55 protein-coding genes (1 of these 55 only partly in view) are annotated in these 56,366 nt (G+C 64.9%); 22 read left to right on the forward strand and 33 right to left on the reverse strand.

Annotated features, from left to right (window positions below):
* The first annotated feature begins 386 nt into the window (after positions 1-386).
* Complete coding sequence (locus ASC79_RS21210; RefSeq protein WP_156378483.1) at positions 387-557, forward strand: hypothetical protein; 171 nt, start codon at positions 387-389, stop codon at positions 555-557.
* Between the two features lie 64 nt (positions 558-621).
* Here the strand turns inward: ASC79_RS21210 and ASC79_RS18455 are convergent, their stop codons facing one another.
* From ASC79_RS18455 to ASC79_RS18465, 3 genes are all read right to left on the reverse strand, one after another.
* On the reverse strand, positions 622-1,026 hold the full coding sequence (locus ASC79_RS18455) for a response regulator (RefSeq protein ID WP_235528877.1): 405 nt from the start codon (positions 1,024-1,026) through the stop codon (positions 622-624).
* Positions 1,027-1,056: 30 nt separating this feature from the next.
* The gene (locus ASC79_RS18460; protein ID WP_056025893.1) at positions 1,057-1,359 is read right to left on the reverse strand and encodes a hypothetical protein; all 303 of its coding nucleotides are present in this window, start codon (positions 1,357-1,359) and stop codon (positions 1,057-1,059) included.
* Positions 1,360-1,431: 72 nt separating this feature from the next.
* Positions 1,432-3,954 carry an ATP-binding protein gene (locus ASC79_RS18465; protein ID WP_056025895.1) on the reverse strand — a complete coding sequence of 841 codons (2,523 nt, stop codon included), beginning with the start codon at positions 3,952-3,954 and terminating at the stop codon, positions 1,432-1,434.
* Between the two features lie 180 nt (positions 3,955-4,134).
* On the opposite strand from ASC79_RS18465, the gene ASC79_RS18470 reads away from it, so the two are divergent.
* Positions 4,135-4,476 (forward strand): DUF2171 domain-containing protein, encoded by a 342-nt coding sequence (locus tag ASC79_RS18470; RefSeq protein ID WP_235528825.1) that lies wholly within the window; start codon positions 4,135-4,137, stop codon positions 4,474-4,476.
* Between the two features lie 91 nt (positions 4,477-4,567).
* Here the strand turns inward: ASC79_RS18470 and ASC79_RS18475 are convergent, their stop codons facing one another.
* Positions 4,568-5,554, reverse strand: coding sequence for a sensor histidine kinase (locus tag ASC79_RS18475; protein ID WP_056025896.1), 987 nt, complete (start codon positions 5,552-5,554; stop codon positions 4,568-4,570).
* A 304-nt stretch (positions 5,555-5,858) separates the two neighbouring features.
* On the opposite strand from ASC79_RS18475, the gene katG reads away from it, so the two are divergent.
* From katG to ASC79_RS18490, 3 genes are all read left to right on the forward strand, one after another.
* Positions 5,859-8,054: a catalase/peroxidase HPI gene (katG, locus tag ASC79_RS18480; RefSeq protein WP_056025898.1), complete on the forward strand. Its 2,196-nt coding sequence runs from the start codon at positions 5,859-5,861 to the stop codon at positions 8,052-8,054.
* A 238-nt stretch (positions 8,055-8,292) separates the two neighbouring features.
* The gene (locus ASC79_RS18485; protein ID WP_056025900.1) at positions 8,293-9,276 is read left to right on the forward strand and encodes an NADP-dependent oxidoreductase; all 984 of its coding nucleotides are present in this window, start codon (positions 8,293-8,295) and stop codon (positions 9,274-9,276) included.
* An 82-nt stretch (positions 9,277-9,358) separates the two neighbouring features.
* Entirely contained in the window at positions 9,359-10,015 is a 657-nt protein-coding gene (locus ASC79_RS18490; protein ID WP_056025902.1) for a pyridoxamine 5'-phosphate oxidase family protein, read from the forward strand.
* On the opposite strand, the gene ASC79_RS18495 is transcribed toward ASC79_RS18490, so the two are convergent.
* Complete coding sequence (locus ASC79_RS18495) at positions 10,012-10,440, reverse strand: VOC family protein (RefSeq protein ID WP_056025904.1); 429 nt, start codon at positions 10,438-10,440, stop codon at positions 10,012-10,014. The two genes, ASC79_RS18490 and ASC79_RS18495, sit on opposite strands and share 4 nt — an antisense overlap.
* 275 nt (positions 10,441-10,715) lie before the next feature.
* Between ASC79_RS18495 and ASC79_RS18500 the strand changes: the two genes are divergently transcribed.
* The 10 genes from ASC79_RS18500 (at position 10,716) to ASC79_RS18545 (ending at position 21,904) form a co-directional block, all read left to right on the forward strand.
* On the forward strand, positions 10,716-10,913 hold the full coding sequence (locus tag ASC79_RS18500; RefSeq protein WP_056025906.1) for a hypothetical protein: 198 nt from the start codon (positions 10,716-10,718) through the stop codon (positions 10,911-10,913).
* Between the two features lie 403 nt (positions 10,914-11,316).
* Entirely contained in the window at positions 11,317-13,062 is a 1,746-nt protein-coding gene (locus ASC79_RS18505; protein ID WP_056025908.1) for a methyl-accepting chemotaxis protein, read from the forward strand.
* A 2-nt stretch (positions 13,063-13,064) separates the two neighbouring features.
* Positions 13,065-14,462, forward strand: a complete 1,398-nt coding sequence (locus ASC79_RS20860; RefSeq protein WP_082532243.1) for a chemotaxis protein CheW — start codon at positions 13,065-13,067, stop codon at positions 14,460-14,462.
* Positions 14,459-15,547, forward strand: coding sequence for a chemotaxis-specific protein-glutamate methyltransferase CheB (cheB, locus tag ASC79_RS18515; protein ID WP_056025913.1), 1,089 nt, complete (start codon positions 14,459-14,461; stop codon positions 15,545-15,547). Before ASC79_RS20860 ends, cheB begins: the two co-directional genes overlap by 4 nt.
* Before the next feature lie 38 nt (positions 15,548-15,585).
* Positions 15,586-16,383, forward strand: coding sequence for a protein-glutamate O-methyltransferase CheR (locus ASC79_RS18520; RefSeq protein ID WP_235528826.1), 798 nt, complete (start codon positions 15,586-15,588; stop codon positions 16,381-16,383).
* Between the two features lies 1 nt (position 16,384).
* Entirely contained in the window at positions 16,385-18,286 is a 1,902-nt protein-coding gene (locus ASC79_RS18525; protein ID WP_056025918.1) for a chemotaxis protein CheA, read from the forward strand.
* Positions 18,283-18,567 carry a hypothetical protein gene (locus ASC79_RS18530; RefSeq protein ID WP_056025920.1) on the forward strand — a complete coding sequence of 95 codons (285 nt, stop codon included), beginning with the start codon at positions 18,283-18,285 and terminating at the stop codon, positions 18,565-18,567. Before ASC79_RS18525 ends, ASC79_RS18530 begins: the two co-directional genes overlap by 4 nt.
* Positions 18,557-18,949, forward strand: coding sequence for a response regulator (locus ASC79_RS18535; RefSeq protein WP_056025922.1), 393 nt, complete (start codon positions 18,557-18,559; stop codon positions 18,947-18,949). Before ASC79_RS18530 ends, ASC79_RS18535 begins: the two co-directional genes overlap by 11 nt.
* Positions 18,946-19,596, forward strand: coding sequence for a chemotaxis protein CheX (locus ASC79_RS18540; protein WP_056025925.1), 651 nt, complete (start codon positions 18,946-18,948; stop codon positions 19,594-19,596). The genes ASC79_RS18535 and ASC79_RS18540 overlap by 4 nt, the downstream gene beginning before the upstream one ends.
* A gap of 1 nt (position 19,597) precedes the next feature.
* Positions 19,598-21,904 carry a PAS domain-containing sensor histidine kinase gene (locus ASC79_RS18545; protein WP_056025927.1) on the forward strand — a complete coding sequence of 769 codons (2,307 nt, stop codon included), beginning with the start codon at positions 19,598-19,600 and terminating at the stop codon, positions 21,902-21,904.
* A gap of 2 nt (positions 21,905-21,906) precedes the next feature.
* Here the strand turns inward: ASC79_RS18545 and mnhG are convergent, their stop codons facing one another.
* Genes mnhG through ASC79_RS18580 form a run of 7 tightly spaced genes read right to left on the reverse strand, consistent with a single transcriptional unit; the run spans position 21,907 to position 28,684 of the window.
* Positions 21,907-22,266 (reverse strand): monovalent cation/H(+) antiporter subunit G, encoded by a 360-nt coding sequence (gene mnhG, locus ASC79_RS18550; protein WP_056025929.1) that lies wholly within the window; start codon positions 22,264-22,266, stop codon positions 21,907-21,909.
* On the reverse strand, positions 22,263-22,544 hold the full coding sequence (locus ASC79_RS18555; RefSeq protein WP_056025931.1) for a K+/H+ antiporter subunit F: 282 nt from the start codon (positions 22,542-22,544) through the stop codon (positions 22,263-22,265). Before ASC79_RS18555 ends, mnhG begins: the two co-directional genes overlap by 4 nt.
* The gene (locus tag ASC79_RS18560) at positions 22,541-23,029 is read right to left on the reverse strand and encodes a Na+/H+ antiporter subunit E (RefSeq protein ID WP_056025932.1); all 489 of its coding nucleotides are present in this window, start codon (positions 23,027-23,029) and stop codon (positions 22,541-22,543) included. The genes ASC79_RS18555 and ASC79_RS18560 overlap by 4 nt, the downstream gene beginning before the upstream one ends.
* Positions 23,026-24,603 (reverse strand): monovalent cation/H+ antiporter subunit D, encoded by a 1,578-nt coding sequence (locus ASC79_RS18565; protein WP_056025934.1) that lies wholly within the window; start codon positions 24,601-24,603, stop codon positions 23,026-23,028. The genes ASC79_RS18560 and ASC79_RS18565 overlap by 4 nt, the downstream gene beginning before the upstream one ends.
* A complete protein-coding gene (locus tag ASC79_RS18570; RefSeq protein ID WP_056025936.1) occupies positions 24,600-24,950 on the reverse strand; it encodes a Na+/H+ antiporter subunit C in 351 nt (116 codons plus the stop codon). The genes ASC79_RS18565 and ASC79_RS18570 overlap by 4 nt, the downstream gene beginning before the upstream one ends.
* The gene (gene mbhE / locus ASC79_RS18575; protein ID WP_056025939.1) at positions 24,950-27,769 is read right to left on the reverse strand and encodes a hydrogen gas-evolving membrane-bound hydrogenase subunit E; all 2,820 of its coding nucleotides are present in this window, start codon (positions 27,767-27,769) and stop codon (positions 24,950-24,952) included. Before mbhE ends, ASC79_RS18570 begins: the two co-directional genes overlap by 1 nt.
* A gap of 42 nt (positions 27,770-27,811) precedes the next feature.
* Positions 27,812-28,684, reverse strand: a complete 873-nt coding sequence (locus ASC79_RS18580) for a universal stress protein (RefSeq protein WP_056025941.1) — start codon at positions 28,682-28,684, stop codon at positions 27,812-27,814.
* A 302-nt stretch (positions 28,685-28,986) separates the two neighbouring features.
* On the opposite strand from ASC79_RS18580, the gene ASC79_RS18585 reads away from it, so the two are divergent.
* The gene (locus ASC79_RS18585; RefSeq protein WP_200937238.1) at positions 28,987-30,006 is read left to right on the forward strand and encodes an SDR family oxidoreductase; all 1,020 of its coding nucleotides are present in this window, start codon (positions 28,987-28,989) and stop codon (positions 30,004-30,006) included.
* Positions 30,007-30,147: 141 nt separating this feature from the next.
* The gene (locus tag ASC79_RS18590; protein WP_082532244.1) at positions 30,148-31,992 is read left to right on the forward strand and encodes a glycoside hydrolase family 15 protein; all 1,845 of its coding nucleotides are present in this window, start codon (positions 30,148-30,150) and stop codon (positions 31,990-31,992) included.
* Between the two features lie 87 nt (positions 31,993-32,079).
* Here the strand turns inward: ASC79_RS18590 and ASC79_RS21585 are convergent, their stop codons facing one another.
* The gene (locus ASC79_RS21585) at positions 32,080-33,966 is read right to left on the reverse strand and encodes a hypothetical protein (protein ID WP_056025943.1); all 1,887 of its coding nucleotides are present in this window, start codon (positions 33,964-33,966) and stop codon (positions 32,080-32,082) included.
* A 314-nt stretch (positions 33,967-34,280) separates the two neighbouring features.
* Here ASC79_RS21585 and ASC79_RS18600 point away from each other — a divergent pair, with 314 nt between their 5' ends.
* Positions 34,281-34,484 (forward strand): response regulator, encoded by a 204-nt coding sequence (locus ASC79_RS18600; RefSeq protein WP_056025945.1) that lies wholly within the window; start codon positions 34,281-34,283, stop codon positions 34,482-34,484.
* 42 nt (positions 34,485-34,526) lie between these two features.
* On the opposite strand, the gene ASC79_RS18605 is transcribed toward ASC79_RS18600, so the two are convergent.
* The 7 genes from ASC79_RS18605 to ASC79_RS18635 form a co-directional block, all read right to left on the reverse strand.
* Complete coding sequence (locus ASC79_RS18605; RefSeq protein WP_056025947.1) at positions 34,527-34,826, reverse strand: outer membrane beta-barrel protein; 300 nt, start codon at positions 34,824-34,826, stop codon at positions 34,527-34,529.
* Positions 34,823-35,092, reverse strand: coding sequence for a hypothetical protein (locus ASC79_RS18610; protein ID WP_156378485.1), 270 nt, complete (start codon positions 35,090-35,092; stop codon positions 34,823-34,825). The genes ASC79_RS18605 and ASC79_RS18610 overlap by 4 nt, the downstream gene beginning before the upstream one ends.
* A gap of 218 nt (positions 35,093-35,310) precedes the next feature.
* Entirely contained in the window at positions 35,311-36,426 is a 1,116-nt protein-coding gene (locus tag ASC79_RS18615; protein WP_056025951.1) for a PHB depolymerase family esterase, read from the reverse strand.
* 151 nt (positions 36,427-36,577) lie between these two features.
* Positions 36,578-37,174, reverse strand: a complete 597-nt coding sequence (locus tag ASC79_RS18620) for a PRC-barrel domain-containing protein (protein ID WP_200937240.1) — start codon at positions 37,172-37,174, stop codon at positions 36,578-36,580.
* A complete protein-coding gene (locus tag ASC79_RS18625; RefSeq protein ID WP_056025953.1) occupies positions 37,161-38,456 on the reverse strand; it encodes a ferritin-like protein in 1,296 nt (431 codons plus the stop codon). Before ASC79_RS18625 ends, ASC79_RS18620 begins: the two co-directional genes overlap by 14 nt.
* A gap of 497 nt (positions 38,457-38,953) precedes the next feature.
* A complete protein-coding gene (locus ASC79_RS18630) occupies positions 38,954-39,142 on the reverse strand; it encodes a DUF3008 family protein (protein ID WP_056025955.1) in 189 nt (62 codons plus the stop codon).
* Between the two features lie 107 nt (positions 39,143-39,249).
* Entirely contained in the window at positions 39,250-39,444 is a 195-nt protein-coding gene (locus ASC79_RS18635; RefSeq protein ID WP_056025957.1) for a hypothetical protein, read from the reverse strand.
* A gap of 276 nt (positions 39,445-39,720) precedes the next feature.
* On the opposite strand from ASC79_RS18635, the gene ASC79_RS18640 reads away from it, so the two are divergent.
* Both ASC79_RS18640 and ASC79_RS18645 read left to right on the forward strand, forming a co-directional pair.
* Positions 39,721-40,254 carry a DUF805 domain-containing protein gene (locus ASC79_RS18640; RefSeq protein WP_056025959.1) on the forward strand — a complete coding sequence of 178 codons (534 nt, stop codon included), beginning with the start codon at positions 39,721-39,723 and terminating at the stop codon, positions 40,252-40,254.
* A gap of 282 nt (positions 40,255-40,536) precedes the next feature.
* On the forward strand, positions 40,537-41,406 hold the full coding sequence (locus tag ASC79_RS18645; protein WP_056025961.1) for a phosphotransferase family protein: 870 nt from the start codon (positions 40,537-40,539) through the stop codon (positions 41,404-41,406).
* Positions 41,407-41,942: 536 nt separating this feature from the next.
* Here the strand turns inward: ASC79_RS18645 and ASC79_RS18650 are convergent.
* Positions 41,943-42,191, reverse strand: coding sequence for a hypothetical protein (locus ASC79_RS18650; protein WP_200937241.1), 249 nt, complete (start codon positions 42,189-42,191; stop codon positions 41,943-41,945).
* Entirely contained in the window at positions 42,188-43,333 is a 1,146-nt protein-coding gene (locus ASC79_RS20865) for a sensor histidine kinase (RefSeq protein ID WP_200937242.1), read from the reverse strand. The genes ASC79_RS18650 and ASC79_RS20865 overlap by 4 nt, the downstream gene beginning before the upstream one ends.
* 214 nt (positions 43,334-43,547) lie before the next feature.
* On the opposite strand from ASC79_RS20865, the gene ASC79_RS18660 reads away from it, so the two are divergent.
* The gene (locus ASC79_RS18660; RefSeq protein ID WP_056025965.1) at positions 43,548-43,787 is read left to right on the forward strand and encodes a hypothetical protein; all 240 of its coding nucleotides are present in this window, start codon (positions 43,548-43,550) and stop codon (positions 43,785-43,787) included.
* Between the two features lie 45 nt (positions 43,788-43,832).
* On the opposite strand, the gene ASC79_RS20870 is transcribed toward ASC79_RS18660, so the two are convergent.
* The 6 genes from ASC79_RS20870 to cphA all read right to left on the reverse strand — a co-directional run bounded on the left by ASC79_RS20870 (position 43,833) and on the right by cphA (position 50,467).
* The gene (locus ASC79_RS20870; RefSeq protein ID WP_082532246.1) at positions 43,833-44,165 is read right to left on the reverse strand and encodes a hypothetical protein; all 333 of its coding nucleotides are present in this window, start codon (positions 44,163-44,165) and stop codon (positions 43,833-43,835) included.
* A 204-nt stretch (positions 44,166-44,369) separates the two neighbouring features.
* Positions 44,370-44,738, reverse strand: coding sequence for an excalibur calcium-binding domain-containing protein (locus ASC79_RS21730; protein WP_369817339.1), 369 nt, complete (start codon positions 44,736-44,738; stop codon positions 44,370-44,372).
* 46 nt (positions 44,739-44,784) lie between these two features.
* Positions 44,785-45,681 carry a 3'-5' exonuclease gene (locus ASC79_RS18665; RefSeq protein ID WP_255352758.1) on the reverse strand — a complete coding sequence of 299 codons (897 nt, stop codon included), beginning with the start codon at positions 45,679-45,681 and terminating at the stop codon, positions 44,785-44,787.
* A 142-nt stretch (positions 45,682-45,823) separates the two neighbouring features.
* Positions 45,824-46,321, reverse strand: coding sequence for a hypothetical protein (locus ASC79_RS18670; RefSeq protein WP_056025967.1), 498 nt, complete (start codon positions 46,319-46,321; stop codon positions 45,824-45,826).
* Positions 46,322-46,908: 587 nt separating this feature from the next.
* Positions 46,909-47,697 (reverse strand): cyanophycinase, encoded by a 789-nt coding sequence (locus ASC79_RS18680; protein WP_056025971.1) that lies wholly within the window; start codon positions 47,695-47,697, stop codon positions 46,909-46,911.
* Positions 47,690-50,467 carry a cyanophycin synthetase gene (gene cphA, locus ASC79_RS18685; RefSeq protein ID WP_056025973.1) on the reverse strand — a complete coding sequence of 926 codons (2,778 nt, stop codon included), beginning with the start codon at positions 50,465-50,467 and terminating at the stop codon, positions 47,690-47,692. The genes ASC79_RS18680 and cphA overlap by 8 nt, the downstream gene beginning before the upstream one ends.
* 229 nt (positions 50,468-50,696) lie before the next feature.
* Here cphA and ASC79_RS18690 point away from each other — a divergent pair, with 229 nt between their 5' ends.
* Positions 50,697-51,587, forward strand: coding sequence for a methyltransferase (locus ASC79_RS18690; protein WP_162244314.1), 891 nt, complete (start codon positions 50,697-50,699; stop codon positions 51,585-51,587).
* Here ASC79_RS18690 and ASC79_RS18695 read toward each other — a convergent pair.
* From ASC79_RS18695 to ASC79_RS18715, 5 genes are all read right to left on the reverse strand, one after another.
* Complete coding sequence (locus tag ASC79_RS18695; protein ID WP_056025977.1) at positions 51,584-52,777, reverse strand: zinc-dependent alcohol dehydrogenase; 1,194 nt, start codon at positions 52,775-52,777, stop codon at positions 51,584-51,586. The genes ASC79_RS18690 and ASC79_RS18695 overlap by 4 nt on opposite strands.
* Positions 52,774-53,361 (reverse strand): SRPBCC family protein, encoded by a 588-nt coding sequence (locus ASC79_RS18700; protein ID WP_082532249.1) that lies wholly within the window; start codon positions 53,359-53,361, stop codon positions 52,774-52,776. Before ASC79_RS18700 ends, ASC79_RS18695 begins: the two co-directional genes overlap by 4 nt.
* Positions 53,351-55,486, reverse strand: a complete 2,136-nt coding sequence (locus tag ASC79_RS18705; protein ID WP_056025979.1) for a catalase — start codon at positions 55,484-55,486, stop codon at positions 53,351-53,353. The genes ASC79_RS18700 and ASC79_RS18705 overlap by 11 nt, the downstream gene beginning before the upstream one ends.
* A 397-nt stretch (positions 55,487-55,883) precedes the next feature.
* Positions 55,884-56,249, reverse strand: a complete 366-nt coding sequence (locus tag ASC79_RS21590) for a hypothetical protein (RefSeq protein ID WP_162245510.1) — start codon at positions 56,247-56,249, stop codon at positions 55,884-55,886.
* Positions 56,249-56,366, reverse strand: partial view of an iron-containing redox enzyme family protein gene (locus ASC79_RS18715; protein ID WP_056025984.1) — the 3' end only. 791 nt of this gene lie beyond the right edge of the window; 118 of the gene's 909 nt are visible here — the last part of the coding sequence; its start codon lies beyond the right edge, outside the window; the stop codon is at positions 56,249-56,251. The genes ASC79_RS21590 and ASC79_RS18715 overlap by 1 nt, the downstream gene beginning before the upstream one ends.

Consider the following 56,366-nt stretch of genomic DNA (forward strand, 5'->3'; position numbering starts at 1 on the left):
CTCGGGCGAGACGGGGCGGTTTCCGAGGCCGCTGCCGAGCGTTCTGGCTGGCCCCACAAAGTGCGTCGGCGAAAACCGTTGATCAGGCGGCGTGCGAGACGACTGTTGTGTGAGACGTCTTATATCTGGGGTCGCCGCCCCCTCTATTCCATGCGGCTCGGTCCCGATGGGAGAAGCCGTCGCAGAAATGCTCGGCGCAGGCGATCGATTTCGCGCTGAAGGGCCGGCCGCTTGGGCGCGCTGCCTCGACAAGAACCAGGCGGGGCGGGCGTCTCCCTTGACGTCATTGTGAAGCTCCGTGGGCTGAACCTCCCTTGGAGGAAAGTGTTGAGTGCTGGAACCGCCCCAATTGACCGCCTCCACAATTGACCGCCCAAGGAGCAGACATGGACCGAAACGCCACCCAAGCTCCTTCTCGCGATCGCACCGCCTCCCCCAAGCTCCCAAAGCGCCAGGGCCGCACAATCGAGCAGATCGCCGCCGGCGTGCGCCGCCAGCGAGCGCATATCATGCTGCTGGACGGGGCCGACCCGTTGCGCGGCGGGGTCGCAGATTAGGCGCAGGCGCTACCGAAGGGCGGGCGGACAGGGCCTTTTGTCACCGGCAGTGACGTCCTGCAGCCTAGCTCGTTCCGCCCTTGGGAGCTTCGCCGCCGGCGTTGAGAATGGCGGTCTGCAAGTCGTCAAAAGAGTAAGGCTTGTTGAGGAACGCGCCGTCGTCGGGCACCTCGCGATCAATGCCTCGCCCGGATGTAACGACAAGCTTCACCGCAGGCCATGCGCGGTGAACCTGATCGGCGAGGCTGAGTCCATCAAGACCCCCCGGCATGTCCACGTCAGTGAACAGCACCCCTACGTCAGGCCGCGATCTGAGCACCTTCAGCGCCTCTTCGGCACTCTCAACGGCGACCACTTCGTAGCCGGCGTCTTCAAGACCTTCGTGAGCGATCCACCGCACGAGCGGCTCGTCCTCGACTAAAAGCACAAGCATTGGATTGGGACACATGGAAAGGTCAAAGCGCGACAACCCAACGTGGTTCCAAAGCTCAACTACAGCCTATCGAACCTTGGCGTTCCCTGAGACATTCACCGTCGTGTCGCCCTCTGCGCCGAAGCTGAGGTTCGCGATCCGAGCCGGATCGGGCGACCAGAGCTTCGCACCTGAGGCTTCCAAGTCCGCAAGCGCTCTTTCTTCAAAATGCCGGCGCAGCAGGCTTATCGCAGCAAGAAGCTGCGCCTCCTGCGAGACCGGCGCAACGGGCCGCACGCGCGCGCCGACGCGCAGACCGACAATCAGCGACACGGCGCCCACTCCCATGAGGCCGAAGAGGTATCCGAGGGTGGCGGGGGCGACATCCATTTCGAACTCCTTCGCTCTTAGATGGGAAGGCCCGGCGCAAGGCCAAGCCTCTCCTGCCCATGCGCGGCGACGTCAACGCACCTGATCGCTTGCACGGTGACTAATCGTAGAATCTGGCTCGGGCATCGAGCTTGCGAACCCATCGCTCAGCGTTCGCGATAATTCCTCGATCGAGTAGGGTTTTCGCAGGAGCAGAAACCCATGGTGCGCATCGGCCGCCAACGCGTCGCTATAACCGCTCGTAAGGACCACCCTGATCATCGGCCACCGACGCCGTATTAACCGGGCCAATTCAACGCCGCCGACGCCCGGCATGACGACATCGCTGAAGACGAGGTTGAACCCTTCATCGCCTTCCAACCGGGTGAGGGCGGAGTCCGCGTCGGCGACCCATTCGGCGCCATAGCCAAGGTCGCGAAGCAGTTGCGTCGCGAACTCGCCGATCTTCGGATTGTCTTCGACCACAAGGATCCGCCCCTCATGGCGATGCTCGGACGCAGCTGGACCGAGCGGGATTTCGGCGACCGTTTTCACCGATCGAGGCATGTAGAGGGTGAACGTCGCGCCCCGCCCTTCACTGCTATCGACCGTGATGTCGCCCCCCGATTGTTTGGCGAAACCATAGACCTGGCTGAGGCCAAGGCCGGTGCCGCGCCCGACTTCCTTCGTCGTGAAGAAGGGCTCGAATATGCGGCTCAGGGATGCGGGAGAGATGCCCGTTCCATGATCGGTAACGGCGACGGCGACGAAGTTATCCTCCGCACTCAGCTCGGCGCTCACCAAGTCCGGACGCCGGGCAGGAAAAATCCGCACCATGAGGCGTCCCTCGCCATCCATGGCGTCTCGGGCGTTCACGGCCAGATTTATAAGCGCGGTTTCGAATTGGCTGGCGTCGGCCTCCACCACGCAGGGCTCACCTGCGATGTCCACTTCCAGCGCAATGCGCGCCCCGAGCACCGAACGAAGCATTTCGCCGAGGGCTGCGACCTTCTTGCGGACGTCAAAGCTCTCCGCGGTGAGGGCTTGGCGCCTGGAGAACGCCAGAAGCTGACTTGTAAGTTTGGCGGCGCGGTCAGCGGTTTCGGCGATGGCGTCAATATATCGCCGCCGTCGAGCGGCAGGGAGATCTTCCTTTCGGAGCAGGTCGGCAGAGGAGCGGATGACAGTGAGGAGATTGTTGAAATCGTGAGCCACGCCGCCGGTAAGTTGCCCGATCGCCTCCATCTTCTGAGCTTGCCGTAGCGCCTCCTCAGCATGGCGCAGTTGCTGGGCCTGCAGCTTCTCCGCAGTGATGTCGCGCCCATAGCCATACATCAGGCCGTCCTCGCTGGCGGTGTTCCATGAAATCCAGCGCCACCCACCCTGCCGCGTGCGATAACGGTTCTCAAAGCCGGTGACGTCTTGGCCTGCAGTGCACTGGGCGAGGGCGACCCGTGTGAGGGCGGCGTCTTCTGGTTCAACAAAGTCTTCCATTCGCCGGCCGATCACATCGCTGGCGTCGTGACCCAAGACCCGCGTCCAGGCTGGGCTCACGGAGCGGAAGACACCCTCGCCATCTACGACCACCATGAGATCGCGCGCATGGGTCCAGATCCGGTCCGATCGTCGGCGCTCGGCCTCTACGGCCTTGGCCTGGGCGAACGCCCCCGCCGCCCGGTCTGCGATCATCTGGGCCAGGTCCAGAAGGCCAGCGTCACCGCGGCGGTGCGGGTTGAGTCCCAGGACCAGAGTCGCGGCGCGCGCACCCTGCGAACCGGGCACAGGAACGATCAAGGCTCGCGAAGGAGGAAGCGACCAACCGCCCATTGGATAGGTGAGGGCCAGATCCAACGGATGCTCGCAGATTCGGGCCTCCCCCTTAAGGGGCCAGGGGTGCTCAATCAGCCCCCCGGCCTTGGCCGTTGCGCTGTGACCGATCAGATCACCCGCAGGACCTTCCACGAAGACCAGCGCGAACGGAAAGTCCTCCGTGTTCCTCGCCAATCCTTCGCATAGCCCTTCCAACACGGCTTCCTGGCTCATTGCGCCGATCAGGCATTCGCTCAGGCGCCGCACCGTCTCGAAGCGCCGTTCGCTGATGACGCGCTCGGTCTCCTCGGTGACGATGCACATCATGCCGCGTACGTCGTCACCCTCCCGCAGCGGACTGTAGGAGAAGGTGTGGTAGGTTTCTTCCGGGTAGCCGTTGCGCTCCAAAAGCAGGAGCAGCGCCTTATTCCAGGTTGCGCGGCCCTCACACATTACCGCCGCAACCTGTGGCTCAACATCGGCGTAGACTTCGCGCCACACGGTCTGGAAGGGCTGGCCCAGCGCCCTTGGATGCTTCTCCCCGAGCGTGGGAATGTAGGCGTCGTTATAGAAGAAGCTGAGCCCTGGCCCCCAGCCTAGCCACATCTCGAAGCGGGAAGTCAGCATCATGCTGAGCGGCCCGGTCAGCTCGGAAGGCCAAGCGTCGGGAGACCCTAGGGGCGATGCTTCCCAGTCGAAGGCGCGCATCCTGCGCGCCATCTCGCTGTCGCCAGGAAAAATCCGGTCCAGAGAAATCCGCCTGTCGGCCCCCACGTGCGCGCCCCTATCCTTAAGCTTGACGCTCAAACGCACGTCCTGGGCAAAGGGTCCGCCGGCTCATGCAAGCCCCACAGCCCGTCATGTCGGCTCCAGCGCCTGCGCCGCCATTTGCCGTTCTGGCGTCCGTTTTAGGCCGCACGGCGCCCATGCACTTCCGGAGACGCAAGAGCGTAATGGCCGCCTCGATGCGCTGTGGAAGGCGGCCAGTTGACGTCGACGCTCGCGGAACAGCCCGTGATCCACGTCGTTGATCCGACGCTAGCCAAAACAAAGGAGCACCACATGACCGATCTCTCGGCCATCAGGGAACATATGGAAGTCATCGGCGCGGACGGCGTCCATCTCGGCACGGTCGACAAGGTCGAAGGCGGCCGGATCAAGCTTACACGCGCAGACAGCGGCTCGCATGGCGATCACCATCACTATCTGTCGGCCGCGCTGGTCGCCTCAGTCGAAGGCGATCAGGTCCGACTTTCGGCGAACGCCGACAACGCCGCCCTGCTCGAAGAAGAAAAAGGCGGCGAGGCCATCGCGGACCGGAACGAATAGTTCGGCGGCTTTCGCGCCGCACTGGTCGAGCCGCACCAGCCGCCATCGTGCTTGGCGAGGCCTCGATTGGCTCAACGTCCATCGAGGCTGGTCAGGTCGCCCCCAGCTTTTCGCTCTTTTGGCTTGGCCTGCCCCTACAGTGGAGCTCCACGCTTGAGCCGGAGGGCCCGGTCTTCCACGTGATCGAGCCCAATCCAGCTGCGAGGGAATTGACTAGGCGTAGCCCAAGGCCATTATCATTCGCGCGATGCTCCATACCGCGTCCATTGTCGGCGACCTGCAGCACAAGCCCGTCCGGCCCGCTCTGCGCCTTGACCGTCACCCTTCCCTCCCGCGCGTTCTCGAAGGCGTGCTTCACCGAGTTGGTGACGAGCTCATTGACGATCAGTCCAATGCTGACGGCGTCTTCAGCAGTGACCTCGGCGGGATCGCATTCGAATTCAATTTGCACGCGATCGCCTTCAAGCAGACTGGAGGACAAGCGCTCCACCAGCCTGCCGAGGTAGGGTTGGAGCTGCACCTTGTCATGCGCCGTTTGCTGATAGAGCATGGTGTGCAGATCGCTGATCGAGCTGATCCGGTCCGCGGCCTTGACTAGCGCGAGAGCGACCTCAGGTTTCTGTGAACGGGCCTGCAGGGCGAGCAACGATGCGGCGATAGTGAGATTGTTCTTCACGCGGTGATTGAGTTCCAGAAACAGCGCCGCTTGCCGCTCAGCGGCTTGATGGCGCGCCGTGACATCAATGAAGAACTGGCCGAAGTGACGATCCGACAGCCGCATCATGTGCACGTCGTACCAACGTCCTCCTTCTGCGTCTGCAAACTCAAAGCGTACGGACTTTCCCGCCAGAGCCCGCCCGCAGGCGCTGATCCAGCGGGTGTCGGTATCAGGCCTAGCCTCCAGTTGGCGTCGCCCAACGACTTCGGCGGCGCCGGCCACACGACTGCAGAACACGGGGTTGGCTTCACGGATCCAGTAGTCGACGAGGCGCCCGTCCGGCCCGACTATGGCTTCGCAGACCACAAAGCCCTCGGACATGTTTTCGAACACCGCACGATAGCGATCCTCAATATCCATCCCTCTCTCTGGGCTGTCAGCCACACGACCTCATGTCAGACTGTCTGAGCGCTTCGCGCGCCAAGGCCTGAGATCATTCAACTTCCCAGACAGATAGACGATCCAACACGATGTCTTCGGTCGCTGGCGAAGAGTCCTTTTGCTTCAGCGCTCGATGGTTTGTCTGCGGCGGGGTTAGGCTTAGGTCAGCGGAAAAGACGGGTTCCATAGACCCGATCAATGGAGACAACAGAGTTTTCCCATTGGTCAGGAAGAAATGCCGGGCATAGGCTTCCGAAAATCGTCGTTACGGGAGGACTTCGAGATGGATGACGCAACCCCGCTTAATGACCCGCGCAAAGAGCGCGGCGCTCTGCGGTCGCTGCTGGGGCGCACCAATCGCGACTGGTGGCCCAACCACCTTTCCCTGGAAATCCTTCGATCCGGTGACCCCATGGACGAGGGATTTAGCTACTCCGACGCCTTCAAGAGGCTCGACTATCAAGCGGTCAAGCGTGACTTGACCGCATTGATGACCGACAGCCAGCCCTGGTGGCCGGCAGACTACGGCCACTACGGCCCCTTCTTCATCCGTATGGCCTGGCACAGCGCCGGAACCTACCGCAGCGGCGACGGCCGCGGCGGGGCAGGCTCAGGTCAGCAGCGTTTTGCGCCGCTGAACTCGTGGCCCGACAACGGCAACCTCGACAAGGCCCGTCGCCTCCTCTGGCCGATCAAGCAGAAGTACGGCGCCAATCTCTCCTGGGCGGATCTGATGATTCTGGCGGGCAACGTGGCGATCGAGTCCATGGGCGGACCTGTGTTCGGCTTCGGCGGCGGCAGGGCCGACGTCTGGGAGCCGGAACGCGACGTCTATTGGGGCACAGAGGAGCTATGGGTCGGGCAGGAAGGAAACGAGACCCGCATCCAGCCGGAGAAGAACATGGTGCTGGAGAGCCCCCTGGCGGCGATCCAGATGGGCCTGATCTACGTCAATCCCGAGGGCCCCGGCGGCGTGCCCGACGCTCTGCAGTCGGCGCGAGATATTCGCGAAACCTTCCACCGCATGGGGATGACGGATGAAGAGACCGTCGCATTGACGGCGGGGGGACACACCTTCGGGAAGGCCCACGGAGCTGGCGACGCCTCCAAAGTCGGATCTGGCCCCGAAGGCGCCGATATCGCCCAGCAGGGCCTGGGCTGGCAGAGCGGCCACGAGAGCGGGATGGGCGACCACACCATCACCTCGGGCCTGGAGGGCGCCTGGACACCCACGCCGATCAAATGGGACAACACCTTCTTCCATATGTTGCTCGATTACGAGTATGAGCTGGTGCGCAGTCCCGCGGGCGCCAAGCAATGGCAACCGGTGGCCCAAAAGCCTGAGGACATGGCGCCTGGCGCTCACAGTCCCGATCGCCGCGTCCCCACCATGATGACCACCGCCGACATGGCGCTGAAGATTGACCCGGGCTTCCGGGAAATCTCCGAAGGCTTCCGCGACGATCCGGAGCGCTTCGCCGACGCCTTCGCCCGAGCCTGGTTCAAGCTCTGTCATCGCGACATGGGACCCAAGGCTCGCTATCTCGGACCTGAGGTGCCCGCCGAGGACCTGATCTGGCAAGATCCGATCCCCGTGCAAATTGGCCCCGTCATCGACGCCGCCGACATTTCGGCGCTCAAGGACAAGATCGCCGCTTCGGGGCTCTCGGTCGCCGAACTGGTTTCTACAGCCTGGGCGTCGGCCTCGACCTATCGTGGCTCGGACCACCGCGGGGGAGCCAACGGCGGTCGCCTGCGCTTGGCGCCTCAGAAGGACTGGGAGGTCAACGACCCCATCAAGCTGGCAAGAGCCCTCAAGGCCTATGAGGACATTAAGACCAGCTTCGATGGCGCGAAGTCGGTCTCCATCGCCGACCTCATCGTGCTTGGCGGATCGGTCGGCGTAGAGAGGGCGGCCGCGCAGGCCGGGTACAGGGTGGAGGTTCCCTTCACGCCCGGCCGTACGGACGCCTCGCAGGAGCAGACGGACGTGGAGGGCTTCGCAGTTTTGGAGCCCCGGGCGGACGGGTTCCGCAACTACCTGCAGGTAGCGTTCAACGTGCCGACCGAAGAGCTGTTGGTCGATCGCGCCCAGTTGCTCGGCCTGTCCGCTCCCCAAATGACTGTCTTGGTGGGCGGCCTGCGGGTCTTGGAGGTCAACGCCTGCGGCGTGAAGCACGGAGTTCTCACTGATCGGCCCGGCCAGCTCACCAACGACTTCTTCGTCAACCTGCTCGACATGAAAACTGCTTGGAAGGAGATCGACGCCCATGGCGACGAGGTGTTCCTCGGCACCGACCGCCTGACTAAAGAGGAAAGGTGGACCGCCACCCGAACCGACTTGGTGTTTGGCTCCAACTCTCAGCTTCGCGCCATTTCCGAGGTCTACGCCTCCGCGGACGCGGGCGAGAAATTTGTTAGGGACTTCATCTCGGCATGGACGAAAGTCATGAACGCCGACCGGTTCGATCTGGTGTAGAGTTTGGAAACGCACAGGGTGGGGATCTGCAGGTGCGAAGGTCCCTGCGGGTCGCTTCCCCCTTGCGTAGTGTCGCCCCCGATGCGCTTCGGGGGCGACACGCCTATGCCGCCCCCCATGAAGCGCGTCAGCCTGGCCCCGGGGGCCTCTAAAGCGGAGATTTCGGCGCCCGTCCCTTACCGGCGCCCCCTTGCCCCCCTAGGTTGGAGCCACAACTGAAGCCGACACCAGGGCCGCCATGACCACCACTGAAGAAATCCACCTCGTCCGCCGGCCCCGCGGGGTTCCTGAGCCCGATGACTTCGCGCATGTCGAGGCGAGCGTCGGGGAGCCGTCCGACGGCGAGGTGACCGTCGAGTCCCTCTGGATGTCGGTCGATCCCTACATGCGCCCGCGGCTCGACTCAGATCAGCCGCTGGACGCTCCGCTCCTCGGCGGCGGTATCGGCCGCGTCGTGGAATCCCGCCACGAGAAGTACCGTGAGGGGGACCTCGTGCGCCACAGCGCCGGCTTCCGAAAGCGCTTCGTCTCCAACGGCAAGGGGCTCTCCCTCGTTCGAGCCGATCCGCAGATTCCCTTGAGCGTCTACCTGCACGCCCTGGGCGGTACGGGTCTCACGGCATACGGGGGCCTTCTCGACGTCGGCGCGCTCAAAGACGGCGAGCAGGTTTTCGTCTCTACGGCGGCGGGCGCCGTCGGATCGGTCGCCGCGCAGATCGCCAAGCTGAAGGGCTGCTACGTGGTGGGCTCGACAGGTTCGGACGACAAGGCCAAGTGGCTGGGCGAGGAGCTTGGTCTCGACGCGGTGATCAACTACAGGCGCGAAGAGATCGGCCCGCGCCTGGCCGAGGTCACCCCTCAAGGGATCGACGTCTATTTCGAGAACGTCGGGGGCGCCCACCTCGACGCCGCGCTGCCGCGAATGAACGTGCGCGGACGCATTCCGGTCTGCGGCATGATCTCGACCTATAATGGCGAGGGCGAAGGGGTGCGAAACCTCTTCTCCTTAATCTATGGGCGGATCCGCATGGAGGGCTTCGTCGCCAGCGACTTCGCTCACCTCAACGCAAAATTCGTCGAGGAGATGAGCGCCTGGGTGAAGGCCGGAAGCATCAAGTACCAGGAGACCATCCTCGACGGGTTCGATCGCGCGCCTGAAGGCTTGATCGGACTCTTCCGAGGAGAAAACACGGGCAAGATGCTGATCCGCGTCGGCGAGTAGCCCGCTCGGCGTCGGCGAGCGGGACCGCTTCCCCGCCCGCCGACCCAGGCGCGCGCGCCCCACCAAGTCATTGAGGCCAGAGATGTCCTACGGCTTCCTCGATATCGCGATTACGCCGAGCGTCCTTGAGGCTCAGCAGAAGATGGGCGCAGACCAGCTCTGGACCGACTTTGAGGGCGATCGGCCCTCTGATCGGTTCACTGAAAACGAGGCGGCTTTCATCGCCGATCGCGACAGCTTCTACATGGCCTCCGTCTCCGACACGGGGTGGCCCTATGTTCAGCATCGTGGAGGGCCGGCCGGGTTTCTCAAGGTCCTCGATCCGCAGACGCTCGCCTTTGCCGACTACGCCGGCAACCGGCAGTACATCAGCACCGGCAACCTGACGGCGAACGATCACGCCTGCCTGTTCCTGGTCGACTACCCTCGTCGCGCACGTCTCAAGATCTACGCACGCGTGGAGATCGTCGGCCTCACGGCCGATCCGGATTTGACGACGGCGGTGCAGACCCCCGGTTATCGGGCACGGCTGGAACGTATATACAAACTGCGTCTCGCCGCGTTCGACTGGAACTGCGCCCAGCACATCACGCCTCGGTTCACCCAGGCGCAGATCACCGACGCGGTTCGTCCATTGCACGACCGTCTGGCGCATCTCGAGGCGGAGAATGAAGCGCTTCGCGCGCAACTCGCAACGCCGCCTGCCGAGCCTGGCCAGCGAGCGACGCCGGCGTCCTAGAAAGTGACCTTCACGGCGGCCACATTGCGCTGGTGAGGCCCGTGATAGACGGCCTCGATATTGTTGCCGTCGGGGTCGAGCAGAAACGCGGCGAAGTACCCAGGATGGTAAGACCGCTCGCCAGGCGCGCCGTTGTCAATCCCGCCGGCCTCCATGCCCGCCTTGTAAAAGGCCTCGACCATGGCTTGGTTCTTTGCCTGGAAGGCGAGGTGCACACGCCCAGTCAGCTCACCGCCCGCGTTTTCATTGCCGGCGGTGGAGACGAAGAGCTCGTCGACCCAGAAGTAATCCTCCGCCTCGCCGCCAAGCGGCATGGCCAGCGCTTCAAATATCTTTCCGTAGAAGCGGCGGCTCGCACCGAAGTCCTTCACGACCAGTTGGATATGGTCGATCAGCCGGCCGCGATAGATTTCCTGAGTTTCCATGCGATGTCCTCCATTCCGCATGACCAATAATATTCGGAAGGCGTTCGATAGACATGCTGCGGGGCAACGCCGAGCATTCAAGAGCAGGTGATCGACATACAGCACGAACGACAGGAGGGTCGCGGCAACGTGATCGAAGAGCACCTGTAGTGCTGGACAATTCCCCATGTGCGGCGCAGTATAAGCTATCGCGAAGAGGGGCTTCCCGGCATTCCGCGACTGGAAATCTTGGGATCTGATCCCACGTGTTGCCGCCAAAAACGGGAGCAGATTCATTGGAAAGCTATACGTTCTATCCAACCAGTCCGAGCGGAATTTCGGCGACCTTCTCTGTGGAGTATTGCGACAACGACGCTGAAGCCTTGATCGAGGCGGTCCTCCTCTTGGAAGAGCACGGCAGCGCCGAAAAAGTCGTGATCTGGCAAGGCCCCCGAAAGGTCATGACCTGCTATCGGGCCGAGGGCGTTCACTGAGCCCCCCTGGACGGTTGGGACAAAAATCGGATCAGCGGCCAACGGTCTCACTTTAACATAGGTTAGGGACGCAAGTCGCTCCTCAAGGCTAGGCCAAAGCGTCGGCAAGTATTGAGCCGACAGGTCAAGGGAACCAGCCGCAAGCTTGACCGTTAGCTGCGCCGTAGACGGCCAGCGTGCGTTCCATGGCGCGCCGACGGTGGCCTTTGAACAAACGAGGGGCGGCATGGCGCTGGTCAAGAAATCGGCACTCGCCAACAAGCGGGCCAAGCCTGTTGAACCTCAGACGCCATCGGCCCCGGCCACGCCAAGGCGACGCGCAGATGCGCGGCCTGCCAAACCTGCGTGGGGCGAAGGGCTATCCGAGCGTCTGGCGGCCGCCACTCAAGAGCTCGCCAGCGGCATGACCGAGGGCTCGGCTGCGGCCGAGGAGCTGCAGCGCGCCATGCACGCGATCTCGGAGGGCGCCGAACAGGCGGCGAGCGCGGCTCACCAGTCCCTCGCCTCGGTGGAGGCCATGGCCGCTGCGTTTTCCCACTCAAAGAGCCTTGCCGGCCGCAACAGCAATAGCGCCGCGTTTCTGGAGACCGAGCTAGCCGACGCCGCGGGCCTTATCCAGGATTGCGTGGAGGCCGTGGAGACCAACGCAGAGCGACAGCTAGGATCGATCAAGATGATCGAGCAGCTCGAGACTGAATCCGGCGCGATCGCCGAGCTCAGCGCCAAGGTCGCCGATCTCTCGGATCAAACAAACATGCTAGCCCTCAACGCGGCGATCGAAGCGGCGAGAGCTGGCCACGATGGTCGCGGGTTCTCCGTGGTCGCCGATGAGGTCCGAGCGCTCGCCGAAACGTCGGAGCGACGCTCAGGGGAGGTGAAGACCCAGGCCGAGCGCATTGGCGTTGAGGTCCGCGTCATCGCCGAGCGACTGCGGCGCGCGGCCAGCCTGGCCGCCCATGAGGCTTCGCGCGGCCGTCAGGCTTCCGAAGAGTTGGTCGCGTTGCGCGCCGATCTCCGTAGTTTGACGACCGCGAGCCAATCGATCCTGAACGCCGCCATGGAAGCGGACATCGCCGCGCGCGAAGCGCAGCTAGGGGCCGAAAGCATCTCCAGCGCTGCGGAAGAACAGGCTGCGGCCGCCGCCGAGGCGCAACGCTCAGTCGCCCAGCAGGGGAGCGCGCTTGATCAAGGCAGGCTGGCCGCTGATGGTTTGGCCGCCATGGCCGACACTCTGGGCGAGGATCAGGCCGAGGCGCAGAGCCAGGAAATTTCCGCGGCGGCCGAGCAATTGTCGGCGACCATTCAGCAACTCGCCGGCAGCGCCGCGGAGATCCTCGTGGCCATCGACCAGATCGGCCGGGGCGCCCAGTCCCAGTCATCGGCCACGCAGGAGGCCGCCGCCGCCCTGGCGCAGATTGAACGCTCGGTCGAAACGGTCGCAACCGCCGCAGAGCAGTCGTTGCAAGGCGCCGAGAAGGCGCGCGAAAGCCTGGGTGTAAACCGACTGACCGTCGAAAGTCTCGCCAGCGGCATAGGCACGTCTCGCGATGACACCCTGGCGATCGTAGATCTCGTGCAGGACCTGCAGCAGTCGGCCCGCCATATCGAGCGGACAATCGACGCCATCGCGCTGCTGGCGGTCCAAACCAGCATGCTCGCGGTCAGCGGCTCGGTGGAGGCGGCTCGTGCGGGCGATGAGGGCGCGGGCTTTGCGCTGGTGTCGAGCGATATTCGCGCTCTTGCGCGCACGGCAGGCGAGAGCGCGGAAGACGCCAAGGATCTGGTTCGAAACACCCAGGCCCTCATCGGTCAGGTGCTCCGCGACCTGGACCAGATCGCCGCGACAGCGGCCCTTGAGGGGGCCAAGAGCCGGCAGATCGTCGAGCGCCTGGACAGGGTGGCCGAGGCGGCGGAAGACGTTGGGACCGCCGGCGCCGAGATCAGCCGGGCCGTAGACACTGTGCGCGGCGGAGTTGGCGAGGTCCTGGCCGGCGTCCAGCAGGTCGCGGCCGTAGCGGAAAGTGCAAGCGCGGCGGCCACAGAGGCCGCCTCGGCCGCTCGCCAGCAGTCGGGCGGCGCCGATGAACTTGCCGCTGCGGTCGAGGAGATCGCACTATTGGCCGACGAACTCGCCAAGGCGCGAACCTGATCGTGGCGCCCAGCGCGCTCTTTCTGACCCTCTATGTCGGTGCGGACGCGATCTACGTGGCCGCTGGCGATGTGAGTGAAGTCGCCCGCCGTCCCTTGATCACGCGAGTGCCTGGCGCGGCCGCAATGATCGAAGGACTAGCGAACGTCAGGGGAAAGGCCGTACCGGTCGTCTCCGTGGCGCGTTGGTTGGACCTGGCCCTGCCGAAGGACCCGCAAAAATTCGTGCTGCTCTCAGGAACGCCCGCGTTAGGCCTGATGGTCGATGCGATCGGCGACCTGGTGGAACTCCCCCTCCCCGGCCAGGCGCCGCCGCCCCTCTTGCTGCGGCGCGATGACGACGGCCGCCTGCACCCCCTGGAACTTGGCCGGCTGCTGGCAGATCTCGAAGCTCATGAAGCAGGTCATGCACGACCAACTAGCTCCCCGCAGTCGTCGCTCCCCAAGACCTCCCCGGCCGACAAGGCCTCCTTCGTAACCTTTCAGCTGTCCAGACGGACCTACGCCTTGCAGCTCTCTGAAGTCTTGGAGGTGATGCGCCTTCCCCGCGAGACGCTCATCGCGCCAGGCGCGGACCCCTCGGTCGTCGGCGTTGTGGAGTGGCGGGGACGTCCGCTTCCGATCATGGATCTGCGCCTACTGCTCGACCTTGCCCCCCTTGACCCGTTGCGGAACGTGATCGTCGCTGAGTTGGGCGGCAGGCCGGTCGGTCTGGGAATCGAGGCGGTGGGCTCAATCCTACGTCTGGAGCAGGTGCGGATCGATCCTGTCCCGGCGGCGATCAATCAAGGCGATGGGGAAACCCAGGTTGTCTCGATCGCCCGTCCGCCCCGAGGCGGACTGGTCGCCGTGCTGTCGACGGCGCGACTGTTTAGTGTGGCCCGGGCGGCGGCGATCTCCGAGCAGCCCCTCGCCGAACGCGCTCAGCATACCTTGAACGAACCGCGATCGCCGCACCTGCTCTTCCAGCTTGCCGACGAGACCTACGGCCTGGCCTTGGACGGGGTCGAGGCGATCGCCGAGGTGCCGGCCACGATGACCCGTCTTCCCTCGGCTCCGGCCTTCATCGTTGGGGTGGCCGACCGGCGGGGCGAAGCCATGCCGGTGATCGATCAAGGCGCGCGTCTCGACCTGCCCGCGGCGGCGAAGGGAAAGGTCATCGTCACGCGGGTGCGCGGAGCGGGTCTGGCGGCGTTCCGGGTGGACGCCATCCTTGGCATCCAATCCCTCGGCGCCTCGCAGATCACCCCGTCGCCAAGGCTCGGTGCGGCAAGCGCATCCTTCCGGAACGTCGCCGCAGTGGGCGATGATCGCCATCTGATCCTCCTGGCCCACGCCGAGGACCTGCTGGCCACGGCTGAGCGCGACATCCTGCGCAGCGCCACGACGGCTTCATTGTGACCCGCCTGCTGATCGTTGATGACTCCGCGCTCATGCGTCGATTGCTCTACGAGCTCTTCGCCGATGCGGGCGGCTTTGAGATCAGCGTGGGCCGCGATGGGCGCGAAGCGCTGGCGATGCTTGAAGAGATCAAGCCCCAGGTCGTTGTGCTGGACATCAACATGCCAGGTCTCGACGGGCTGCAATGCCTGGACGAGATCATGCTTCGGCGTCCCTGCCCCGTCGTCATGTTCTCCTCGCTCACCTCCGACGGCGCCGAACAGACGGTGCAGGCCTTGGCCCTGGGAGCCGTCGACTACCTCGCCAAGCCTACGGGCGCGATTTCCCTGAAGCTGGCCGAGTTCGGCCCTCAACTGGTGGAGAAGGTGCGGGCGGCGTCGCTCACCAAGGTGTCCCGGGCCCGCCGTTTGCGGGAGCGTCTGGCTCTGAACGCGCCTCCGGCCGCTCCCGCCGCCTTTGCGCCTCGCCAGGCGCCGGCCCGCACTGGACAGACTGCGGCGACAGGCGCCGCGCCGCGCCTGGTGCTCGTAGGAGCGTCCACCGGCGGCCCGCCGGCGCTCGATGCGCTCCTCGGTCCTTTGCCTGAGCGCTTCCCTTGCCCCATCGTAGTCGCCCAACACATGCCAGCGACGTTCACCGGGCCGCTGGCCCATCGTCTGGACCGGATATGCGCTCTCCACGTGGTGGAGGTCGCAAGGCCTGAGCGCCTAGAACCTGGTCACGTCTACATCGCCCGTGGTGAGGCGGACGTGATCATCAGCCGACGGAAGGCCGGGTTGTTCGCCCTGCCCGCGCCGGCCAGCAGCGTCTATCGCTGGCACCCGAGCGTCGATCGCCTTGTCGCTAGCGCGCTTGAACAGCTTCCCGCCAGCGACCTCCTTGGCGTTCTGCTCACCGGGATGGGCTCGGACGGGGCTGCTGAGATGGCCCGGATCTACGCAGATGGCGGAACGACGATCGCCGAGGCCGAGGAAAGCGCCGTCGTCTGGGGGATGCCCGGCGAACTTGTTCGTAAAGGCGGGGCGCAGATCATCGCTCCTTTGGAGGAGATCGCCTCGCGACTGCTGGCGAGGGTGAGCGCTTGAGCATTCCACCCCTCGCCCCCATCCTCACGGCCGAGGAGTTGCGCAGCTTCAGCGCCTTTCTCTACGAGCGGACAGGCATGACGTTTGGTGAGACCAAGCGCTACTATATCGAGCGCCGACTGCTTGATCGCGTCAACCGCAGCGGCGCGGGCACGGTTGTGGCCTATCTCGCCCGCCTTCGCCACGACAGCGCCGAGCAAGAGCGCATCGTCAGCGCCTGTACGGTCAACGAGACCTACTTTTTCCGCGAAACCCAGCAGCTTCAGGCCCTGAGCAACGCGCTGCTGCCCAAGATCGCGAACAGCCGCGAGCCTGGCGATCGCATACGCATATGGTCGGTGCCCTGCTCTACCGGCGAGGAGCCCTATTCGATCGCCATCTGGCTGCTCGAGAATTGGCCCCTGGTCGACGCCTACAATGTCGAGATCGTCGGATCGGACGTGGATCTCCAAGCTCTCGCCGCGGCCCGCGAGGGGCGTTTTGGCTCTCGGGCGCTCAGTCGCCTGCCCGAGAAGCTGGTGTCGGACTACTTCGAACCGGCCGCACGGGGCGCAAAACGCATCATCGGCGATTTGCGGGAGTCGGTGACCTTCACTGCGGCCAACCTCGTCGACGCTGCAAGCATCCGTTCGCATGGGCGCTTCGATGTGATTTTCTGCCGCAACGTGCTGATCTATTTCGACAACGCCTCGCGCGCCCTGGCGGCGCACAATCTCCATGATGCGCTCACGCCCGGCGGATATCTTTGCCTGGGCCACAGCGAGTCCATGGGCCGTCTCGACGGGCGCTTCGCCGCAGTTCGGATGGACGACGCCACCGTCTATCAGCGGGCCTGAGATGGACGAGCTTCTCGAACAATTCCTGATCGAGGGACCAGAGCAGGTCGCCGAGGGATGTGAAGCGCTCATGACGCTGGAGGTTTCTCCAGGCGACAGCGAAGCGCTCGACCGCGCGTTCCGCGCCATTCACACCCTGAAGGGCTCAACAGGGCTATTCGACATGCCCGCCATGGCCACAGCGCTGCATGCGGCCGAGGATGTGCTGTCCGAGCTCCGCAGCGGCCGTCGCAGGGCCGACGGAAAGCTGATCGACGCCATGCTCAGAACGCTGGGCCAGTGCGACGCCTGGATCGCGGGCATGGCGAGCGGGCTGGTCCCGCCGATCGGATCCGCGGACGAGTTTATCGCAAGCCTTGCACCTAGCACGCCGTCCGCCGGTGTGGAATCCACCGTCGCGTTGCGTGGTCCGCCGGATTGGGCGGTGGAGCTCGCACGCCGTGCCGCCAAGGGCGCGGCACAGATGACCGTGGTCGAGTGCATTCCCGATCAGCAGGCTTACTATCGCGGCGAGGACCCCCTGGCTCTGGCGGCGGCGACGCCGGGCCTGGCGGCGCTCGAACTACAGCTGACCGACGCTGCGCCGGGCGAGCCCTACGATCCCTACATCTGCCGGCTGAGTTTCCGACTGGCCTCAACGGCTGACGCGGCCGAGGTGCGCGCGGTCTTCAAGTCGGCCGTCGGTCAGTTCGAGCTCTACCGGGTTGAGGTGGTCGCGCCTACGAAATCCGCGACGAGCTCACGTCTGCAACGCATCGATCAAGGGCGCATCGATGCGCTGGCGGCGACAGCGCAGGATCTGGCCGCCGCAAGCGCCGGACTGACGAGTTTGGCGACCCGGGCCGTGGCCTCCTCAGCGCCCCAGTCGGCCGAGCTCATCGCGCAGTCGGCTCTGCTGGCGCGCGCTGTCGGCCGGTTACACGATGAGGTCATGGCCCTGCGCATGGCGCCGCTCGCGCCGATGCTGCGCCGCTACAGGCGGTTGGCTCGCGAGCTGGCGGGCGAACTGGGGAAAACGGTGGACCTGAGGATCGACGACGACGGGTTGGAAGCCGACCGCGCGGTGATCGACGCCTTGGCCGACCCTCTCACCCATCTGGTTCGAAACGCCGTCGATCACGGCGTTGAGCGTCCTGATGAGCGCAACGCCGTCGGCAAGCCGGCGAGCGGCCGGCTGGTGATCAGAGCACGCAGGGCCGGCGCGCAGCTGATTGTGTCGCTCAGCGACGACGGCCGCGGGCTCGATCTCGACAAGATCAGCGCCAAGGCCGTGGAACGCGGCGCGGTTTCGCGCCAGGCGCTGGAGCGCATGGCGCCGGGCGACATCAGCAACTTGATCTTCCTGCCGGGATTTTCCACCGCGGACGGAGTCAGCCAGGTCTCGGGCCGCGGTGTGGGCATGGACGCCGTCAGGAGCGCAATGAGCGCTATCGGCGGCGAGGTCTCGATCAGCAGCAGGCCCGGCCAGGGATCGGAAGTCGTCCTCGTCGCACCGTTCAGCATGACGATGAGCAAGATTGTGGTGGTGCGCGCGGGCGCGGAGCGGTTTGGCGTTCTGCTCGATCAAATCGGCGAGACGATCATCATCCGCCCTGGAGAAGTGCATCCGATCCGCGCGCGGCACGCGATAGAGTGGCGCGATCAGACCGCGCCGTTGTTCTCACTGTCCGAGCTTACCGGCGCTGCAGAGCGTCCCGACCTTATGCAGGCGCAGCGCGCGCTGGTCATCGCCACCCCTGCCGGCCCGGTCGCCGTGGCGGTCGATCAGGTGATGGAGCGGCTGGACGTCGTGCTGCGTCCGCTGACCGGGATGCTGGCGCGCACGCCAGGCGTCGCCGGAAGCACGTCGCTCGGCGACGGCGCCCTACTGCTGGTTCTCGACCTGAAGGCGCTTGTGCCATGAGCGTGCGCCTTGATGAGGACGCGATCCGCCTGGAGGGTGATTGCCCCGCTGACGACGCTGAACGTCTGGTCGTCCTGATCGAGGCGGCGCCTGGGTGGCCTATCGACCTGTCGGCCTGCGGGCGGCTACACACCGCGGTCGTGCAGGCTTTATTACACGCCGGCTCGAGGCTCATTGGCGATGCGCCCGTCCCGTTCGTGCGCGACCACCTAGCTTTGGCACTGCGCGCCACCCGCGCTCACATGACCGACCCCACTAAGAGTAAATCCGATGACAAGTGACACCAATCCCACAGTTCTGATTGTCGACGATAGCAAGCTAGCCAGGATCGTGGTGGGCAAGGCGATCTCCGCCCTGCAGCCGCAGTGGACACGCATCGAAGCCAGCAATGCCGAGGAGGCGCAGGCGCTGCTGCAGCAAGGGAGCATCGATCTCGTGATCCTGGACTACAACATGCCCGGACAGAACGGCCTGGAGTTGGCGGAATCGATCCGCGTCAGCCACCCTGACATGCCGATCGCTCTGGCCACCGCCAACGTGCAGGACGAGATCATCGCCCGGGCCCGCGAGGCGAACGCCACCTTCGTTCCCAAGCCGATCACCGAGCAGGGCCTGCGAGACTTCATGAGCGGCGCGGCGCTCAAGTTGCGACGCTTGGGATGACCGCCTCCGTCAACCTGACCGAGCTTGAACACGATGCGCTTACCGAACTGGTGAACATAGGCGTCAGCCGCGCGGCCTCTTCGCTGCGCAGCATGGTCGGCGAGCAGGTGTTGCTTTCGGTGCCGTCGGTAGATGTCGTGACCCGCATGGCCGCCGCCACCCTGATCCGCGAGCGCGAGAGCGAAGAGCTTGTCGCCGTCCGGCAGGACTTCGAAGGCGCCTTCTCGGGCAGGGCTATGTTGATCTTTCCCCAAGCCAACAGCCTTGAATTGGTGAAGGCTGTGACGGGCGACGACCTCGACGCCTGCGAAGTCAGGGCGATGGAAATGGAGGCGCTGGCCGAGACGGGAAACGTGGTGCTCAACGGGTGTCTGGCGACAATGGCCAACCTCCTACGCCGTCCGCTGACCATGTCGCTTCCTGAGGTGGTGCGCGGCGACGGCAAGCTGTTCTTCGAGATCGAAAACCCGCCCGAGGACGACGCTGTCGTCCTCTTTCTCTACATCAACTTTACGATCAGCGGCCGGGACATCCGCGGCTACATCGCCATGTTGATGGACCTGCCCTCGCTGAGGGCCTTGAAGGAACTGGTTGGCGAATTCATCGCCAGCGTCATGGCGACTGATGACCTCGGCGAGTTAGGCTGACGTGACCGACGATCGACACGCCGCCATTCCTAGCCAGATCCGTAAGGCGCTCGAGGCTCTCCCAGCGCCTGCGCTTGAGACGCTTTCAGGCGCCTGGTGCTGGGACGTCGGCGCCAAGCGGCTGCACGCCGACGGCCGCTTCGCCCAATTGTGCAACCTGGCGCCGGAGAGCGCCGCCGCCGGCGTCCCCACCTCTAGCTTCTTCGCCGCGATCCATCCTGACGACGTGATGCGCATCAAGATCGCGGTCGCGGGCGTCATGCATGGCTCAGAGCTTTTCGCAAAGGAATATCGCGTCGGGGAGGCTCGGACGGGATATCGTTGGGTGTCGGCACGCGGCGCCGCCGAGCGCGACGCAGATCAGCATGTGCTGCGCTTCAGCGGGGTCCTGACCGACATCACAGAGCAGAAGCGCGTCCAGGAGCAGCTGCGCATCGCCCAGACTGCCGGCGGCGTGGGCACATTCGGGTACACTTCCGGCTTCGGAACGGTTGAGGTCTCCGATCAGTTCTGCCGCCTTCTTGGCCTCTCTCCCACCGACGCCCTTCCAGTGCGCACCGTCAACGGAGCCGTGATCCAGGGCGGGGAGATTATTGAGACCGGTCGGCGCGAGCTTGGGGGACTTGAGCAGGCCGAATTCCTGATTGTGCGTCCAGACACTGGCGAACACCGATGGATCGCGCGGCGGGGGGAAGTCGTCCGCGACGATTTCAGCGACGGCGAGCGAATGGTGGGTGTCATTCACGACGTCACCGAGTTCAAACGTGTGGAAGCCGAGCTCCGCCGGCTGACGGCGGCGCTGGAAGACCGAGTCGACGCGCGCACTCGTGAGCGCGACCAGGTCTGGAACCTCAGCAAGGACCTCCTGTTCGTAGCCGGACGGAACGGGAAATTCCGCGCCATCAACCCCGCCTGGGAAAAGGTGCTCGGGTTCTCGTCCGAGGAACTGGTCGGCGCGCCCGTCCACGCCTTGATCCACCTCGATGACCTGCCGGCGATGCACGAGCGGATGGCGCGCGCGGCGCGCGGCGAATCCATCGGAGAATTTGAGTGCCAGGTGCGTTCGCGCGACGGCGCATTCCGCTGGTTCAGCTGGACCACCACGCCCGCCGGCGATGCGATCCACGCCACGGGCCGCGACATTACCGCCCGCAAAGCGCTGGAGGACCAGCTGCGTCAAAGTCAAAAAATGGAAGCGGTGGGTCAGCTGACGGGCGGCCTGGCCCATGACTTTAACAACATGCTCACCGGCGTCCTTGGCGGGATCGACATGGTGCGCCGGCGCCTTCGCGATGGGCGCATGCAGGATGTAGAGCGATTTCTCGAAGCAGCCAGCACGTCAGGTCAGAGAGCCGCCGCTCTGACCCATCGGCTGTTGGCGTTCTCCCGAAGGCAGAGTCTCCACAGCGCGCCGGTCGATGTCGAAGCGTTGGCCAGTTCGATGGCCGACCTGCTGCGTCGGACCCTGGGTGAGCAGATTCGCCTTGAACTTGAGATGACGCCGCAGCTGCCGATGGCGCTGGCCGACGCTAACCAGCTGGAGAGCGCCATTCTCAACCTGGCGATCAACGCGCGCGACGCCATGCCCTCAGGAGGCGTGCTGACCATCCGGGCCCGCGCGCTCACGCTCGACGACGCCGAGCTGCAGCGGAGCGATCACGCGACGGCAGGCGATTACGTCGAGATCAGCGTGGCCGACACAGGCGGCGGCATCTCCCGCGAAGTCCTCGGAAAGGTTTTCGACCCGTTCTTCACCACCAAGCCGATTGGCCAGGGGACAGGGCTTGGCCTGTCGATGATCTACGGGTTCGTGCAGCAGTCGCATGGCCACGTCCGCGTCGAGAGCCATGTCGGCCAAGGGACGATCTTCCGGCTTTACCTGCCCGTTCACGTCGGCGAGACCCAGGTCGCCATCGATGAGGCCCAACCGGCGCCGGGCGGGGCGGGCCAGTCGGTGCTGGTCATCGAGGACGACGCCTCCGTGAGGTTGCTGGTCGTCCAGGTGCTTGAGGAGTTGGGCTACCGTCCGCTGGAGACGACCGGCTCGCGCGAAGCCTTGCCGCTTCTGCAATCGGACGCTCCCATCGACCTGCTGATCACCGATGTGGGTCTGCCTGGCCTCAATGGACGCCAACTCGCCGAGATCGCCCGCGAGAGGCGTCCGCAGTTGCCGGTGCTGTTCATGACCGCTTATGCCGAGCCGGCCCTCGATCAGAACCAGTTTCTCGATGAGGGGATGGCGATCATCTCAAAACCGTTCGGCATCGATCAGCTCGCGCAACGCATCGCCCTGATGTTCGGCCGCTGAGGTCAGGGCTCAGGCTCTGCGCGGGAGGGGACCTCGCCGCTCCCGGCCTTGCGGTCGCGATGCAACGCGGCCCGCACCAGCAGCATGAAAGTGATAGGCGTCGTCAGGCTGATGAACAGCCCGATCAGCAATTCGTGCAGCACCAGGCGGCCCTGGGCGACGGAGAAGAAGACCATCGATCCGGCCAGGGTCGTGAAGGCCCCGAGCGATACTCCAAGGGTCGGCGCGTGAACCCGGCGATAGAAGGTTTCGAGCCTTACCAGGCCGATCGATCCGATGAGCGCCAGCGAGGCGCCAATGAGCACCAAGGCCGCGACGAGCGCGCAGGCCCATCCAGGCAGGTTCGCGATCAGAGGATTCACTCGATCACCTCGCCGCGCAGAAGGAAACGGGCCAGCGCCACGGTCCCGGCGAAGCCCAGCAGGGCGATCACCAAACAGACCTCGAAATAGTGCGGGCTGCCGGTCGTGATCCCGATGGTGATCATGAACAGCAGCGCGTTTACATAGAGGGTGTCGAGCGCGAGGATCTGGTCTTCCGAGCGGGGCCCAATCCACATGCGCCAGACCGCGCACGCCATGGCGAGGGCGAGCATGACCTGCGAGACCTGGAGGGCGACCAGCAGCATGGCGGGGGTCATGTGAACATCTCCAGGAGCGGTCGCTCATATCTCTGCTTGATCTTGCGGACCCAGGCGTCCTCGTCGACCAGGTCAAGCACGTGGATCAGCAGTGTGGGCGGGCTACGCTCGAGGCTCACCCAGATGGTGCCTGGCGTCGAGGTGATGATGCAGGACAAGATCGCCAGCCCATAGCGGTCCTGCAGTTCCAGCGGCACTTCGACAAAGCCGCTAGTCACGCTTTGGCGCGACCGCCCAAGGATGATCGCGGCCACGGCGAAGTTGGATCTGACGATGTCGTACACAACATGTAGCGCCAGAGGGACCAGCAGATGAACTCGGCGCACGCGCATGGCCGGCGGATGAAGGCGCGCGAAGGCCAGTCCCAGCAGCACCGCGACAAGCACGCCGGAAGCCGCCCGCCAGATATCGGCCGTCTGTCCAAGCAGTAGCCACGCGCCCAATACGAACAGCGAGACGAAAGGGTGGGGAAGCACACGGTTCACGGGATCGCCTCCCGGTTTGGCAGGACCTCAGCCACATAGGCGCCGGGCCTGGTCAGCTGGTCGGCGGCGGCCCTGGCGTAGGCAAGCCCCGGCTCTGGACGGACCGTGAGGAAGAGCGCGGCCGCTAGCACGGCGATCAACGCCAGCGCTTCGGGCCAGGCAATGGTCTCGAAAGTGCGGTCCGGATCGCTCCAGAAGGTTTCGATGCCCACCCGGCTCAAGGCGACGAGGGTAGCCAATCCCGATGCGATGATCAGTATCGCGACAGCGACGGCCATTGGGTTGATGTCCGGGCCAGCCAGCATCGGCTGCAAAAGCGCGAGCTTGGCGATGAAGCCGGAGAGCGGCGGGACGCCTGAAAGCAGCAGCACACAGCACAGGAAGGCGCCCCCCAGGAAAGCGGCCGGCCGGGGAATGACGATAAGGGTCGCCTCCGGCGGTGCGAAACGCGGCGTCACTTGCCCGGGATAAGGCTCCAGGTGAACTGCGTGGGCGGGCGTCTTTGGGGCGGTCTGGGGGGTCAGCAAGCCGGCGAGCAGGAAGAAGGCGCACGAAGCGAGCGACGAGACCACGAGATAAAAGAGCAGGCCGCCTAGGGGGCCGCCGGCTCCGAAGGCCGCGAGAAGCGTCCCGGAACTGAGCACGACAAGGTAGCCGGCCATCCGCTCGGCTGAGCGCGAGGCCACCAGTCCGATCATGGCCGCGCAGATGGTCGCTGCGCCGACGCTCCCGACCGCCACGACCAAACCCGGCGAGGGTTGGCCTTCCGGCGACCAGAGCAGGCCCAGCCGGATGATGGCGTAGATGCCGACCTTGGTCAGCAGCACGAAGACGGCCGCGACGGGAGCGGCCGCTGCGCCGTATAGTCCGGGCAACCACATTCCGACCGGCCAGGCGGCCGCCTTGATGAGGAAGGCGATGGCGAGCAAGGCCGCTCCGACGGAAAGCAGCGCCTGAGCTCGATCGGATGCTTGCGGAATCCGGACCGCCAGGTCTGCGAAGTTGAGGCTGCCAGCGACGCCGAAGAAGAGGGTCGCGCCCAACAGGAACAGCAGGGATGCGATCAGGTTGACCACGATGTAGTGGAGGCCCGCAACCACCCTGGCCTTGCCTGCCCCGTGCAGCGCCAGGCCATATGAGGCGGTCAGGGTGACCTCGAAGAAAACGAACAGGTTGAACAGATCGCCGGTTAGGAACACGCCGCTCAGGCCCATGAGCAGGAACTGGAACAGCGGCGCGAAGAATGCCCCCTGCCGCTTCCAACGTTTGGTGGAATAGACGAAAGCGGCAAAGCCAATGAAGCCGGCAAGTCCGAGAAAGAGCGTACTGAGCCGGTCGGCGACCAGGGTGATGCCGAACGGGGCCGGCCAGTTTCCGACCTCGTAGACGGCCGCGCCCCCGACCTTGGTCAGATGCAGGGACAACAGCACCACCGCGCCGACATGCAACGCGCAGGCGATGACGGAGAGGCCTATCGTCGCGGCGGGCCGCCGCTCCCCGATCAGCAGCAAGCCCGCCCCCGCCAGCAGCGGAATTAGGATCGGCATGATGACAAGATGATCGGCGCCCGTCATTTTTGGTCGTCCTTGGGGCCGCCGCCGTCCACCTGGTCGCCGCCGGTCAGCCCCCGCGCAGCCATCACCACCACAAGCAGCAGCGCCGTCGTGGCGAACCCGATGACGATGGCGGTCAGGACCAAGGCCTGTGGCAATGGATCGGCATAGGCTTCAGGATTGACCGCGCCAGACGCCAGAACCGGGTCGCGACCGATCTTCAGACCGCCCGTCGCGGCGATGAAGAGGTTCACCGCATAGCTGCAGAGGCTAAGGCCGATGATCACCTGGAAGGTCCGCGAACGCAGCATCAACCAGACGCCGCATCCCACGAGGACCCCGATGCCGAGCGACAGGACAAGCTCCATTACTTAGCCTCCCCGTCGCGCTCGCCGCGCGGTCGGCGCTGTGACTGGTGAGCGATCGCCACCAGCATCGCCGAGGTCGCACCGATGACGAGCAACATCACCCCAAGGTCAAAGATCAGCGCGCTGGCCATCGGCGCCGGGGGCAGTTCGCCGAGCTTGAGATAGGAGAAGGCCGAGGTCAGGAACGGCTGCCCAAAGAGCATCGCCCCGACGCCGGTGAGGGTTGCCAGGAGGAGACCCAGCGCAATCCATCTCCCTGGGGCGATGCGCAGCCGCGCCTCTGCTTTGCGCACGCCCAGAGCCATGTAGAGCAGCAGGATCGCTGCCGAGATCGTGACCCCTCCGGCAAAGCCCCCGCCCGGCAGATCGTGGCCGCGCAGGAAGAGATGCAGGCCAAAGAGGACGATCATCGGGAACATAAGTTGGATGATCAGGCCCGGAACGAGCATGACGCGCTTTGCGCTCGCACGGCGCGCTTCGGACTGACTCTCCTGCGCGGGCATGGGGCGCACCGCCTCGGCGGCGGGCCGAAAGCCTCGGAGCAGCGCCACCACGCTCAGAGCCACCACGGCGACGACAGTTATTTCGCCCAGGGTGTCGAAGCCTCGGAAGTCGACCAGAATCACATTGACCGCATTGCGCCCTCCTGCGCCGGCGTATGCGTGCTCCAGGAAGTAGCGCGAGATCGCCGCCGGAGTTGGGTAGGTCATGACCCCATAGGCCAGGAACGACGCACCTAGTCCCAGCGTAGCGGCGATCAGCGCGTCCCGCCCGCGAACGAAACCTCCCGAACGGGCCGCGTGCCGCGCGCGGTCCTCCAAAGGCAGCCAGCGCAGGCCGAGCAGCAGCAGGATGGTCGTGACGATCTCCACCAGGAGCTGGGTGATCGCAAGGTCGGGCGCGGAGAACCAGGTGAAGGTGACGGCGGTGACGAGACCTGCGCCGCCGGTGAGCACGACCCCAGCCACCCGGCGAGCGCGGGCGAAGACGGCCGCGCCGATGGCGCAGGCCATGCCGGCCGCCCACAGCAGCGCAAAGGCGAAATCGGGCGGCTCGCGGGGCGGGCGCAGGTCCCAGCCCGACCAGCGCGTGGAAACGCCGACAGCGAGGAGAACGCCCAGGAAAATCATCAGCACATGCCGCTGCAACCGCGCCGGGGCCACCATGTCCTCAAGCGCCAGGGTTAGCGCGGCGAAGCGCTCGGCAAGCGGCCGGCCGCTTTGCGCCCCAGGCGCCGCGCGCCAGCCGCGGCCAGCCCACCACATCGCACCGCCGGCCAGAAGCGCGGCCGCGGACATGGCCAACGGCAGCCCAAATCCATGCCACAACACCAGCTTGGAGGCGCTTGTCGCGCCCCCGAGCAGATCGCCGGCGGCAAGATCGAGGGCTCGGCCCATGAAGAAGGCCGGGGCGACGCCGACAAGCAGGCACCCGGCGGCCAGGACGCCGGGCGGCCCCCAGAGCAAGGCCGGGGCTTCGTGGGCCTGTTTGGCCGCAGCCGAGGTCTTCCCAAGAAAAACCGATGCGAAGAGGCGAAGCGCGTAGGTCACGCTGAGGGCGCCTGCCGCCGTGGCGGCGAGCACGAACGCGGCGTTGCCGCCACCAGCTTCGGCGACCTGCGCGAAGAACATTTCCTTGGAAACGAAGCCGCTGAGCAAGGGCACGCCCGCCATGGCCCCGGCCGCGACCAGGGTGACCGCCGCAGTGACGGGCATCGCGCGCCCCAGCCCGCCCAGCGCGGCCAGACTGCGCGTCCCGGTCTGGTGCTCGACAGCTCCGGCGGTCATGAACAAGGCCGCCTTGAACATGGCGTGGTTGACCAGATGGAAGATCGCAGTGAAGGCCGCGAGCGGCGCGCCGAGGCCCAGCAGAAGCGTGATCAGGCCAAGGTGGCTGAGGGTGGAATGCGCAAGCAGGGCCTTGATGTCGTCCTGGCGCGTGGCTCTCCACGCTCCGAGCAGCATCGTCGTCAGGCCGACGCCCGACACCAGCCACACCCAAAGATCGGTCCCGGAGAAGACCGTCCAGAAGCGCGCCAGCAGGAACACGCCGGCCTTTACTAGCGTCGCTGAGTGCAGGAACGCTGAGACGGGCGTGGGCGCGGCCATCGCGCGCGGAAGCCAGCTGTCGAAGGGAAACTGCGCGCTCTTGGTGAACGCCCCGATGAGCATCGCCACCAGAGCCAGCGGCGCCAGCGCGTGGGCCGTGAGCCGCGGTCCGGCCGCGAGCACCGCGTCCAGATCATAGCTGCCGACGATATGGCCTAGCACCAGTACTCCGGCCAGCAGGCAAAGGCCGCCCAGGGCCGTCGTCAGCAGGGCCTGGCGCGCGGCCGAACGCGCGCTCTGGCTGCCGTACCAGAAGCCGATGAGCAGAAAAGAAAAGAGCGCTGTCAGCTCCCAGCAGACCACAAGCTGCAGGAGGTTGCCTGAAGTGACGACCCCCAGCATGGAGGCGGTGAACCCCAGGAGGTAGGCGAAGAATCTGGGGGTCGGTTCATCGGCAGGCATGTAGCCGCGCGCATAGCCGGCGATCAGGACGCCGATCGCGGCGATCAGCACCACGAAGAGCCAGGCCAGGCCATCGATCCGGAATGTGATCGCTAATCCAAGGCTGGGCGCCCAGTTGAGCGACTGGCGCACGGGGCCCGTCGCCTCGATCGCGCCGACGAGCGTGATGGTGATAGCCAGGACCGCGAGGCAGGCGCCCGCCGCCAGGGCCGCAGCGGCGTTCCGGGCTTGCGAGGGCAGGCACATCGCCGCAACGCCGGCCAGAGCCGGAGCGCCCACGATCCATGGCGAAAGCATCTCGGCGGCCATCACCGCGGCCTCAGGATGAACAGTTCGGCGCCATCATTAGCGCTATGGCTGACGTTCGGGAACGAGCAGGACGTCGCTGGTGAGGCACTCAAGCGCGTCCTTGACCACTGAGCCGAGCAGCAGCTCTGCGAAGAGACCGCGGCTGCTGGCGGTCATGACCACGAGGTCGGCCCCGACCAATGCGACGTGTTCGCAAAGGGTGCGGGCGGGCGCGCCATACTTGGTCACCAGAGCCGGCGTGCCGGCGTCACGATGGACCGGGAGGGCCATGGCGAATGCTTCAAGTTCTTTCTCGGCGGCGCGAGCGGCGTCGGCGGTGAATTCCCCGCGGTCCTCCACCAGCCCGGCCAGAGGCGCGTCGAACGCGTAGAGATAGGCGTAGACGGGCTCGGGAAACATCGACACCGCCACCGCGTGGCTCGCCGCGGAGGCCTCTGACATATCGGTGGCGAAAACCGCCTGACGGAAGGCGCCGCGGGTGCGCCCGCGCACCACGAGCACGGGGGTGACAGTTCGTCGAAGCACCCGGTCCAGCGTCTCGCCAAGTTCCAGCAAGCTGTAGGGGGTGCGCCGGGCCGCGCCCACGACGATGAGATCGCAGGCCGCGGCCTCGGCGGTCTCGTCGATGCGTTTGGCTGCATCGCCCTCCTCCAGAAGGATCTCGACGTGATCGGCCTGGTCTCCAAGTTCCAGGCGCAGGCGCCGGCGGATCTCCTGCAGCGGCTCTTCCTCGCGCAGCCAGCGGCGCGGAGCATCGGGCGCCAAATCTTCCTCGGGCTCGCGGACATGCAGAATGACGAGCTGGGCGTTCCACGCCTCCCGGATCTGCAAGGCGCGCTCCAGCGCGCGGTCTCCGTCGGGGCCAAGATCGGTGGCCAGCAACACCCGGCGAGGGGTCGTCGCAGAGCTGGTCATCGCCGCTGCATCCTCCACATAGCGCCCGCGCCGTTCGCGCGGCTTGACCGTGGGTGACGCTTGAACGGCGCAAAGGTTCGAGAATGTCTGATCACAGTCTCGCCAGGACCTCCGCTCTTTGCCTGCGGCGTAGGGAACGAGGCCGATGAGTGCCGGCGCCGCACAGCTTTTGGCGCATCCGCCGGGAACCCTCCCATCGCAGCAAGACTATTGGTCCTTGCGCCGCGCGCCGGCGCCGCGGCCTTGGGAGAATAGACTTGAAGCCGATATCGCCGCGACGAGCTCGCGGGAAACGTCCTGAAGTGGTGGTGATCACCGGCGCTTCCGCCGGCGTAGGACGCGCGCTTGCCCGTCGCTTCGCGCGAGAAGGCGCCCACATCGCACTGATCGCGCGCGGGCGGCTCGGGCTCGAAGCCACGGCGAGAGAGGTTCGCGAACTCGGCGGCCAAGGCCTGGTGCTTTGCGCCGATGTCGCAGATCCTCCTGCGGTCGACGCTGCGGCGGCTGCGGCGGAAGAGCGCTTCGGTCCCATCGATGTTTGGGTCAACGCCGCCTTCGCCGGCATGCTGGCGCGGTTCGTCGACATGGACCCTGGCGAATTTCGCCGGGTGACGGAGGTCACCTATCTTGGCCAGGTGCACGGGGTGCGTGCGGTTCTGCCGCGCATGATGGCGCGCGACCGTGGCGTCATCGTCTTGGTCGGATCGGCCCTTGCCTATCGGGGAATTCCCCTGCAGTCGGCCTACTGCGCCGCCAAACATGCGCTGCAGGGCTTCCAGGACAGCGTCCGCGCCGAGCTCATCGAGAGCCGCAGCCGCGTCAAGCTCACCATGGTGCAGTTGCCCGGGATCAACACGCCCCAGTTCGACTGGATTCGAACCACCATGCCGCGTTCCCCCAAGCCCGCGAGCCCGCCTTATCAGCCGGAGGTCGCAGCAGAAGCGATCCGCTACGCCGCCCGCCATCCGCGCAAGGAGTTAGTGGTCGGCGCGCCCAGTTGGCAGGCTATTCTCGCAGACCGCATCGCTTCGCCCTGGCTCGATCGATATCTGGCCGCGACAGGCGTCAAAGGCCAGCAGGACGACGCGCTGATCGAACCTGACCGGCAGGACAATCTCTACCAGCCTGTCGAAGGCGACCGCGGCGCCCACGGCCGCTTTGGCGACATCGCCCGAGGCGGCAGTCCGCTGTTGTGGGCCAGCATGCATGGCAAGCAGACGGGGCTGGCGCTGCTCGCCGCGGCTGCGGCGCTGACATGGATTGGCGGCAAGGCGCTTAAGCGTCCCCACGGCCCGCTGACCACACGGACAAGGCGGCATTGAAAGCGATGATCCCGCAGCCGATCCCAACCCAGGCTTCTGAGACTCAAATGACCGCCGCTCCCCGCGGCAGCCGAAGGGAACGACAGTGACGAGTTTCCACGTCAAAGCACGGTCGGCCGTCAGCGGAGCCCGGGCCGGCGCATGAGTTCTGCGATCGAGGACTACGGGATTATCGGCGATGGGCGCACCGCCGCCCTGGTGAGCCGGGCAGGTGCGATCGACTGGCTTTGCCTTCCCCAGTTCGACTCGCCCGCCTGCTTCGCAGCCCTGCTGGGCGACGCCGACAACGGCTGCTGGATCATTGCGCCGACCTGCGAGGCGCCGCGGGTCACCCGGCGCTACTTGGGCGACACCCTGGTGTTGGAGACCGTCTTCGCCACACCCGAGGGCGACGTCGCGGTGCTCGACTTCATGACCATGGATGAAGATCGCCGCTCGCTCATGCGTATCGTCGAGGGACGCGCGGGCCAGGTCGAGATGATCTCTGAGCTCAAGCTTCGGTTTGAGTATGGGCGGGTCAGCCCGTTCATTCGCGCCGGCGCGTCGCGCGAAATCACCGCAATGGTCGGCCCGGACGCGGTGATCATCCGATCCGACCGGGATTTCGAGTGCGGCGAAGGGCGACTGGCTACGCGTTTCTCCCTGTCAGCGGGTGAACGGACCTGTTTTGAAATGAGCTGGTTTTCCTCGACAGGCCCCGCGCCGCCGCCGTGCGACGCATTTTCGGCGCTGGAGGCGACGGCCGCCTGGTGGGAAGATTGGGCGTCAAGGCATAGCTATGAGGGTCCTCATCGCGACCGCGTCGTGCGCTCCCTGATCACCCTAAAGGCCCTCGCCCATCGCGACACCGGCGCATTGATCGCAGCGCCGACCCTGGGCTTGCCCGAATGGCCGCAAGGCCCAAGAAACTGGGACTACCGGTTCTGCTGGCTGCGTGACGCCACTTTCACCCTGCTGGTGTTTCTCGACGCCGGCATGTCCGAGGAGGCAGAAGCCTTCGTAAAATGGCTGCGGCGGACGGCAGGCGGAGAGCCGGTGGATCTGCTTCCGCTCTACGGCGCCAGCGGCGCTCGGCTCTATGGCGAGGTCGAGGCCGACTGGCTCACTGGTCATGATGGCGCCAGGCCCGTAAGGATCGGCAACGGCGCGGACGTGCAGCTCCAGCTCGACATCTACGGGGAGGTTATCGACACTCTCTTCTTCGCCAGAAACCTTCGCGCGGACAGCGACGGTGACGCAGAGGCGCTGGTGCGGCTGCTGGCCGCCCGTCTTGAGGACATCTGGCGGCTGCCCGATGCAGGCATATGGGAGGTGCGCAGTGATGAACGCCGCCACGTCTATTCGGCGGTGATGTGCTGGGTCGCCTTCGATCGGGCTTCGCGCTGGCTGGGCGAAAAGGATGAGGCGGCCAGGACGCACTATTGCGACCTGGCCGCGCAGGTAAAGGCCGAGGTCCTGGCGCACGGTTGGGACGAAGCGCGCGAGACTTTCGTCCAGGCCTACGGGTCGAGCCAGGTCGATGCGAGCAACCTGCGTCTGGCGCTTGTGGGTTTTCTGCCCGCCGACGACCCGCGCATCGTGGGCACGGTCAAGGCCGTGGAGCGCGAACTGCTGAAGGACGGCTTTGTTCTGCGCTATCTGCCGCAGTCTGCTGATGATGGTTTGGAGGGGCCCGAGGGGGCGTTCTTCGCCTGCACGCTGTGGCTGGCCGACGTCTACATCCTGCAGGGGCGGCATGCCGAAGCCGAAGCGCTTTTGGACAGGGTTTGCGGCGCGGCCAACGATCTTGGGCTGTTGTCGGAGCAGATCATGCCCGGCGAGCGGCGGATGCTCGGCAATTTCCCGCAGGCGCTGTCACATCTGGCCGTTGTCGACACGGCTCTGGACCTGCGACGCCGTGGGGGCCCGGTGCAGAGCCGGCTCAAGAGCTCTCGAGGTTCGGCCGAGCCCTCGCCTGCGCCGAACCCCGAGGATCTGATGGTCTAGGACGCCGGCATGCGCTGGCCGCGTTGTTCCACCGCAAGGAACGACGTCAGGGTAGAGGCGCGGCGGTCCTGGCCGCCGCCCGGGTCGTCAGACGGCCCAGACCTGGTTGAGGACCTGGGCCGCCATGGCCGCCTTATCCTGCGGCAGGAAGCGACCATAGTGCTCGGCGATGGTGCTCGGCGTGTCCTGGATGGCGTAGCTCGCCTGCTCATAGGAGCCGGTCTGCTTGAGCACATGGGTCGCCAGGACGTCGCGCACATTGTGCGGGCCGTGAGGCAACAATCCTGCGATGGCTCCGCGCCCGGTGTAAGGATTGAAGATGCCGTGACGCTCAATTGTGAGACGCCAGGCCTGGTAGAAGGGCGTGGAGTCGTACTCGGCGCTCACGCAGTTGGCCTTCATGGTCTTGACGAACAGCGAGCCTGGGTCCTCGCGCCCCTTGAGGAGGACGGCGCGATCGCTCGCCAGGTAGGTCTCGATCTCCTCATAGAGTCCGTCCAGATCAGGCAGCAGAAGCCTGAACGGACTCTTACGGAAGAATGTCGACCCGGCGTTCTTGAAGGCGGCGGCCGGCACCAGGACCTCCCAGGCCGTGTCGCGCGCGCTCCAGCGCAGCTCTCCGCGTTTCAGGCTCTCCAATTGGCGCTCAGGCGTGGGGCTATGACCCTTGGGCGCCACGAGCAGTTGCCGCAGGTTCTTCTGACGAAGGCCCAGGTGCAGGGCGAGCCGCAGCATCAGGAAGCTTCTTGTCGCTTCGGCCGCGGCGATCGGAAATCGCCGACGATCAGGGCGCCAACGCCGCACTTCCTCGGTGATCTTTCGGTATTCGGCGAGCGGACTATCGGCCTGGAGGATCGGCAAGATGGGCTCGAACGGGTCACGGTGGATCCTGGCGACCCGTTCGATTTCCTTGGCTCGCATGAGCGCATGGCGATGCATACCATCGCAGACGCCCTCCCAGTCGCGATGAGCGTCTTTGACTTCCTGCGCTGTCACCAGCCCTTCGATCGGCCGCAGGTGGTTCGCCAAATGGGAAGACTGTCTCAGCCAGCCTGTGTCGCGGCGCGTAATGGCGGCGGCGACCAGCAGCATCTCCTCCTCCCATCGCGTGAAGAAGCCGCGCCGGCCCTCACGCCAGGTCAAATACCAGTCCCAGACCGCTGGAAAGGCCAGGAGTGCGAATGTCAGGCTGCGCAAGGGCGCGCCGTAGCCGCGCACGTCGCTCTCGGGGCAAGCTGTCAGCGCTCCGAACAGCAAGCCGAAGTGCTCCATCTTCTGGTCGGCGGTCTCGCGGTTCCACACGCCGCTCCTCGCCCGGCCCCTGGTCGTGAGGGTCGAGGTCTTGAAGACGACGAGGTCGCGCGCCTCGGCGTCGATCAGGGCGGGGGCGGCTTGCGTCGCCAGCGGACGACCATACTCACGCCGACCCTCGTCCATCAACCGCGCCTCCAGGTCAGGCGCCGGCGGGAACGACAAGGCGCCGACGCCGCTTGAGAACCGGATCGAAAACCGCTGTTGCAAGGCGCCGATCTGGTAGCGGCGATAGTCGGTGCCCCCGGCCATGATCACGGTCCGCACCCATGACAGCACCTCTTCCTGCCTGGCCTTTGGAAGACGCTCAAAGTCGTCGGGAAGATGCCAGGCAAGGCGGCGGCGCTCGACGGCGCTGAGCCGGGATCGAACCTTGCTAGTGACCATCCGGCCTGAATGCGGGAGCTTCGCTCGGAAATAGCCGTCGGGCAGATCATATCGGCGCTCGATGGCGGCCAGCACCCGAAAGCTGGTCGCGCTGCGCGGAGCCAGGACCCCGTTCACCCAGTCGTAAAGGGTCCGGACATCAACGACGTCCCGGCCTTGCTTGAGGGCCTTGTGGAGACGGCTGACGTTTTCGCCGTGCCGGCGGATGTGGAGGACCAGGGCTTCCTGAAAGTCCGAAGGATCCTCATACGCCTCCCACTGCGGCGCTGGACCCACGTCGTTCGCCTTGGACCTGGGCGCGGCCGCCTCTGCCGGGCGCTGCGTATTGTTCGGTTTTATGGACATTACAATCGTACTGGCTGGCGGAACTGATCGTCCGCACAGCTTAGGACCGCCAGACCGCCTCCAACCCGAACGGCCCGCGTCGAATTTCCTTAAGTGCGGCGAACAGGTGACGCCGGCGGAGCCTCCAAGCAGATCGCGGTCAGACGCACTTCGTCGCAGGCCGCTGGACCACGAAATTCGACAGTCCGGTTCCCACTGGAAACGCGAAACCGCCGAGCGGGCGCAAGCCTTACGAGGAATGCGCCATGGACGGCAGACAGCTGGCGGAGGTGGCGCGCGATGTTCGGCCCGAGCTGGCGATCCTGTTCATAACCGGCTACGCCGAGAACGCAGCGACCCAGGCCAGTTTCCATGGGACGAATGTGCAGATGATCACCAAGCCCTTCGCAATTGATGATCTGGCCGCGAAAATCGGGGAGATGATGCCCGTCGCCGACCAGGTCTCATAGCCAGGGCCCTATGCGAGCGCGACGCGTCGCTCTCACCTGCGGTCAGAAGCGGCGCGTGTAACCGATAGACCAAGCGTCGATGTCGCTTCCGTCGCTGCTCGCGTCATGCCGCGTGTAGTCCAGGCGCACGCCGTTCTTGTCATCGAAATGGTATTGCCCGCCGAGGCCACAGTTCCAGGTGTCCGAATGGCTCGTGACGGCTGCCTGCTGATCGCCGGCCAGGCTTCGGGCGGACCACTCGGTCTCAACCTCGGTTCGCCCGTAACCGACCCTGGCGAATAGCTCGGCCTTCGGCGTAAGGGGCAGGAAACCCACGACGTACGCCGCGACCTGGTAGTTCACTTCAGTGCTGGCGCGGAAGTAGTATCCGGGGGCAGCATCCCCAGGCTCCAGTCGTCTCCCGACACGCCGAACGCTGCTTCGCCTTCGAGACCGACATAGGGAGTAAACCTGGCGCCGAGCCGACCCTGGACGGCGCCAAGCTGTGTGTCGCGGAGGTCTTGGGAGAGATGCGCGTAGCTGACGGTCGCGTAGAGATCGGCCGCGCCCGCGGATGTCGCGCTGACAAACCCCACGATCACGCAGAGACCCGATAGAAATCTGTTCATAGCCCCCCCGAAGGTAGATCTGTCGCCTCGCATCTTCTGGTTGTTCAAGGCCGAAACATGGCGCACGCGCCCGTCTGCGGACCCCAGCATCTTGCCTGACGCTCCGCGGGAGCGGTCCCGCCGCCCTTCAAGGACGATCACACGCCCTGCGGCCTCACCGCCGCAGCTTGGCAAAGAGACCCGCCCGGTTCCCAGGCCGGTGGCGCCATTGTCGTCAGTCAGCGCATTATACCCGCAGCCGTAAAGGCGTCGGCGATGACTTTGCGGACGTCCTTGGAGACGTAGGGCGACACCTTCTCCATCAGGGTCTCTCCAAAAGCCAAGTCCGACCTCCTGGGCGCCGGGCGATCATCAGAAACACGCCGCTGCATAGGGTCCTTGGCCGAGGCGAGGCCCCAGAAGCTTGCGATCTCCAAGGACGAGGAAACTCCGGCTTCGAGCATGAAGGGCGCGACTTCCCCGAGGGGATCATCGCCGCTGGCCGAGAGCGGCACGCCGTGTCCAACACCCTCTAGAAGATTCAGTTCAACGGCAACTTCGCCGTCGCTGGCGCGCCAGACCGACCGGGTGCGACGTCCCAACGTCGTGACCTCGTGGGCGCGCTCGCCGATACCGTGGAGCATCGTCCATTGCCGGGCCAGGGTCTGTGCGTTCGCGGGCGCCACCGTGGCGTCGCTGGCTCCCTGCCAAATCGAGAGACGCGGCAAGCGCGAAGGTGCAGGCGCGGCCCGCGCCGCAAGCGCGCCGAGCTGCGCGCTGCTCAGCTGGCTGCCGGTCCGCATGGCGGCGAAGGCTTCGGAGACGTTGCCCGCCACCCCGAAGGCCAGTCCCGCGACGACCGCGCCGCCCGCATAGGTCTCAGGATAGGTCGCCAGCAAGACGGTCGTCATCGCCCCCCCAGCCGACAGTCCGGTGATGAAGACACGTTGGGCGTCGAGATCGTGGCTCCGCACCATGTGTTGCGTCATGGCGTAGATCGACGCAGCCTCTCCGCCATTTCGCACGGTGTCGCCTGGCTCGAACCAGTTGAAGCAGCGGTTGGGGTTGTTGCTCAGGTCCTGCTCAGGCGCCAGAAGCGCAAATCCGAGCCGGTCGGCCAAGGCGAGCCAGCCGCTTGATCGGGCGAAGGAAGAGGACTTTTGGGTGCAGCCATGCAGCAAGACCACCAAGGGCGCGCGGGAGGTGAGGCCTTGAGGAACGTAAGCAAGCATCCTGAGCGAGCCGGGGTTAGCGCCGAAACCGCGCACTTCCTCGAGCCCTTCGCTCCCCCTGGCCTGGGCCGTAGCATTACGGTCACGCTTCAGCTTGGCGATCGTCTCAGCAAGTCCCGACATTTACTGGTCCTTCCGCATCACCAACGATGCAGCAACCCAATGCTGCATTGCAGCATTGGGTTGCGCGCTGACGCGAAGATTTCAGTATGCGCCGGGGAGGATTGCCGCAGAGGGAGGCTGTTTCGCCGATCGGATTGAAAGCTCACGTCGATCAGGTCGAGGCCCTCGCCTCCCGCAGATCGGCGGGCCACTGGCCCGCTTCGAGCACGGGGCTCGCTGCGAGTTGCGACGCCGTGAGAGCTCCCGTGATCGCCTCCTGATCGAAACGGACCGCGCCAGCATCGATGGCGTGAAGTCGCTCCCCGACGCCGCCCACTCCGCCTTCGCTGATGACGAGATAGCCAATGCGCGCATCATCGCAACGCACCATGGCCTCGACGACCGTCCCCAGGGTCTCGCCTCGCCGGTCCACGAGCTTGCGTCCTGTGAGGGAGCTGGCGGGTATGAGCGTGGGCGCAGGAAGACTGGCGCTTTTTTCCGACGCGCTTTGGCTGCCATCCTCATAGCGCGCCTGGCGTCCAAGCCATCGCCATATGCCCAGCACATTGACGGCGATCAGAAAGCCGTTGGTCCAGAGAAGGTTAAGCTGGCTGGTGCCGATCGCCACCACGGTCCAGGCGATGGATCCCACGGCGAACACCACGAAGCCCCAACCGGTGATCCGCGCCCCGAGGTTCGAGGCGGTCATGATCGCAGCAATCATGGTTGCGGCCGGAGCGACCCAGCCAGCGATCTCAACCGGTCCCATCGGCGTCGCCCTTCTCAGTCGCACGTCCAGTCCGGTACTCCTGGGAAACGGCGGCGATCGCGCTCGCGAGGCCAGCGAGGCCCGCGACGCGACGTTCCAGACGCTCGGCGCCAGATCGGAGCTCAGCGAGGCGCTCGAGGATCAGGACGTCTTCGGCTTCACCAGTGAAGAACGGCTCGACTGCGCGCAGCATGGTGAACGAAAGGCCCGCGTGCCGCCCTTCATGCTCCAGGCCGGCGGGCAGGCGAACGAGAGCGCCGGCGACGCGGGCCAGGACGTGCATGAGGTCGATCGCCGCCGCCATCAGGCGCCGCTGCGCGGCGCCTGCGCCTTCACCCGTGCGCCCGAAAGCCTGGACCACCAGTTGCAGCAGAAGCCCGTAGACGGCGTTGCCCAGGTCCAGCACCGGCGCTGCGTCGCGACCGTCGATATAGGCCATTTCATCCCCGGCCGGCGGCCGCCACATGACCGGGCTCTCGGTCACCGGCCAAGAAGGCTCAAACGTGGGATCGGCTTCCATGAGCGCCTGGTGCTCCTGGCGCACCACGATGAAGCGCTGGTAGTGCGACCCCTCCCGGTCCGACGGCGACCCTTCGCCCTGCTCCACGATGGTGTCGATCGCTCGCAGCGCCTCGCCCAGATTGGCGATGGTGTTTACGCTCTCCAGATCGAAATCGGCCGCGCCCACCTGGGCCGACACGGGACCGATAAAGAGCTGTTCCTCGCCCAGATGGGCGCAACATCTCAGGAGGTTGGCCCGGAGCGCCTCGTAGAGGTGTCCGACGGTGGCGTAGTCCTGATGGCTCGGCATCAGTCGCGGATCGCCGGCTTCACGCACATATTCGGCCTCGGGTTCGAAGCCCTCCCCGTCCTCCAGGTGGAGTCCGCGAGGCCGCTCAAGGAAGATGAAATGGTCGAGGGTCTTCGGGGAAAATGGGGTCAGCTTGACGACGACGTCGGACGGGAAGTAGCCGGCCTCGACCGGAAAGTTCGGCCGACCGAAATGGGGTCGACCGCCAATGGCGATCGACAGGTTCGCAACCAGCAGGAGGTGGACCATCTCGTCGATCGCGACGCTCAGGATGACACCGCGCCAACGCTCCACGGCGGCGGCCTGCTCGCCCTCTAGGCCTCCCTCGGCGCCCGTCCGCAGACTGAAGGCTGCGAAAAGATAACTGCACATCAAGGTATGCTCGATCTCGGAGGCCTCGGCCAGGAGATGGAAGAGCTGCCCGCGCCCGCCAAGCGCGATCTCCGTCTCGGCCGGCGATTGGCTGGACATTTCTCGATGACCCTCGTGCAGCGCGGAACCTGCGGGCGGCGGCATGTTTCGAACCCGCGACAAACACGCTCGTTCCGCCAGGGACATGGTGAGGCCATGCGCGCCCTCGACCGAAGGAGACATCGGGTCAGGACGAGGTGCGCCGACTGCGACGCCATTCTCAGGGAAATTCCCGACCACATTGCGCTAGTCTTGCGAGGGAGAGCGCCGGGTGCGAGCATTCAACTATATCAGCGTCAAAGAACTGAAACTGATGGATCTGAACGACTTAGCGCTTGTCGTTCGACGCGGCCGTTCAACAAGGGGTCAGGCGTTCGACTTTCAGGTGGCGATCAGGTCATGAGCGGCGTCTACACGGTCGTTGGCGGACAGATCTGCGTCACATGCAAAAGAGGATCGAACGCGGCGGTCGCCGATCATCGGCGGCTACAAAGGCCGCCGTCGCACGAAGGCTCCGCTACGACCGCAAAAGGCGGACGCATGCAGGTCGCCCTGGATCACTGCGTCTTCGGCACGTGCTCGGGCTTACCTTTGCGCTTGGTCGAGGCCATCTTCTCAAGCTCCTTTTCGCTCATCGACAGCATCGACTGTGACGCGCCTTTAAGCTCGCTTTTGGGGGTGTCGCCCCGCTTTGCGGAGAGAGCCGCGCCTGCGGCCTTCTGTTGAGCTCCTGATTTTGCTGGCATCTCGCGTCTCCCGACTGGACTAGCGAAAAACGCTCCCGCCCGTAGGGCGATCCATCAAATGTGCAGGACACCGGGGTCAGCGGGAGCCCGTTCCTTCAAACGTAGAGCTAGCAGGCCGCTGCAGAGGCGACGCCGTAGACGAAAGCAAGTACGAGGAAGAACGATGCGGTGATCCCCAACGCAATGATCACCCCAACGACAAATACAACGCGGAAGATTTGGCGCGCGATCAATGCCCGCCTCTCAGCCATCGCAGCTCCGACGTGCAGTAAGGCTTCGAAAATGCCGAGAAAGATCGCCATCCGGGAAGGATAGCTCCGCTGAGTGGATCGGCTCTTAAGCGCACCGCGTTTGTCGAGCCGACAATACCTGGCGTTCGCTCAGCCAAATGGGCGAGGGAAATCCGCAAGGCGCCACGACCAGATGTCGGCTCATTGCTGGAGACGAACTTGCCTGATCAAGCTTGAGCCGCGCCGGAGGGGTAGAAGCCCGTGGCGTCCGGGCGCGAACAAGCTTTAGCATGATCAGAGACGCTCCTCGGGCGTGTCCATAAGCGGGGCGTCGACGCGGAGTTTCGGATGGAGAACCAGCGAACTGAGTCCAAGCTAAGCCTTCTTCTCGCCCTCGCGACCGCCAATTTTGGATGGCGGGGCCGTGCATCGCGCAAGGCGCTGTTCATCTCGATCGGTCGGCTCTACGCGTTCGGCGCGCTGACCTTGCCGATCAGCATTCTTCAGGCGCTTGCACCGTCTACAAGACTGACAGCCACGTTGCTTGACGGCCTCATGAACTGCGTCGGCCTGCTGCTGGCCGCCTATCTTGTCGGCGCGTTCGTTCGCCGGCTGCATGACCGTGGAAAGGCAAGTTGGTGGCTCCTGGTTTTCCTCGGGCCCCATGCAGCGTTCGTGATGCTACTGACCCGCATCCCGCCAGATACGATCCTGTTCAATTTGGTTTTCTTAGGTGGCGGGATGATCGTCGACTTCCCCCTCCTCGTTTGGTGGATGGCGGAAACTTTCTGGCTTCCCGGCACATCGGGACCCAACCGCTTTGGCGATGACCCCCTGGCTACCAGCAATCCGAAACAGGCGGCCGCACCTGCTCTGGCGTAGGAAGGCGCATCTGCTTCCCACATTGAGGCGACATCCAAAGGGCCTACCGGCTAGGGTTGGACCTAGACCACAAGCTATAATCGCCTGGCGCCACTAGCGGACGTTGGCGGCGAGGCTGAAAACGGACTGCCCTAATGCACTTGCGATCGGCCGCATCCTTCCGTAGGCGGCATTCGTTAGGTGCTATCAAGCGTTCATTGGGTGCGGCGTCGCTGGTGAGGGCGGCGGTCGCCGCCGGCGATCATGACAACCGGCGCGGTTCAGCGGGGGAGTGAGCACCGCATGCAAACCACGGAGGTTCAGCGTGCGGTAACGGCGGCTAGTTCGACCGTTAGGGCGCTCGGTCTCCAAGTCGACGACGCGGTCGTTCTACAGAATTCGAACAAGCTTGCGTTGCGCCTGCTGCCCTGTGATGCGTTCGCCAGCGTTGCGCCAATGGCACAGCAGATAGCGCAGTTCGAAGTCGAGCTTGCCGGGCGCCTGGCGGAAACCAACAGTCCCGCAGCAGCACTTGACCCCCGGGTTCCACAACACGTCTTCGAGCGCGACGGTTTCGCGATTTCGTTTTGGACTTACTACGCGCCAGCGACGCCGGACCTCGCGGCCGCTGACTACGCGAACGCGCTGCATCGCCTGCACGCGGGCATGCGGACGATCGAGATCACTGCTCCACACTTCACCGACCGCGTTGCGGAAGCTGAACAACTCGTGGCGATCCGCGAGCGGACGCCTGACCTAACCGACGCAAACCGGGAGCTGCTCAGCGGAATGTTGGAGAGCTTCCGACGATTGATCGTCGGTCGCGGCGCGACGGAGCAATTGCTTCACGGCGAGCCTCATCCCGGCAATCTGCTGAACACGAAGATTGGGCCCTTGTTCATCGACTTTGAGACCTGTTGCCGGGGACCGACCGAGTTCGATCTGGCTCACGTGCCGGAGGAGGTCACTGCGCACTACCCAGGGATTGACCGGGCCATGCTGAACGATTGCCGCGCCCTCGTTCTGGCGATGGTTGCGGCGTGGCGATGGGATGCGGGCGACCAGTTCCCGAACGGTCGACAGTGGGCCGAACACTTCATCTGGGCATTGCGCAAGGGCCCGCCATGGCCCTCGCTTCAAGCCTTGGCTCGAGAACTAGAGGGGCGTCGCTAACGGGCAGCTTCAGCGCTTAGAGCTGGCAGCGACCGGCGTCCCAGGTAGAGGCCGCCGCCCCGGGCGCCGAGACCGGCCAAGGAAGCGCTCTAGGCTCGATTGGGTCGACGAACCTCGGAAGTAGCGCCTAGAACACATCCGAAACCCAGCCGAACCGGCATAGCCGTAGCTGTCGCCGAAGCTCGCCAAAATCGACCAAGCGCCGATGTCATAGCCGCCGCCGAGAACAAAGCCGCCCACAGCGCTCGTCCCGGCCGCCGAGCGTGACGCCCGCCACCCGCGCCGCCGTGCCGTCGAGGAACTCGTACGAGAGGTTGGCGACCCTTAGAGCCGCGGCTGCGGACCTGGCCTGCGTCCTGCCAGCTGCGCTGATGGTCCAGCGCTAGACTCGCACGCGCCTGCGTCGCTCTTATCGGATGCGACCCCCGCCGCCAGTTTGGGACGTAGCCCGTCAAAGACCCCTCCAGCCAAGGCCGGTCGCCCCTCGCTGACGGGTCACACCTGAGCGACCGGGCCGGAGACGCCGCCTTGCAAGTTCAGGATCCGTCAGCCCGCAGCGAGCAGTAAGCGTGCATGGCCGCAAGAAGCTTATCGGCGCTGGTCGGCTTTCCGAGGTTCTGGGCCGTCGCCAAAATAGGCTCGTTAAGCAGGTCGGGCGGCAGAAAAGCGAGTACGAAGGGCACCTGCATCAGGAGCAGCATATGCGCGACCGGCGTAACACGCTCGCCGCTCAGGCTGACGTCAAGGACAGCTGCGTCGGGTCTGTCCACCGCGAGACGGCTCAAGGCCTCCTCGACGGACCCCACTGGCCCGACAACCTCGAAGCCAGCGCCCGCGAGGACTTCGTTGAGGTCCATGGCGATGAGGAATTCATCTTCGACAACCAGCACCCTGAAGGTGCGCCGTAGCGAGCCGGTCGTTGTCGAGGGCAAGGCCTATCCGATCGGCAAGGTGAACACTCCTCGGAAACCCTCCGGATCGAAATGCAGTTCCCCGCTGTGCCTGTCAGGTCCTGCTTTACGCTAAATTCGATGAGATCAGACCCAAATCCCCTTCTGGCGGGGGCGGCCACCGCAGGTCCGCTTTCTTCGCGCCACTCAAAGCGCAACGTCTTTCCTTTCCCATCAGCGTCGACCGACCAGCGTGCGACTACCTTGCCCCGACCTTCTTCTGAGAGGGCGCCGTACTTCAGCGCATTGGTGCTGAGTTCATGGAGGACGAGATTGAGCGCCAGGACTTTTGGAGCCGGAACTGTGACTGAGGGTCCCTCGTATATAAAGGCCCCGTTGGCAGGCGCTAGCTTCGCGGCTCTGGCGACGATGTCGGCGAAGTCAGCCGTCGATTGCCCCGATAGCGTAACGTCCTGGGCATCCATCAGCGCCTGAAACCGGCCCAGAAACGCGCTTCGAAACTCCGCTGCAGAACGCCCTTCCGTGGCCGTTCGGCTCGCCAAGGCACGGACCGTGGCTAGCAGGTTCTTCATGCGATGACGCGTCTCGGCGAGAAGAATGTCCTTTTCGGCTTCGTGCCGCCGCTGCTCGGTGACGTCCTCGAAAAGCACAAGAATGCTGCTGCTGCTGCTGTCTTGGTGAACAAGCCGGCGCGCACTCACCAGCATGGTCTTTTGACCGAGTTGAGGGAAGTCGTGGCGCACCTCATAGCCGACGACTGCGGCGCTCTTCGGCACGACCTGAGACAGCAGCTGGCGAAGGTCGGGGATGTCCCATTGCCCGTCTCCAAGATCAAACAGCCGTTGCCCCAGCGTTTCGTCCTTGCTGACCTGGAAGGTCTCGAAGAACGCCTGGTTGCCCGACAAGACGCAGAGGGCTTGATCGAGCACCAGCAACGGCGCCTCGAGCGTATCGACGATGCCTTGGGCTTGAACGTGACCGGTTCGCAGTAGGCGATAGAGGTCTTCTAAATCCATCTGACGCTCGGCGGGCTCTCATGGAGGCCGGCACTATGAACCATGGGGTTGCGCATGGCTATTTGCAGCAGCGGGCCTCCACGCCTTGCTAGTGCTCTCAGGCCGGTCGCTCTAGGATCGAGGATCGGAAGAACGGGCATGATACGGAGGAGCCGATAAAGTCTTGAATAGTCTCGCAAAATTTCGCCCAACCGGCCCACGCCTGCGTGCAGCCATGTGGCTGGCCATCGCAGGCTGTCTGATCGCGCCGCTGGTTGCGATGCAGTTCACCGAAGAAGTCGCATGGACGGGCCACGACTTTGCGTTCGCCGCGCTGCTTCTTCTTGCGGGCGGCGGCGCTATCGAACTGTCATGCCGCAGCCGCCGGACGCTGACTGTTAAGTCTATGCTGGTATTGGCGATCATGGCTTTTGTGGCTGCGATCTGGGCTGACGGCGCCGTCGGGGTTTTCTGAAGCCAGATTGCCGCTTGGCGGCCAGCTTTGCGCCTTGCCTTGCTATCAAGCGTTCCTGTTCAGCGCGGCATACCAACCGGCGTAGGGCGTGTTGCGGGCCATTTTTCGATTGAAGTCCGGCGCCCCATCGGTCCACCAGGGTGGGCCGCGTTCCCCTAAAGCGACCTTCGCCGCGTCGACCGCTGCCCGCGCTCTCTGCACCGCCTCCGTGTCCTGCCGGCGCCGGCCTGCAGGGATGGAGCGCCTCGCCGCCATGAGAGAGCTCACCAGCGCCGTGCGTTCGTCGGGCTTGAGGTTCGGATTGCTGAGCCGCCAAAGCCGACCGTGGACAACAAAATATCGCCCGTCTGGCGTCACCGGATAGTCTTCGCGGCCCATCGGTCAGTTCGATCACTTGTTTTCAGATGCGCTTGTCCGTCCCAAACGCGCAGCCCTACGCAAGGTTGGCGCGCGGGAGGCTCGGAAGCCAAACCGTCCAAGGGCGTTAGCCCACCCGCCTTTTCGAACCCAAAATGGAGGTCTCACCTTCTGCGCCACTCTGTGCGCGCCGGAAATCCTACGCCGTTCGCAGGCCCGGGTACTCTAACGTCCTCGATAGGGTTCGCAGGCGACGCCGTCATTATCACGGTCGAGGTGTGGGCCATATCCTGGCTGCCCGCGCCGAAGGGGCGCCGCTCCCGCCGCGCGCGCGGCCGTACAGTTGCGATAGGCTCCCTGGGGCGCGCCGCCCACGAACGCTTGAGGCGTGCGGGCCGCCGCTGGCTGCCTGCGGGGCTCGCCGCGGTGACAGTGATATTGCCCGGTCTTGCGATCGTTGTGGCAGCCGTTTGCGTCCAGGCCGCCGGGATGGGTCGCCCCCGCTGCTGGCCAGAGACTGATAAGCGTCACCGCCGCGCCAGCCGCGCAGATCCGTAAAGTCATCGCCCTCCCCCGAGGTCTTCTGCGACTCATGTTCGGCGTCAGACCGGCCTCATGCAAGTCCGACCGGGCCAAGCCGTCAGACCCGATCAGAGAACCTGTCGTGCGCGTCGATGCGGCGGCAGGCGAGATCGATATCCCGCTGGTAGATTTCCTGCCGCAAGAACGCCAGTTCCGCCTCCCGCTCGACGTCCCCCACATCGACATACCAGGCTCGCGGTCCCGAGGAATGCTCGGCGTTCCAGCGATAGCCGCGCATCTTCAGGACGTCCTTGAGCTCGAAGGGGGAATTCTCAGCCCAGATCCGCCAGGAGGGCCGCCGCGCCGCGTCCAAGAGTTGCGCAAGCGCTGGCTTGCCGCTCGTCTTCATCGTCCGCGCGAGCAGTTCGATCCCAGCATGACAATCATTGAGGGCGCGATGTTTGTCGTAGAAGAAGCCCGCGCCTGCCGCCAGGTGGGCTAGACGGGCTCCCTCATGTCCCTCCAGCGCCCAATCGACCTGGGACATCGAGCAAGCCCAGGGCTTGGTTGTGAAGGTCTGGCAAAAGCGCTCCAGAAAGCGTCGATCAAAGGCGGCGTTGTGCGCAATGACGATGGCGGCCGGCGCGGCGAACGCGGCGACCTGATCTGGATCGATCACCTGCCCGGCGACCATCTCCTGGGTGATGCCGGTGAGCGACGTGATTTGCGCCGTGATTGGAATGGAAGGTTCCCTCAAGGCGCAGAACGCCTCTCCAATCCTCGTCACTTCGCCATTCAGATCATAGGTGAAAGGCGCCATCGCGAGTTCGATGATCTCATCGCGCGCCGGGTCTAGGCCCGTGGTTTCGACGTCGACAAAGAGGCCAATCCGCGTCGCGCCGCTTGGCGCGGCGCGCGATGCGGCGTGCGCGTCAAGGCGTCGAAGCACGCGATAGAAACCACTCGCCTCGAGACGAGCGGCCATCTCTTCCAGCTCTGCCAGGTCAGTTTCCACAGTCGACTCACGCACTTCTTACACAAGATGAGCGCGCCAAGCCGCCCCGTACAGGTGAAGAGCAAAGAGGGCGGCCAAAGGTCGACGCGTCCGGACCGCCCGGCGATGCGATGGAGCGCGCGACGCTACTCTAGCGCCGCCGCTAGCACGCCCTTGCGCGAGCGTGGACCGCATTCGCCAGCAGGGCCGGCGCCTTATGCGGATAGGGTCCGACGCGCCTGACGATATCGACCAGAAAATCGTGCAACTCAGGCCCGGCGGCCGGCTGGGTGACCGGCGACAACAGGCCCAGCGCACGGGCGGCCTGCCCAAAGCGCCGGCCGTGGACTTCGTCCTCAGGCAACACCGCGTGGATGAGCTCATGGGTGAGCACGACCGTGACGAGCAGCGGGTCGTCGATGAAGGGGGATATGGTGATGTGGCGAAAGCCGTCTCGATCGGCCCAGGTGTGACAGACCCCTAGAACCTTGCGCGTGCTCGAAAGCGAGCCCACCCCCAGCCGGATACGCAATGGGATTTCAAAGCCACGCGCCGTGAACCAGGGGCGCAGCAACACCGCGACGTGGGTGAGCCATTGTTCGCGGTTGAACGCCTTGGCAGCGTGAAATCCGTCGGGCAGAGCGATCTGACGCGGGATCATGACCAGGTCGCGCCTCCCACCAGTTTGACTGTGCGCAAGCTCGTCTGGCGAGCACGAAATTCAGTGAGCGGGTGGCGGCCCATATCATCCTCGTACGACGGGCTAGAGAGAAGCACGAAGAGGCGGGAGGGTTCCGGAGCGTCGCTCGTTTCTTAATAAAATCAGCAGCATAACAACATATGTTACGATCGGCTCTGACGCGCAGCCGCCAGCGCCGGCCGGCGGAGGCGAGCTGCTCGGCGGACGGATCGCCCCGTTCGCCGCGGACACTGGTAGTCAGACCACCTTAAGGCCGGCCAGAGCCTTCGCCCGCAGAAGGCCCAGCACCGTCGCCTGACGATTGCACCTGGCTCGGGACCCCGCCGGGCTCGCCGTACTCGGGCGTCTGTCCAGCCGGGCCCCCACCGGCGCTCTCGGGCGCTTCGATCGTGCTGGCGGCCCGGCTGTCGCTCTCGGCGACGGGCTGACGCCCCTCCCCGCAAGCGCTGAGCAAGACGGCGGCGCACATCATCATCGGCCACTTCATATGTTCACTCCCATTTTCATTTCGCCGGGCGCGTACGCGGGCCGGCCGCAGTATGTCCCGCTCATGCAGCGGGGCGACGCTCCTCCAGCGCAAAGCGGTCGCCTTTGGAAAGCACGTGCAAGGTGACGTCGAACATTGAAAGGACCCGCTCAGGCTGAGCCTCGGCGATGTTGGAGCGGGTCACGCTGGCGCCGTCGACAACATAGACAGCCCCAGCCCCGTGGACCTGAAAGGCCCCGTCCTCAACGACGATCGCTGTGTCTTCGTCGATGCCTACGCCCAAGACGCGCGGATTTTGGGCGACGGCGCCGAACAAGCGGCCGAAACGGCCGCGCTCAGCGAAGTGCTGGTCGATGATGACATTGCGGATCAGCCCTAGTCCGGGGGCCATGTGGACATCTCCGATGCGATGCGACTCCGAGCCTGGCCCCCGCACAAGCATTGTATCGCTCATTACCGAGGCGCCGGCGGAGGTGCCGGCCATCAGCCCGCCCGCAGCGTGAATATCGCGGATCTTTCTCTCGATCGGGGTGTCGCCGATCTGGCTGGAAATCCGCAGCTGATCGCCGCCGGTGAAGAATACGCCAGCGGCGCCTTCGAGGGCCGCGAGGGTCTCGGGATCTGCCGACTGCGCACGGTCCTCCAGGTAGAGCTCCGTGGTGTCAGTCACGCCAAGCTCGGCGAAAACTTCGCGGTACGTCCGGAAATATCCTTCCGGCCGGTGCGATGCGATGGTGGCGATGACGAGCTTCTGCCCGGCCAGTCGTTTGGCGATCGCACCGAGGATCTCTCGATCGCCTTCCTTGTCCTCGCCGCCGCCGATGATGAAGAGGGGACCTGGCCTAGACATGTTCGGAAGCCTCCCCGAAGGAACGTCCCTCCGTGAGGACGGCGGAGGGCCGGTAGGCCAGGACCTGCGCCCAGACCGCTTCGACCGACGTCGGAAGCAAGACCACGATATCGCCCTCGTTTGCGAGACTTAGGGCCTTCTCGACCGCTTGGTCCTCGGGCCCGATGGCGTGGATCCGGGAGGGGTCAAGGCCGGCGGCGACGGCGCCTCGCGCCATGATTTGGTTGACCTCGCCCACTGCGCGGCCGCGGCCGTCTGGCGCTTCGCGGAACACGACCTCATCAAAGATGGAGGCGGCCAGTTCGCCCATCTGCCCGATGTCGTTGTCACGGCGATCGCCGGGGATGCTCACGACCCCGATCACCTGCCCGCCGGGCGGGCGTATGGCCGACAGCACCTCTCCAAGGGCGCTCAGGCCCGCTGGGTTGTGGGCGTAGTCGACGATGACCTTGAAGGGGTGGCCCTCGAAAATATTCAGCCGGCCCGGGTTCTGTTCAAAGGAGCTCTCGAAGGTCTCAAGCCCGCGCCGGATGACCTCCATCGGTGTGCCCAGGGCCGAGCAGACGGCGATGGCGGCCATGGCGTTCATGACATTGAACCCTGCTGCTCCCTGAAGGGCCGCGGCGATATCGGCCACCGCCGCTACCGGAAGGGCTTGGCCCTCGCGGTGCAGCACAAGGGCCCCGCCCCTGGCGCCAGGATCGCGTACGACGGCCATCCCGCCTGCAGCGATATGCTCGCGCAGGAAGCCTGGCAGGTCGGCGCCGCCGCGCATCGAGAAGTAGGCCAGCTTTCCCCGCGCATGCTTGGCCATCCGAAGTGTGTGGGCGTCATCGGCGTTGAGAACGCTCACGCCCGATCGGCGGACGCTTTCAACCACCACGGATTTGACCGCCGCCAAGTCGGCGACCGTATCGACGCCCTTCAGGCCAAGATGGTCTTCCGCCACATTGAGAACCACGCCGACGTCGCAGGCGTCGAAGGCCAGGCCTTCGCGCAAAATGCCGCCGCGCGCGGTTTCAAGGACCGCTACCTCGACCTTCGGGTTTTCTAGCACCGCTGCTGCGCTGCGCGGACCACTGGCGTCACCGGCCCGAAGGCGTTGTTCATTGAAGTAGACACCGCTGGTGTTGGTCATGCCCACATTGAGCTGCGCGCCGCGCAGGATATGGGCGACCATGCGCACCGTGGTCGACTTGCCGTTGGTTCCGGTGATCGCGACGATTGGAATCCGGCTGGCGGCGGCCCTGGGGAACAGCATGTCGATCACCGGAGCGGCTACGTTGCGCGGCGTGCCTTCTGCGGGCTCGAGATGCATGCGAAAGCCGGGGGCCGCATTGACTTCAACGACTCCGCCGCCGGTTTCATCGACGCTGACCGAGATGTCGGGTGCGAGAAAGTCGACCCCAGCCACGTCAAGGCCAACCGCTGCAGCGGCCTGGCGGGCGTAGTCTGCGTTTCGCGGGTGAATGGCGTCGGTGCGGTCGATGGCCGCGCCGCCGGTAGAGAGATTTGCGGTGTCGCGTAGAACCACGATCTCGCCTGCATCCGGGACGTCGTCCAGCGAACGATCAAACCGCGCCAGACGGTCCATCAGGTCTTGATCGATGCGGATGGCGGTCATGACCTGGCTGTGCCCAAGACCGCGGCGGGGATCTTGATTAACCGCCTCGATCAGGCCGCGGATGCTCGAGGCGCCGTCTCCCGTGACTTGGGCAGGCGCCCGTTCAGCGACTGCGACCACCTTGCCGTCAACCACAAGGATCCTGTGGTCGCGGCCGGGGAGTTGTGCCTCGACGATGACGACGCCGCGCCGCGCCTCGGCCTTAGCCTTGTCGAAGGCGCCGCGCACGGCGGCCTCACCGACAAGGTCTGTCGTAACTCCGCGGCCATGGTTGCCGTCGAGCGGTTTGAGAACCGCAGGGCCATTCAGGCCAGCGGCGATGCGCACCGCTTCCTCGACAGTGCGAGCGGTTCCGCCGCGGGGCGTTGGCACCCCTACGGCCTCCAGTAGGGCTTTGGTGAGCACCTTGTCGGAAGCATTCTCAACGGCAATGTGGGACGTGCGGCCGGTGATGCTGGCGCGCAGGTGCACCTGTCGCGCGCCGTGACCCAGGCGGAGGAGGCTCTGGTTGTTCATCCGCTTGACAGGGATGCCCCGCCGAGCGGCCTCTCTTGCCAGCGCCGCGGTCGTGGGGCCCAGGCTTTCAGCCTCTCGAGCCCGGCGCACGGCCTGGATGGCCGAGTCGGCATCCATGGGTCCCAAGGGGCCTGTGATGCGGTCAAGACCGACGAGGCCTTGCAACTGCGGCGGAAGGAGCTGATCGACCAGCGCCAGCGCATGAGCGCCGGCTAGCAACCCTGCCCGCTCGCCGTCGTAGGCATAGAGAATGTTGTAGACGCCGGGGCGACCGCGGACCGATCGGGTCTTGCCGCGTGCGACACCGGCGCCTGCGCGGGCCTGCAGCTCCAGGGCCACATGTTCGGCGACATGTCCGAGCCATGTGCCCTCCTGCAACCGCTCGAGGAAACCGCCCGCGTGGCGCCGACTGCAGGCGTGTTGAGCCAGCCCAGGGAGGGCCGCGCAGAGGCGGTCGGCGAAGCCTTCAATCTTGTTGGTCGGATAGGCCTCGAGTTCGCCGAGATCGACCTGGATCCTGACCATAGGACGAGCGCTGAACAGGTGGGGGCCGCGATAGACGCTCTTTTCGAGGATCCGCAGCGGTCGCCGGACTTGCGGGGCGCTCGGTGCTGACTTGAACGGGGACATGAGGCTCCGGGGGCTCTGGGTGGCCGCTCAACGCCAGCCCCCGGCCATGGTTCCCGGGTTTTACTTCAAATCGATCCCCGAATTCAAATAAGTAACCGCTTTTAACAAATGTTGTAGCCTGAGCTAGGCCCGATATCAGTATTCGCGCGACGGCTTTCTTATGCCGCTGGAGACTCCCATGATTTCGTCAAAGCCTGCGTCCAGCGAAAGCACGCATGAGGCGCTCCTTATGCTGCTATCTGGCCTTCGGGAGGCGGGATACCAGTTCGTCACTCCCAATACGGGGGTCATTTCGCACAATCGACGCCGCAGGCGGGACGTGCCGCCCGATCTGGCGGGCATTTTTGGCTGGAGCCTCCCCTTCCTTCCGAGCGAAGGCCCCGCCTGGTTGAAGGACGAGAAGTTCGCGCCGCTGTTCGAGTTCGGCGAGACTTGGCGCAGCCTCGTGCGGGTTTCGACCGTAGCTGGACGACTGTTCGCGCACTCAAGCTTCCCGACAAACGACAAGAACGCCGTTTTCCTTGGCCCCGACAGCTACCGTTTCGCACGGGTGATCGCCCAGTATGCGCCGTCACGTACGCCGGCGCGGGTCCTTGACGTGGGCTGCGGGGCTGGCGTGGGCGCGCTTATCGCCGCCGACCTGTGGCCTTCGGCCCAGGTGGCGGCCTGCGACGTCAATCCGGCGGCTTTAGCTCTCACCCGCGCGAATACGCAGGCGGCCGGCCGGCGTATCGAGACTGTGCTCTGCCGCGACCTGCCCGACGATCTGGGCGATTTCGATCTGATCCTCGCCAATCCGCCCTTCATCAGCGATCGATCCGAGCGCATCTATCGGGACGGCGGCGGAGAGGTGGGACTGGAAACGACGATCAGGTGGGCCAAGCAAGCCGCTGAGCGGTTGAACCTTGGAGGCGCGGCGCTGCTTTACAGCGCTTCCCCCATCGAGACCGGCGGTCAGGATCCGCTTTGGCGCGCGCTCACCTTGGGGTGCAGCGCCAACTGCAGACTCACTTATGAGGAGGTTGATCCCGACGTCTTCTCAGGCCTGCTAAGCCAGCCGGCCTACCAGGGCTGCGAGCGCATCGCGGCGATCGCAGCCCGGATCGACCGGTTCGCCTAGGCGGCGGCGCCTGCTGCCCAGTCGGGCTTGAGCACCACCTTGGTGGTTTCGTTCTGCTCTTCCTTGAACATCTTGTAGCCGGCCGGCGCGTCTTCGAGCGCCATCCGGTGGCTGATGAGGAAGGTCGTATCGATCTTGCCTTCGCCGATCATCTCCAGAAGCGGCTGCAGGTAGCGTTGGACGTGAGTCTGTCCTGTGCGGATTTGAAGGCCCTTCTGCATCATCGCGCCAATGGGAATCTTGTCGCCCACACCCCCGTAGACCCCAGGGATCGAGACGCGCCCGCCTTTTCGGCAGGCCATAAGGACTTCACGAAAGACGTGCGGCCGATCAGTTCCCAGGCGCGTGGCGGTTTTCAGCTTGTCGACGTTGTTGTCGAGCGTGAATCCGTGGCTCTCCATCCCGACCGCGTCGATGCAGGCGTCCGGACCGATGCCGCCGGTCATCTCCATGAGGGCCTCGCGGACCTTGACGTCTTGAAAATTGATCACCTCGGCGCCCATCGCCCGGGCGAGTTCCAGTCGTCGCGGATAGTGGTCGATGGCGATGACCCTGTGCGCGCCCATGATCATCGCGCTCTGGATGGCGAACAGTCCAACCGGACCGCAGCCCCAGACGGCGACCGTATCGCCAGGCGTGATCTCGCAGTTCTCGGCCGCCATCCAGCCGGTGGGCAGAATATCCGAAAGGAACAGCACCTTCTCGTCTTCCAGGCCGTCAGGCACCACGATGGGACCGATGTCCGAGAACGGTACGCGTACATACTCAGCTTGCCCGCCAGCGTAGCCGCCGGTCATGTGCGAGTAGCCAAACAGGCCGCTCGCCGGGTAACCGTAGGCGATCTCGGAAATGTCAGCCTTGTCAGCCGGGTTGGAATTGTCGCAGGCCGAGAATTGCTGCTGGCCGCAATGGAAGCAAGAGCCGCAGGCGATCACGAAGGGGACCACGACACGCTGACCCTTCTGCAAGGTGCTCGAGCGTCCGACGTCCACCACCTCGCCCATGAACTCGTGACCCAGGATGTCGCCCGGCTTCATGGTGGGAATGAAGCTGTCATAGATGTGCAGGTCCGAGCCGCAGATGGCGGTGGAGGTGATACGGATCACCGCGTCGCGCGGATTTATAATTTCCGGATCGGGTACGGTCTCCATTCGAACGTCGTGTTTGCCGTGCCAGGTAAGGGCTCTCATTGGCCGCGTTCTCCATTGTCGAGGTGCGTGCGGGCCGTGGCGACCTCGCCGGTTTCCATGAATTGCTTGAAGCGGCGCAGATCGCGGCGGGCCTGGAGTTTCGGCTCGTTCTGGAAGAGCTTGGCCAATAGAATTCCGAGCCTTCCGCCTGGCGGATCATAGGCGATCGTGGCGGTCACGACCGTGCCCCGTCCCGGCGCGGCGTCCTTGAACTCAATCCGGCCGACATTCTTGATGTCAGCCCCCTCCACGGACGACCAGGCGATGAGATCGCCTGGTGCGTCTTCAGTAAGGACTGAATCCCACTCCACCGTCTGACCTCCCGGGGCCTCGACGATCCAATGGGATAGGCCGGAGTCCGCGATGGTGACCGACCGCACATTCTCCATGAAGGAGGGAAAGTTCTGGAAGTCCCGCCAGAAGGCGTAGACCTCATGGCGCGGCTTGTTCACTGTGACGGAACGACCAAAGACGGCCGCGTCGTCCCAGCCGAGGATGTCGGCGGTCTCCTTGGCCAGGTCGTGCTGATCGACCTGGGCGGTCAGGGGCGCATCGCTGCGGCTGGCTTGGTTTTCAGTTGTCATCTAATTCTCCCTTGTCGCGGGCCGGCGCCTTAGCGGCGGCGGCGTCGAGGTCGGTGAGGGTTTCGCGCGCCCAAACCCGCAACTTTCCGCAGCTGGCGATGAAAGCCTCCGCCGCGGCCGCGTCACGGAGCGGCGTCATGCCTTCGTCGTCGGCGTCATAAGGAGCTCCCGCCGCAGCCAGGAGCGGTTCGGCCTGCGGGCTGAAGCCGATGAACTTGCAGTGGGCGTAGGCGTCGTTCACGAAGTCCTTGGCGGTCTTGTCTCCACTCAGCAGAGCCGCTCCCTCGTCAGAAACGATGATCGCCACAGCGTCGTAGAGCACCGAAGGTCCGCCATCGATCTTCTGCTTGGCGGGGACCTGGGTTCCGTCATCCAGACGCACGCCGGAAATGTGCGGGGCGATGACTTCGTAGACAGCGCCTTCGGCGCCAAGGGCAGCAACCAACTGCCCAACGACCACGGCGCTCGCCCCATCGCTCAATAGCAGTCCGAGTTTACGCCCCTTGAAGCCGGGGTTGGGGCGCTTGAGGATGCTAAGCGCGTCAGAGGCAGGAAGATCGGTGATGGGTACCGCAGCCGGGGCGTGGGGTGTCGGCACGCTTGCCAATCCAAGTCCCGCCGCGACCTGGGCAGCGAGGCCCTGGTCGATGTTAGGCAGGTGGGCGACCATTCGCTCGCGGATGTCTGCGCGCTCGCACTTCGAAAGTTCGAATGTCAGGGCGTCGGCGATGTGCTTCTGCTCGACTGGCGTCTGGCTGACGAAGAACTGACGCGCCTGGCTGTAGTGGTCGGCGAAGGATTCCGAACGTGCCTGGAGCTTTGGTCCTGTCTCTTCGCTCTCAAAGTGCCGATAGCCCTTTTCCGGGCTTTCGCGCGGCCCCTGCCCCCAACTGTTGGGTTCGTAGTTGGCCCGCGTGGTCGGGTTCACCATCGCCATGTGGCCGTCCTGCTGGAACGTCGCGAACGGGCACTTCGGCGCGTTGATCGGCAAGTGGGTGAAGTTGGGGCCGCCCAGCCGTTTCAGCTGCGTGTCGAGATAGGAGAAGTTGCGGCCCTGAAGGAGCGGGTCGTTCGAGAAGCCGATGCCGGGCACGACGTTCTGCGTGCAGAAGGCGACTTGCTCAGTCTCGGCGAAGAAGTTGTCCACGGTCCGGTCGAGGACAAGGCGGCCGACGATGCGGATTGGGACCTGTTCTTCGGGGATGAGCTTCGTGGCGTCCAGGACGTCGAACTCGAAAGCTTCGGCGAAGGCTTCGTCGAAGAGCTGCACGCCGAGCTCCCATTCGGGCGGCGAGCCGCTCTCGATGGCGTCCCAAAGGTCGCGGCGGTGGAAATCCGGATCGGCGCCGTTGATCTTGACCGCTTCGTTCCACATGACCGACTGCAAGCCCAGCTTGGGCTTCCAGTGGAACTTCACGAAGGTCGATGCGCCCCTCGCATCTATGAACCGGAAGGTGTGGACCCCGAACCCTTCCATGAACCGGAAGGACCTCGGAATCGCGCGATCCGACATGGTCCACATGATCATGTGCATGGACTCAGGCGTCAGGGAGATGAAGTCCCAGAAATTGTCATGGGCTGTCTGCGCCTGCGGGAATCCGCGATCAGGCTCCTGCTTGGCCGCATGGACAACGTCCGGAAACTTGATGGCGTCCTGGATGAAGAACACCGGAATATTATTCCCGACGAGGTCCCAATTGCCCTCCTTGGTGTAGAATTTCGTGGCGAACCCGCGCACGTCTCGGGCCAGGTCAAACGATCCCTTGTTGCCGGCCACGGTCGAAAAGCGCACGAAAACCGGCGTTCGCTCACCCACTTTCTGGAAGAGATCGGCGCGTGTCACGTCTGCAAGTGAATCCGTGGTCTCGAAGAAGCCGTGGACGCCAAATCCCCGCGCGTGGACTACGCGTTCGGGAATGCGCTCGTGGTCGAAATGGAAGATCTTCTCTCGGAAGTGGAAATCTTCGAGGAGCGAGGGTCCCCTCGCTCCGATTTTCAGGGTGTTCTGGTCATCTGCGACCGGCGCGCCCTGCTGCGTGGTCAGCACTGGCGTATCGCCGCCGGCCACCTGGTGCGTCTCACCTCCAAGACCCGGATTTCGCTTTTCATAGATGTCGCCGGCCATGTCGAACTCCCATTCTGCCGGGAACTCAACTCACGCCAAAAGATGTAGTTCACGGCACTATTATAAAAACCCGATATTCAGCGCCCTGCATTGTCACGTTTGAAACATTTGTTAGGTTATCGTAGTAATTTCCATTCGGATAAGCGCTGAGGCGCCGACATTTACCTCGAGATGAACTGATGGAAAGCGGCCGGCGGAAGGATCGGCGGCCGACTTCGCCGACTTGGGCAGTTGGGAGAAGAGACCCGCCATCTTGGTGCGCGTGGGCAGCGGCTTGCGATCTTCCAGATACGCGCGGCGAAACCCTGGCGGTGGGATGCAATCTCCACACCTTCGCTACCGTCTTGCGACTTCGACCCTGGCGCCGAACGCCGACCGGAAGAGCATTTCTTACGCTTCAGCCGCTTCTAGGCGCCTGAAGCGTGGAATCCACAGCACTACGTACGATTTTGTCGGCCGCGTCCGATGACACGACCGGAACATGCGGCAGTTCCTGCAGGACCCGTTTGAACGACTTCTCGGAGAGCCGTCGCGCCACAAGCAGCAAACGTGTCTGAGGCGCTTCCTGCATGAGCTCGCAGGCTTGGTCGATGTCTATGCCTGAAGTCGCTTCCCCGAGCTCGACGACCACTAGGTCGGCCTCCGCCGCGGCTGCGGCTTGGGCCAGGCGATCACCTTTAAAGAGGACTGGGCGCAGACCTGCTCGACGGAGGGTTTCACAAAGCCCGTCACGCCGACCTGCGACTAACGCGACTTCCGGCATCACGCGGCCTTCGCCTGATCGCGCCAGAGTGCGGCGCGATAGGCTTCAAAGCAGCGCCGGCCAGCATCAAGGCGCATCAAGGCCCCTTCAGCGATGAAGGTCGCGCAATCTGGGTTT

It is taken from the genome of Phenylobacterium sp. Root1290 (genome assembly GCF_001425305.1).
Lineage (GTDB): Bacteria > Pseudomonadota > Alphaproteobacteria > Caulobacterales > Caulobacteraceae > Phenylobacterium.

Coding starts and splice junctions, on each gene's coding strand:
- ASC79_RS21210 (WP_156378483.1), top strand. CDS start 387: ATGGACCGAAACGCCACCCAAGCTCCTTCTCGCGATCGCACCGCCTCC.
- ASC79_RS18460 (WP_056025893.1), bottom strand. CDS start 1,359: ATGGATGTCGCCCCCGCCACCCTCGGATACCTCTTCGGCCTCATGGGA.
- ASC79_RS18475 (WP_056025896.1), bottom strand. CDS start 5,554: ATGGATATTGAGGATCGCTATCGTGCGGTGTTCGAAAACATGTCCGAG.
- katG (WP_056025898.1), top strand. CDS start 5,859: ATGGATGACGCAACCCCGCTTAATGACCCGCGCAAAGAGCGCGGCGCT.
- ASC79_RS18485 (WP_056025900.1), top strand. CDS start 8,293: ATGACCACCACTGAAGAAATCCACCTCGTCCGCCGGCCCCGCGGGGTT.
- ASC79_RS18490 (WP_056025902.1), top strand. CDS start 9,359: ATGTCCTACGGCTTCCTCGATATCGCGATTACGCCGAGCGTCCTTGAG.
- ASC79_RS18495 (WP_056025904.1), bottom strand. CDS start 10,440: ATGGAAACTCAGGAAATCTATCGCGGCCGGCTGATCGACCATATCCAA.
- ASC79_RS18505 (WP_056025908.1), top strand. CDS start 11,317: ATGACCGAGGGCTCGGCTGCGGCCGAGGAGCTGCAGCGCGCCATGCAC.
- ASC79_RS18525 (WP_056025918.1), top strand. CDS start 16,385: ATGGACGAGCTTCTCGAACAATTCCTGATCGAGGGACCAGAGCAGGTC.
- ASC79_RS18530 (WP_056025920.1), top strand. CDS start 18,283: ATGAGCGTGCGCCTTGATGAGGACGCGATCCGCCTGGAGGGTGATTGC.
- ASC79_RS18535 (WP_056025922.1), top strand. CDS start 18,557: ATGACAAGTGACACCAATCCCACAGTTCTGATTGTCGACGATAGCAAG.
- ASC79_RS18540 (WP_056025925.1), top strand. CDS start 18,946: ATGACCGCCTCCGTCAACCTGACCGAGCTTGAACACGATGCGCTTACC.
- ASC79_RS18555 (WP_056025931.1), bottom strand. CDS start 22,544: ATGACCCCCGCCATGCTGCTGGTCGCCCTCCAGGTCTCGCAGGTCATG.
- ASC79_RS18565 (WP_056025934.1), bottom strand. CDS start 24,603: ATGACGGGCGCCGATCATCTTGTCATCATGCCGATCCTAATTCCGCTG.
- ASC79_RS18570 (WP_056025936.1), bottom strand. CDS start 24,950: ATGGAGCTTGTCCTGTCGCTCGGCATCGGGGTCCTCGTGGGATGCGGC.
- mbhE (WP_056025939.1), bottom strand. CDS start 27,769: ATGGCCGCCGAGATGCTTTCGCCATGGATCGTGGGCGCTCCGGCTCTG.
- ASC79_RS18580 (WP_056025941.1), bottom strand. CDS start 28,684: ATGACCAGCTCTGCGACGACCCCTCGCCGGGTGTTGCTGGCCACCGAT.
- ASC79_RS18590 (WP_082532244.1), top strand. CDS start 30,148: ATGAGTTCTGCGATCGAGGACTACGGGATTATCGGCGATGGGCGCACC.
- ASC79_RS18600 (WP_056025945.1), top strand. CDS start 34,281: ATGGACGGCAGACAGCTGGCGGAGGTGGCGCGCGATGTTCGGCCCGAG.
- ASC79_RS18610 (WP_156378485.1), bottom strand. CDS start 35,092: ATGAACAGATTTCTATCGGGTCTCTGCGTGATCGTGGGGTTTGTCAGC.
- ASC79_RS18615 (WP_056025951.1), bottom strand. CDS start 36,426: ATGTCGGGACTTGCTGAGACGATCGCCAAGCTGAAGCGTGACCGTAAT.
- ASC79_RS18620 (WP_200937240.1), bottom strand. CDS start 37,174: ATGGGACCGGTTGAGATCGCTGGCTGGGTCGCTCCGGCCGCAACCATG.
- ASC79_RS18625 (WP_056025953.1), bottom strand. CDS start 38,456: ATGTCCAGCCAATCGCCGGCCGAGACGGAGATCGCGCTTGGCGGGCGC.
- ASC79_RS18630 (WP_056025955.1), bottom strand. CDS start 39,142: ATGCCAGCAAAATCAGGAGCTCAACAGAAGGCCGCAGGCGCGGCTCTC.
- ASC79_RS18635 (WP_056025957.1), bottom strand. CDS start 39,444: ATGGCGATCTTTCTCGGCATTTTCGAAGCCTTACTGCACGTCGGAGCT.
- ASC79_RS18640 (WP_056025959.1), top strand. CDS start 39,721: ATGGAGAACCAGCGAACTGAGTCCAAGCTAAGCCTTCTTCTCGCCCTC.
- ASC79_RS18645 (WP_056025961.1), top strand. CDS start 40,537: ATGCAAACCACGGAGGTTCAGCGTGCGGTAACGGCGGCTAGTTCGACC.
- ASC79_RS20865 (WP_200937242.1), bottom strand. CDS start 43,333: ATGGATTTAGAAGACCTCTATCGCCTACTGCGAACCGGTCACGTTCAA.
- ASC79_RS18660 (WP_056025965.1), top strand. CDS start 43,548: ATGTGGCTGGCCATCGCAGGCTGTCTGATCGCGCCGCTGGTTGCGATG.
- ASC79_RS20870 (WP_082532246.1), bottom strand. CDS start 44,165: ATGGGCCGCGAAGACTATCCGGTGACGCCAGACGGGCGATATTTTGTT.
- ASC79_RS21730 (WP_369817339.1), bottom strand. CDS start 44,738: ATGAGTCGCAGAAGACCTCGGGGGAGGGCGATGACTTTACGGATCTGC.
- ASC79_RS18670 (WP_056025967.1), bottom strand. CDS start 46,321: ATGATCCCGCGTCAGATCGCTCTGCCCGACGGATTTCACGCTGCCAAG.
- ASC79_RS18680 (WP_056025971.1), bottom strand. CDS start 47,697: ATGTCTAGGCCAGGTCCCCTCTTCATCATCGGCGGCGGCGAGGACAAG.
- cphA (WP_056025973.1), bottom strand. CDS start 50,467: ATGTCCCCGTTCAAGTCAGCACCGAGCGCCCCGCAAGTCCGGCGACCG.
- ASC79_RS18690 (WP_162244314.1), top strand. CDS start 50,697: ATGCTGCTATCTGGCCTTCGGGAGGCGGGATACCAGTTCGTCACTCCC.
- ASC79_RS18695 (WP_056025977.1), bottom strand. CDS start 52,777: ATGAGAGCCCTTACCTGGCACGGCAAACACGACGTTCGAATGGAGACC.
- ASC79_RS18700 (WP_082532249.1), bottom strand. CDS start 53,361: ATGACAACTGAAAACCAAGCCAGCCGCAGCGATGCGCCCCTGACCGCC.
- ASC79_RS18705 (WP_056025979.1), bottom strand. CDS start 55,486: ATGGCCGGCGACATCTATGAAAAGCGAAATCCGGGTCTTGGAGGTGAG.
- ASC79_RS21590 (WP_162245510.1), bottom strand. CDS start 56,249: ATGCCGGAAGTCGCGTTAGTCGCAGGTCGGCGTGACGGGCTTTGTGAA.